Raw genomic sequence first — 52621 nt, 5'->3', positions numbered from 1 at the left:
TGCGAATAAGCTTTGATCCGTGAATTTCCGAATGGGGCAACCCACTCCGTATGGAGTACCCGCAAGGGAGCAAACCCGGGGAACTGAAACATCTAAGTACCCGGAGGAAAGGACATCAACCGAGACTCCGCTAGTAGTGGCGAGCGAACGCGGACCAGGCCAGTGGCTATAGAGTAAGAACCGGAACCGTCTGGAAAGTCGGGCCTTAGTGGGTGATAGCCCCTTACGGGTAGAAAACTTTATAGTCCTCGAGTAGGGCGGGACACGTGAAATCCTGTCTGAACGTGGGGGGACCACCCTCCAAGCCTAAGTACTCCTTGTCGACCGATAGCGAACAAGTACCGTGAGGGAAAGGTGAAAAGTACCCCGACGAGGGGAGTGAAACAGTTCCTGAAACCGGATGCCTACAATCAGTTGGAGGGCTTCGTGCCTGACAGCGTACCTTTTGTATAATGGGTCAGCGACTTAATTTAACGAGCAAGCTTAAGCCGATAGGTGTATGCGCAGCGAAAGCGAGTCTGAATAGGGCGCTTAGTTCGTTGGATTAGACCCGAAACCGAGTGATCTAGCCATGGCCAGGTTGAAGGTGCGGTAACACGCACTGGAGGACCGAACCCACGCCTGTTGAAAAAGTCGGGGATGAGCTGTGGCTAGGGGTGAAAGGCCAATCAAACTCGGAAATAGCTGGTTCTCCGCGAAATCTATTTAGGTAGAGCGTCGGATGAATACTCTCGGGGGTAGAGCACTGGATGGGCTATGGGGGCTTACCGCCTTACTGATCCTAACCAAACTCCGAATACCGAGAAGTACTATCCGGCAGACACACAGTGGGTGCTAACGTCCATTGTGGAGAGGGAAACAACCCTGACCGCCAGTTAAGGTCCCTAAGTTATGGCTAAGTGGGAAAGGATGTAGAACTCCCAAAACAACCAGGATGTTGGCTTAGAAGCAGCCATCATTTAAAGAAAGCGTAACAGCTCACTGGTCTAAATAAGGGGTTCCGCGCCGAAAATGTACCGGGGCTCAAGCCATACACCGAAACTGCGGGTGCATCTTTAAGATGCGCGGTAGCGGAGCGTTCTGTAAGTCTGCGAAGGGAGACCCGCGAGGGCTCCTGGAGATATCAGAAGTGCGAATGCTGACATGAGTAACGATAAAGCGGGTGAGAGACCCGCTCGCCGAAAGTCCAAGGGTTCCTGCGCAACGCTAATCGGCGCAGGGTTAGCCGGCCCCTAAGGCGAGGCCGAAAGGCGTAGTCGATGGGAATGCAGTTAATATTCTGCAGCTTGGTGGTAGTGACGGATGCCGTGTGTTGTATCTCCTTATTGGATTGGGGGTGCAGCGAAGGTGTTCCAGGAAATAGCTCCACCGTATAAACCGTACCCGAAACCGACACAGGTGGACTGGTAGAGCATACCAAGGCGCTTGAGAGAACTATGCTGAAGGAACTCGGCAAAATGCTCCCGTAAGTTCGCGAGAAGGGAGACCTCAGTTCGGGCAACCGGATTGGGGTGGCACAGACCAGGGGGTGGCGACTGTTTATCAAAAACACAGGGCTCTGCGAAGCCGCAAGGCGACGTATAGGGTCTGACGCCTGCCCGGTGCTGGAAGGTTAAGAGGAGGTGTGCAAGCACCGAATTGAAGCCCCAGTAAACGGCGGCCGTAACTATAACGGTCCTAAGGTAGCGAAATTCCTTGTCGGGTAAGTTCCGACCTGCACGAATGGCGTAACGACTTCCCCGCTGTCTCCAGCATAGACTCAGTGAAATTGAATTCCCCGTGAAGATGCGGGGTTCCTGCGGTCAGACGGAAAGACCCCGTGCACCTTTACTACAGCTTCACACTGGTATTCGTCACGACATGTGTAGGATAGGTGGTAGACGTCGAAGCAAGGGCGCCAGCTCTTGTGGAGTCACCCTTGAAATACCACCCTTGTCGTCATGGATATCTAACCGCGGTACAACAATATCCGGGACCGTGTGTGGCGGGTAGTTTGACTGGGGCGGTCGCCTCCCAAATGGTAACGGAGGCGCGCGAAGGTGGGCTCAGAGCGGTCGGAAATCGCTCGTTGAGTGCAATGGCATAAGCCTGCCTGACTGCGAGACTGACAAGTCGAGCAGAGACGAAAGTCGGCCATAGTGATCCGGTGGTCCCTCGTGGAAGGGCCATCGCTCAACGGATAAAAGGTACGCCGGGGATAACAGGCTGATGATGCCCAAGAGTCCATATCGACGGCATTGTTTGGCACCTCGATGTCGACTCATCACATCCTGGGGCTGGAGCAGGTCCCAAGGGTTTGGCTGTTCGCCAATTAAAGTGGTACGTGAGTTGGGTTCAGAACGTCGCGAGACAGTTCGGTCCCTATCTGCCGTGGGTGTAGGAGAATTGAGAGGATCTGTCCCTAGTACGAGAGGACCGGGATGGACGTACCTCTGGTGGACCTGTTGTGGCGCCAGCCGCATTGCAGGGTAGCTATGTACGGAAGGGATAACCGCTGAAAGCATCTAAGCGGGAAACCCACCTCAAAACGAGTTCTCCCTGAAGAGCCGTGGAAGACCACCACGTCGATAGGAAGCGTGTGGAAGTGCAGCAATGCATGAAGCTTAGCTTTACTAATAGCTCGTTCGGCTTGATTGCTCTCATTAATCAATGCTTATCTTGAAGCCAAAGGCTTCAATCTGATCGGTTTTGTTCTCACGGACGTACCGGCCCTGCCGGGCCTGTCCTGCGAACCACGCGGCCTGACCGGCCGGCGCGCACTTGCGCTTGCGGAGCAAAGCTCCGGAACGTGCCAGAACCAGGTCATCGATATTTAAGAAAAGACCAGTGTTCTCAAAGCCTTCTGGCTCCTGACCCGAAAGGGAAAAGAGCCCGGACCTTAAGGTCCGCAAGGCCGACCGGCCGCCGCGCGCTCGCGCGCCCCGTCCGGAGGTTAGGGCCAAAGGCCCGCTCAACCGTGAGGACACAAGTCAAACCAGTTTTACGTCGTAAAACTGCGCTTCGCCGGCCTGGTGGCCCCAGCGGGGAGCCCCCACCCGATCCCATCCCGAACTCGGCCGTGAAACTCCCCAGCGCCAATGGTACTGCATCTTAAGGTGTGGGAGAGTAGGTCGCCGCCAGGCCTGCTAATCGCAGTTTGAAACCTCTTCAACATAGCGCTCACGGCCGTACCGGGCTTCGCCCTGGCCTCCCGAATTTGTGCTCTTGGGGGCGGCCAAAAATGGCCGGCGCGCACTTGCGCTTGCCTTCGCTGCGCTTCGGAACTCTTGTCCCATACCGGCGCAGCATCCAAGGCACTAAAAATTCCAGGGCTTGCCCAAGATGGAGCAGCCCACGTTTGCCCGCAGATCCGAAAGGATCGAGGACAAACAAAACAAACAAAAGGGCCTAAAAAAGGCCCTTCGAGGATACTCTGGTACCCTCTGATGAAACGAATAACGCGGGATGGAGCAGCCCGGTAGCTCGTCAGGCTCATAACCTGAAGGTCGCAGGTTCAAATCCTGCTCCCGCAACCAAATCAAAAAAAAGCCCGTCCACTAAGTGCGGCGGGCTTTTTGACGTTCTGCGGAAGTTTGCGTGTCGAATTTGGATTTGCAGGATTGTCTCCCGCCTGTCCGCACCGATAGTCTCGGCTCTCCGACCCGGCCCGTTGCCTGCCGTTGATTTTCGAACCATCTGGAGAGTGTTGCCATATGGGCGTCCTGCGGATTCCTGACCCCGTATTCGGATGGCTGGTCGTTGTCGTGATTGTCCTGCAGGCCATTCTGGAGTGGAGCGGGGCCCTGTGGGTGCGCTGGCCGCTGATGCTCGGGACGGCGGCATGTGTCTTCCTGCTTGCGATCTCCGCTCAGCGAACCGGCAGACTGTTTCTCGCTGTGTGCACGGCGTTGACGGTCGCCCTTGTCGTGTCCCGGAGCGACTGGCCCGAAATCCTTGAACGCGCCGTTATCAATATCAGCTTCCTCGCGGCTTTCTTCAGCGCCCTGACGATCCTGCGTGTTGCCGCCGGATCGTCCGGAGCGATGACGCGTGCGGGAACCTTCCTGGCCACCCAACCGCCCGGTAAACGCTACATCTCCCTGACAATCGGCACACAGGTCTTTGCGCTTTTATTGAATTTCGGCGCGATCCAGCTTCTCGGGACCCTGTCCCTGGCGAGCGCCAGGCGGGAGCCGGATGCGGAGATACGGAAGATTCGCATCCGCCGCATGCTGCTTGCGATCCAGCGCGGGTTCATTTCCGCGCTCCCCTGGTCGCCCATGGCTTTCTCGACGGCGATGGCCGTTTCGACGATTCCCGGTCTTACCTGGGCGACCGTTGCCCTGCCGGGCCTGGTTTCCTCCGCGATCCTGCTCGGAACGGGATGGGCCATGGATACGGTGTTCAAGCCAAAACTGACGCGGCCGGCTCCGCAGCGTCGGGAATCGGGCTTGCGGCCGAGAGTCCTGTTACCGCTGGCAGCCCTGCTTGGGCTCATGCTGGTACCCGTCCTGACGATTGATTTGCTTCTGGGCATCCGGGTTGTCGGCGCGGTGCTGGTGATCGTCCCTGTGATCTCGATCGTCTGGATCTGTCTCCAATCACGGGACCTGGGGGCGTTTACGGACCGGCTGCTTGCCTATGTCCACTCCGAAGTTCCTCTCTACCGGAACGACCTGCTCCTGATCATGAGTGCCGGGTATCTCGGTGTGGTGGGAGCGGCCCTGCTGGTTCCGATGATGGGCAGCGCCGGTCTCGACGTGACGCAGACAGGCCCCGTGTTGCTGCTCATGGGGCTGTTGTGGATCATGCCGCTCTTCGGTCAGATCGGCGCAAATCCGATCCTGACGATGTCACTTGTCGCCCCGGTCCTGCCGCCGGCCGCGGACTTCGGACTGACCCCGCAGGCGTTCGCGGTCGCCTTGCTGTGCGGATGGGCGCTGACGGGCCTGACCTCTCCCTTCACCGCGACGAACATGTTGGTGGGACGCTTCGGAGAGATCAGGACGACCCACGTGGGATGGGTCTGGAACCGCGGGTATTTCCTGATTTCGGTCATGCTGTTGTCGATCTGGGTCCTGGTCCATGCCTTCTGGATTGCGTGAGATCGATGAGTCCGGACGCGTTCAGGGACAACTTGAGCATTCCGGCGTGCCGGGACATGATCCTGTCGCCGACCAGTCGTTGCGATCGGGCGGCAATCCGTCAGGACCCCCCTGGTATTCCGGGTTCATGGCAACCAGTGCCCGAAATCTCGTTGAAGCCGGGGGAGAGTTGATGAGAGTGTCTGCCAACCTTGGATTTCTCTACGCGGATCAGCCCGTCACGGGCCGGATCGCTTCGGCGGCACGGGACGGCTTCGATGCCGTCGAATTCCACTGGCCCTATGATGTCCCGCCGGAACAATTGCGGGCGGCCTTGACGGCAGGCGGTATCCAGGGCGTTTCAATCAACACCCGCCGCGGCAATCTAGACGCCGGCGACTTCGGTCTTGCCGCGGTCCCGGGGCGGGAAGACGAGGCCCGCGCGGGCATCGCGGAGGCTGTGGACTATGCCGCGAGGGCAGGCCTGTCGGCGGTCCATGTCATGGCAGGCCGTGCCGAGGGCGAAGCAGCCGGGCGGATTTTTGTCGAAAATCTCCGCTTTGCCTGCGAGCAGGCGGAGCGTCACGGGATCACCATGCTGATCGAGCCGTTGAACCTGCGCGATGTCCCCGGCTATTTCCTGACGGGCACGGATCACGCCAGGCGGATTGTCGCCGCGGTCGGGCATCCGACCCTCAGGATCATGTACGATGTCTACCACATGCAGATCATGCAGGGGGATCACGTCAGGACCTTGCAGGGGCTGGGAGATCTGGTGGGGCATATCCAGATTGCCTCGGTCCCCGACCGGACGGAACCGGACCGGGGCGAAGTCGATATTCGCTGGCTTCTGGATCAGATCGCCTATTCGGGACTTGTCGGCGCGGAATACCATCCGACCCGTGCGCCGGGAGACTGGCTTCGCGATTTCAGATCCTCTTCGTGACCTGCTCCTGATCCGATCGGAAGGCTTGGCAAACCGGGCTGGATTTGCTTTGGTTGTCAGGTCATTATCCGAGACCAGCATCTTCCATGAACCGATCCGAGCAAATCTGCGCCGCCCTGCGCACAGCCATTCTGGAGCGCGCCTTGCTGCCGGGCATGAAATTGCCAGAAGACACGTTGGGCGAACGCTTCGGATCGAGCCGGACGATCGTGCGCCAGGCTCTGGAACGGCTGGCGGCGGAGGGGCTCGTCGAGCTCAGGCGCAACCGCGGCGCGGTTGTCGCCACGCCGAGCCTGGAGGAAGCCCGCGATCTTTTCGACCTCAGGAGCCAGATCGAGGACCTGGTCGTCAGCCGGCTGATCCGGAACTTCTCCCAGGACCACCTGGAGCGTCTGAACGCCCATCTGAAAAAGGAAATCGACGCGGAAACGGGACCCGAGCCGGTGTCCATCCGCCTGGCGACGGAATTCCACATCTTGCTGGCCCAGTTGACCGAAAGTCCCGTCCTGATCCGCTACGTCGAAGAGATCGGTTATCGCTGCGGCCTGACGCTGGCGCTTTATTCGCGCCCCCATTCCACCGACTGCGGCATTCAGGAACATCGGGAGATCATCGAGGCGCTGTCGACGGGCGACGAAGCGCGCGCGCGCGAGCTGATGGGGCACCATCTCGGTGCGGTTGCCGACCGGGCGCTGATCAAGCCCGAGACAGAGGGCCCGTCGCTCTATCTGGACGCCCTGGAGCCCTATGTCCGCGCGGTGCGGGAAGACGGCTGACAGTTTTCCGGCCGGCTGTGGTCAGGCCTCGATCCCCATCCGCGTCAGGATGCGTTCGGCGCTGTCGTTCCAGACATCCATCTTGACGATCTTGCCGTTTTCCACCTCGAAGCGATCGACATAGCGGTTGCCTTCGAACGGGGTGCCGTCGGGCCATTCGCCGTAGAGCGTGCCGACCGAATAGACCACGGTGCGTCCGCCGCCTGCGGCGACGTCAAACGTGTCCATCTTTTTCTTGACCCAGCTGTAGCGGCCCGCATTGAAGGCCGTCGGACCGGACGGGTGGTCATAAACGCGGCCTCCGGTGAAGGTGATGACGACGTTGTCGGCAACGAAGGTTGCCGCAAGGTCCGGATCCGGCTTCATCGAGGCGTCCAGGTAGTCCCGCACGATCCGCGCTTCTGCAGGTATCTCGAGGGACATTGGGTCTGCGGTGCTCATGTCTTTTTCTCACTGCGTGGTTGGACTGGCCCAAGACTAATTGGACGGAGGATTTTTTGCATGCAAATTTTGTATGCAAAAATTGCATGCAATTTAGGCGATGCAGCATTGCTTCGAGGGCGCTCAGAGCCGGAAAATTCGATAAGTCATTGAAATAATAATAGTCTGTGATTCTGGCATCCCCCTTGCTCAGAGAGGGCGTTCGGACGTGACGTCCGGACAACCAGAGGAGTCAGTTATGAAGTCTGCACAATTTCTTCCGAAGGTGACCCGCCGCGTCCTGATGTCCGGCGTTGTCGGTCTCGCCGTCGCGACCAGCCTGCCCGCCTTTGCCGCCGACACCATCAAGATCGGTCTTGTCGCAGCGCTGAGCGGTCAATCCGCGAAATCAGGCCAGGCAATCACGCGCGGCCTCACCATCGCGATCGATGAAATCAACGAAAAGGGCGGTGTTCTCGGAAAGCCGCTGGAACTGGTCAGCCGCGACGACGAGAGCAATCCGGGCAAGGGCCTGGTTGCGGCGCGTGAGCTCGTCCAGCGCGAGGGTGTCGCCGCCCTGATCGGCGGTCTGGACACGCCGGTGTCCTTCGCCATCGTTCCCTTCGCCAACCAGGCAAAGGTGCCCTTTGTCGGTCCGTGGGCCGCAGGGACCGGTATCACCAAGAACGGCGCAGAGGAAAACTACATCTTCCGGGTTTCCGCGGTGGATGAATATGTCGACGAGGCCATCACCGAATACCTGATCTCGAACTACGGCTCCAAGAAGCCGGGCATGATCCTGATCAACAATCCCTGGGGCGAATCCAACGAGAAGGGCCTGACCAAGGCACTGGAAAAGCGCGGCATGGAGCATGCCGGGATCGAGAAGTTCGAAAGCAACGATGTCGACGTCGTGCCGCAGCTGACTCGGCTGAAGGAAAACGGCGCCGACGGTCTCTTCGTCGTGGCGAACGTGGCGCCGACGGCACAGGTGGTCAAATCCCTTGACCGCATGGGCTGGGACGTGCCGATGGCCTCGCATTGGGGACCGGCGGGTGGCCGCTTCACCGAGCTGGCCGGCAAGAGCGGCGAGAAGCTGCACTTCATCCAGACCTATCTCTTCACGGAAGGCGACGCCAAGGGCGAGGCGATGTTCGCCAAGCTCCAGGAAACCTTCCCGGAGATCAAGACCATGGCCGATGTGACCCCGGCGACCGGGATCGCCAACGCCTATGACGCGATGCTGCTGCTGGCGGCCGCGATCGAGAAAGCGGGCACCACGGAGGGACCGGCGATCCGCCAGGCCATGTACGAGATCGAGAACATCGAGGGCCTGATCAAGACCTACACGGATCCGTTCTCACCGGAGGACCAGGACGCCATTGCGCCCGAGGATTATGTGTTCGCGCATTTCGTCGAGGGCGAAATCATTCCGATCAAGGACTGACGGCAACCTGAAACCGCCTTCCGCATTCCGGTGCGGAAGGCCCGTTCTCCGACGGGCCGGACCGGCCCGTCCAGTTTTGGAAATGTCCCATGACCCTGATGATCGCCGCCCTTGTGACCGGCATCGGCCTCGGCAGCATGTATGGCCTGATCGCGCTCGGCTTCCAGATCACCTATTCCGTTTCGTCCACCGTCAATTTCGCGCAGGGCAGCGTGGTGATGCTGGGCGCGGTGCTGGGTTTCGTCTTTACCGAAAGGCTGGGCCTGGCCTGGTGGCTCGCCTATCCGCTGGCGATCGGGTGCTGCGGGCTCTTCGGCATGCTGGTTGAGGCCTTGCTTGTTCGGCCTTTCGTGTCGCGCGGTTCGGAGGCCTGGCTGATGGCGACGGTCGCCGGTGGCATCTTCCTCGACAACGCGGTCCTGTTTTCCTTCGGAAACGAGCCGCGGACCCTGTCCTCCCCGCTCGTGGAGACAGCCTGGCAATTCGCCGGCACGGGCATCTATCCCCAGCAGCTGCTGATCCCCGCGGCCGCGATCGGCGTTGCGCTGGCCCTTCACTTCCTGTTTCGCAAGACCGTGCAGGGGCGCGCGCTTCTGGCGGTTGTCCAGAACACGCAGGCCGCGCGGCTGATGGGCATCAACACCACGATGATGATCTCCGGATCCTTCGCCATTTCCGCGATGCTGGCCGGCTGTGCCGGGCTGCTGATCGCGCCCCTGTTTTCCGTTCATTCCGACATGGGCACGCTCTTTGGTCTCAAGGCCTTTGCCGTCGCCATCCTGGGCGGCATGACCTCGGCCTCCGGCGTGATGCTTGCCGGTTTTCTCTACGGTCTGGTCGAGGCGCTGGTCACCGCCTATCTCGGCTCCTCCTCCACCTATATCGTCGTCTTCGCCCTTGTGATCCTGGCGCTGACGATGAAGCCGGATGGCCTGTTCGGCCGTCCCGCGGTCAAGAAAGTCTGAGGGGGCGCTGATGTCATTTTCAGGCAAACGCCTCGGGCTGGATATCCTGATCCTGGTGGCGACGCTGGCGGGCATGGCCGCGGCGCTGACAACAGGCGGCTACACGCAATTCGTCATCGGCCTGGTCGCGCTGACAACCATTTTGGGGGCGGGCCTCAACGTTCTTTACGGCCTCACCGGGCTGGTCTCGCTGGGGCAGGTCGGCTTCTTTGCCATTGGCGCCTATGCCTGCGGCATCGCAACGCTCTCCGGGCTGTCCTTCTGGCTGGCCCTGCCGCTGTCCGCCGGCATTGCCGGCATCGCCGGGGGGCTGCTCGCCGTTCCCGCCGTGCGCATGGCCGGGCCGTTCCTGGCCATGGTGACCATTGCCTTTGCCTTTATCGTGGAACACGGCGCGGTCGAGTGGCGCACAGTGACCGGCGGCCAGAACGGCCTGATGGGCTTTCCCATGCCCGCGATCGGCGGCTATGTCTTTTCCGAACGGGATCTCGTGCTGCTCGCAATCGCCCTGGCCGGTCTGTCGCTCTACCTGTTCCGCCGCCTCGCCGACAGCAGCTGGGGCATGGCGATGACCGGGATGCGTGACGCGGAAGTCGCGGCATCCTCGCTCGGCTACCGGCCCTTCGTGGTCAAGTCCGCCGCCTTTGTCATCGCGGCGGCGACCGCGGGCCTGGCGGGAGGCCTGTTCACGCCGCTGATGATGTTCATCGCGCCCAGCAACTTTCCGTTCTCGCAGTCGATCCTGTTCCTGTTCGCGATCCTGATCGGTGGCGCCGGCACGGTGCTCGGTCCGCTGGCCGGGGCGCTGGTGACCGTGCTCCTGCCGGAATTCCTGTCCGGGCTGGCAGAATACCGGCTCCTGTTCTTCGGCGGTCTGCTGATCGGCGTGCTGCTTCTGGCGCCGCGCGGGATCGTGGGAACCGTCTCCGCCCTGTTCCCTGCGAGGAGCCGGGAGATTGCGGCCGATGGCGCCGCAGAAGTCGAGGCTTTTCTGCGCCGGGACAAGTCGGGCGTCGCGCTGGAAATCGACAAACTGGGCATTTCCTTCGGCGGCGTGCGTGCGGTCGACGCCGTGTCGCTGGCCATCCGCTCCGCCGAAGTCACCTCGATCATCGGTCCCAACGGAGCCGGAAAGACCACGATCCTCAACATGGTCAGCGGCTTTTATGCGCCCACCGAAGGGCGGATCCTGCTGGGCGGCGAGGACCTCGCCGGGGCGCCGGCGCATGCGGTGGCACGTCATGGTGTGGCACGGACCTACCAGACGACCAAGTTGTTCGAGAACCTCACCGTCGTTGCCAATGTCGTTTCCGGTCTGTCCCGGGGCGCGCTCGGCAACCCCTGGAAGGATGCGCAGTCTCCCGTGAACCTGACGCGCGCCGCGGGCCTGTTGCGCTATTGCGGCTACGAGGGCGACCTGGAAAAACGGGCCGGGGACCTGCCGCATGTGGACCGGCGTCTTGTCGAAATCGCCCGGGCGCTGGCGACACGGCCGGAGATCCTGCTGCTGGACGAGCCCGCGGCGGGCCTGATGCGGGCCGACAAGGAGGCGCTCGGCGGTTTGCTGTCCCGGATCGCGGGCCTCGGCATTGCAGTGGTGCTCGTCGAGCATGACATGGACCTGGTCATGGGCATTTCCGACCGTATCCAGGCGGTGGACGCGGGCAAGCCGATCGCGTTCGGGTCACCCTCCGTGATCCAGGCCGACGAGACGGTCATTGCGGCCTATCTCGGGGACGGGACATCCTCGGCGCATCCGAGGGCTACACCGCTCGAGACGGTGGAAACACCCGTCCTGTCGACCCTGAAGCTGACTGCGGGCTATGGCGCGGCTCCGGTTCTGAGCGAGGTTTCGGTAAGGGTCCGGCCGGGTGAGATGGTGGCACTGCTCGGGGCGAACGGGGCCGGAAAATCAACCTTCCTGTCCGCGCTCTCGGGTCTGCACCGGCCGGTCGGCGGCCGGATCATCCTGAACGATGCCGCGGTCCACGACCTGGCACCGCATGACCTGGTCGAACGCGGGCTTGTGCTGGTCCCGGAAGGGCGGCAGGTGTTTCCGGAACTGACGGTGCTGGAGAATATCGAACTCGGCGCCTACAAGCGCCGCAAGGACATGTCTCCGGACGAGATCGCCGCGCATCTGGACCGGTTCCCGCGTCTGAAGGACCGGCTCAACAGCCGCGCCGGGCTGCTGTCCGGCGGCGAACAGCAGATGATGGCGATCGCCCGGGGTCTCATGGCGCGACCCGAAATCCTGCTGCTGGACGAGCCGTCTCTCGGTCTGGCTCCGGCCATGGTCAACGAGCTCTACACCATCCTCGGAGAGCTGCGTGACGAGGGCACGACCATCCTGCTGGTCGACCAGATGGCGACCATGGCGCTGTCCGTTGCGGACTACGCCTATGTGCTGGAACAGGGCAGGGTCGTGGTCGAGGGCCCGGCGCGCGAGCTGGCGGCCGACCCGCGTCTGACAGCCGCCTATCTGGGAGGCGGTGAACCCGAGACGCAGGTGAAGGAGGCCATGGCATGAGAGAGCTTGTCATCCGCGATGTCCGGCTGCCGGATCACGAACCCCGTGTCGATGTGCTCGTGCGCGACGGCCTGATTGCGGCGATCGAACCCGGTCTGATGACGGATGCCTGTCCGGTGGCAGGCAGTGGTGCCCTGCTGACGCCGGGTTTCGTCGAAAGCCATATTCATCTGGACAAGGCCTGCATCCTGGACCGGTGCCGCAACGAGACCGGCACCCTGGCCGGAGCGATCGCCTCGGTCGGGGCCGCGAAAAGGGGCTTCACGCAGGACGATGTCTACCAGCGGGGTGCAAGGGTTCTTGAAAAGGCCATTGTCCAGGGCACCAACGCCATGCGCACCCATGTCGAGATCGACCCCGGGATCGGCCTGACCGGTTTCGAGGCCGTCATGCGGTTGAAGCGGGACTTTGCGTGGGCGCTCGACCTGCAGATCTGTGTCTTTCCGCAGGAAGGCCTGACCAACAATCCGGGCACCGGGGAACTGCTGGAGCAGGCGCTTTCAAGAGGCGCGGATGTGCTGGGCGGCTGTCCCTATACCGACACCGACCCGAATGCCCAGATCCGGATCCTGTTCGAGATGGCAACGCGTTTCGACGTCGATCTGGATTTCCATCTCGATTTCGATCTCGATCCGGGCTGGCGTCACCTGGACGAAATCGCGCGGCAGGCCGTTGCGTTCAACTGGCAGGGCAGGGTCGCCATCGGCCATGTCACCAAGCTGTCCGCGCTGCCGCCATCCCGGCTTGCGGACAGCGTCTCGCTGATGAAGGACGCGGGCATTGCCCTGACGGTGTTGCCGGCAACGGATCTCTTCCTGATGGGGCGCGATCACGACCATCTCGTGCCGCGTGGTGTTGCGCCGGCGCATGTCTTTCATGCCGAAGGTGTCTGCTGCACGGTCGCCACCAACAATGTGCTCAATCCGTTCACGCCCTACGGCGACTGTTCCCTGACGCGCATGGCAAACCTGTTTGCCAACGTGCACCAGCTGAGCACCGCGGCCGAGCTGGAAGCCTGTTTCGACATGGTCACGTCGGCACCCGGGCGACTGATCAACCGGAGCCGGTCCCTCGCGGTCGGCGAAGAGGCGACCTTCGTCGCCCTGCCCGCCCAGACCGGTGCCCAGGCTGTTGCCGAGATCGTCCGGCCGAGCTGGGGCATGAAGCGGGGGCGCCTGAGTTTCGAGCAGCCCGCCGCGCGGTTGCTGGCGCCCGAGACGCTTCTGGCCCGCGGCTTCGAGGTGGAAACCGCCTGAATATCCGGCAAAAGAAAACCGGCCTGCTCTTCCGGAGCGTGCCGGTCAGACTGCTGACAAACTCACGGGGTCATTCCGGACGGTCTGCAGCGCAGCTCCATGGCCAGAGCCGGAACCCAGCGCTTGCTTCGAGCCGGAGGCGCGTCTTTTTTCATGATTTCAGATGCTTGACTTGCTTAGGTGCTCGCTGTCACTCGCGCTGACATACTGGGTTCCGGATCAGCGCGCAGCGTTGCTGCACTTGTCCGGAATGACCAACCGGGAGTTTATCATCAAGCTGAACCGGCCCGCTTCCAGAGCGGGCCGGTTTTCCTTCTGAGGACCCTGTCCGGTCGATGCCTACGTGATCGATCCCTCGACACCTTCGATGAGATAGTCCGTGCCCCAGAGTGCGCCGTCATAGAGGCCGAGCGTACCTTCCACGACGACCTTGCCGGTGTTGTCCTTGAGCGGACCGACAAAGATCGGCGCGCCGCCCTTGAGCTCCTCGATCGCGCCCATCGCGGCCGACTTGGCCTCGTCGCTGGCGCCCGCGCCGAAGGCGGTCGAGGCGACCATGTTCTTGTCGTAACCGCCCTCGTTGAGGTTCGGCAGCTTCTCGCCCTTCTGGATCAGCTCCGCATAGGCGGTGTAGACGGTGCCCCATTTCAGTTCGGCACCGGTGATGAAGCCGTTGGGGGCCAGCGGCGACTGGTCGGCATTGTGGCCGCAGCTCTTCACGCCGCGCGCTTCCGCCGTCTCGATGACCACCTTCGGGCTGTCCACATGGCATGCGATGACATCGCAGCCCGCGTCGACCAGCGCGTTCGCCGCTTCGGCCTCGCGCACCGGCAGGGACCATTCGCCGGTGATGATCAGCTGCACCTTGACGTCCGGATTGACCTTGCGCGCGCCGAGCGTGAAGGCATTGATGTTGCGCAGGACCAGCGAGATCGGCTTGGCCGCGATGAAACCGATCTTGTTCGACTTGGTCGACAGGCCGGCGGCAATGCCGTTCACGTAGTGGGCCTGGTCGAGATAGCAGAAATAGCCGCCGAGATTGCCCGGGTGCTTGTCTGCGGACCAGAGCGAGGTCGGGTGGCGGAATTCCACGTCCGGATATTTCTTTGACGTCTCGATCATGAAGGGATCGAAATAGCCGAAGCTTGTCGGAAACAGCAGGGAAGCGCCGTCGAGCTGGATCATGGATTCCATCGACTTGGTGACCGCATTGGTCTCCGGCACGTTTTCTTCCTCGACAACGGTCACGTCCGGAATGTCCTTGAGCGCCTGGGCCGCGACCGCGTGTGCCTGGTTCCAGCCGAAATCGTCCCGCGGACCGACATAGATCATGCCGATCGTGGTGGCGGCCGCGCGGGCGAGGCCCGATGTTGACGCGGCGAGCGCCAGCCCGCCTGTACCGGCCAGGAATGTCCGGCGGTTGAATGTGATGCTGTTCATACCGTTCCCCTCTCGAAGGTCTGTCGGCGCAAAGCTTTCCCGTTCTCCGCGGGCCTGCGCCAGGGAGTGGCAACCCTGATCGGGCTGCTGCAATCTGATGTTTCGTGTGTCCGCTTGAAGCGGCTTCTAAACGGCTGCCGGTTTCCGGTCAGCTGCTTGCGGCAGGGCAATCCTGCCGCTCCTCCCAGATTCTGGTGGCGCGGGTGTTCGCCCCGCGCCGGTTTAGGTCCCCTGTTTCCTGTTTCCGCCCGGAAAGGTGATGGCGTCGGTGACCTGGTCGGCTTCGATCTCGCCGGCGTGCCGGCTGAGAATTTCCGAAAGTGCGGGACCGCTCCTGTCCTCGTCGTTGAGGGCCCGGCTTTCCACCAGGCTGACGTGATGGTCCATCAGCCGCACCGCCTCGTCGACATTGCCTTCCCTGAGCGCAGTGACAACGTCCCGGTGTTCATTGACGGCGCAATCCGTGGCGTGGGGGCGGCCGTAAAGCGCCAGGATCAGCGAGCAGCGCGACACCAGCTGCGTGATGTAGCCGATCAGCACCGGGTTCTCCGTCAGCTCGGCGAGCAGGATGTGAAACTCCGCGGCAAGGCGTACTGAAATGCGCTCGTTGCCGGCCGCGCGGGCAGCATCTTCCTTGCGGACATGACCTTCCAGCGCGGCGCCATGCGCCGGCGACCAGGTTTCCGCGACGATCCGGATGACCTCGCGCTCCAGAGCGCGGCGTACACGGAAGACATCCTTGGATTCCGCCAGGCTGGGCCGTGCCACGGTCGCGGTCTTCTTGCCGCCGGTGTCAACCAGGCCGTCGCTTTGCAGCCGGGCAAGCGCCTGGCGGACGAGCGTGCGGCTGATGTTGAACGGAACGCCGATCTCGTCCTCCGGCAGCTTCGTGCCCGGCGCAAGGTCCTGCTCGATGATGGCCTGGCGCAGGGCGCGATAGACGATTTCAACACGGGGCGGCTTTTTCATCTCGGCACTCGTTCCTGATGTTGCGATCAGTAAAGTATGCAAGAAGTCACAAATCAAGTATACAAGATGACTGAATTTAAGGCGGCATCTGCCTAAAACTTGCGCTTCTCTGTTTTCGTTTCCCCCGTCTATCCTAGGGTGAAACGTTGGTTTCCATGAAAACGCTTGGCGCTGAATAAGCGTGAGTTTGAATTCATGGATACTGAAATAGATATTTAAGTATACAAAAGAGGTGGGTATGGCTTCCGGAGATACGCAGCGGCACAGGGTCGTCGTTCGGCTCAACCAGCAGCAGATGGAACTGGTCGACAGGACGATTGCCGGTGGACTGGCACAGGACCGGGAGCAGCTTCTGCGGCTCGCCCTGACGGAATATGCAGAGCGCCATGGAGGCAGAACCGATGACTGACGCCGTCATGGAAGCCGAAGAGCAGCAGGAGGCCGGGCGCCGGCTGATCGAGGAGCGGATCCTGGAACCGGGAACCGGCAAGGCCTTCGAACTGCGCAAGGGACAGGTGCTCAGGATCGAGCAGGCGGTCGGCAACCAGTGCGTCGACTTCAACTGCTTCAACCTGCATGACTACAAGGAATTCATGCATTGCGGCCGCACCCGAACGGTGCACGGCTTCAATCCGAGCGAAGGCGATTTTCTCTGGTCGGCGCCGCCGCGCGAAAACGCCATGCTGTATATCCTGAAGGACACGGTCCGGCGCAACGACGTGCTGTTTCCAAGGTGCAGCGCCTTTCTCTATGAAAGCGCCTACGGTTTCGACGTGCACACCAATTGCCATGACATCCAGGCCGAGGCGCAGCGCGAATACGGCCTGACGCCGGATGACGTTCATGACAGCTTCAACTTCTTCATGTGCACGGAAGTCGCACGCGACGGGCGCGCGACCATCACCCGGCAGAACACCGCCAAGGGCGATCATGTCGACCTCCTCGCAATGATGGACGTGCTCGCCATTCCGAACGTCTGCGGCGCGGACATCATGCGGACCAGCAATTTCGCGCTGAAGCCGGTCCGGATCCGGATCTTCGAGGCGAATGAGGCCGACCTTGCCGCCGTGCCGGACGTGCCGTCCATGAAGAGCCAGCGCACACCCGCCCAGTTTCGCAATGCCCGCATCAAGGCGACGCGCGAGCTTGTCGCTGATCCGGACTACGTGCCGGAGTTCGCCAACACACCGATCGTCGAGGAGGACGTCGTCCTGGAACTCGACGACAGGGAATGGGCGCTGTTCGACCAGCATGCCCGCCGGGATCTCTACGGCGACGACGACGGCGCCGCTTTCAGGGACATCCTGTTCACCTGGTGGGAAGAGCGTTTCCTCGACGCGGCCAGCGGCGCTCCCTCAACCTCGGGCAAGGGGACATGAACGAGAAACCGGACGGCCGCGAATTCCTGATCCGCTCCCGCGCCACGATCGCGGGCGTTGACGAAACCCTGCGGGAAGAGGTGCTTGAAGGCGGAGGCATCCATGTCCGCGACGGTGTCGTCGTCGCGGTGAAGCCGTTTGCGGAACTCGCGGCAGACCACCCCGACCTGCCGGTCGAAGGTTCCGCGGATGCCATCGCCTTTCCCGGTCTCGTCAACGGCCATCACCATTCCGGACTGACGCCCTTCCAGCTCGGCGTGCCTTATGGGCCGCTGGAGCTCTGGTTGCCGCAATTCCGGGGCATGCGCTATGTCGGGCACCGGCTCGACACGCTCTATTCGGCCATCGAGATGCTGGAATCGGGCACGACGACGGTCCAGCATATTCATCCCGGGCTGACAGGCGATCTGGACAGCTGGACGGATCTTTCGGACAAGGTGATCGGCGCCTATCGCGACATCGGCATGCGGGTCTCCTTTTCCTTCATGATCCGGGACCGCAACCAGCTTGTTCACGAGGATGACGAACCGTTTCTCACCGGTCTCCCGGAGGAGGACGCGGCCTATTGGCGGCCGAAGCTTGCCGCGAACAAGGCGCCGGTCGCGTCCTACATGAACTGGTTCGAGGCCCGGAAGACGGTCTGGTCGAAAGCGGATCCGGACGGTGTCTCCTGGCAGCTCGCACCGGCCAACCTGCATTGGTGCACCGACGATTGCCTGACCGCGATTTTCGACACCGCGAAACGTACCGGCTCGAAGATCCACATGCACCTGGTGGAAACCCGGCTGCAGGCGGAATTCGCCAGAACGACCTATGGCAAGTCGGCGATCCGCCATCTCGCCGATCTCGGCTGCCTGACCGGCAACCTCACGCTTGGTCACGGTATCTGGCTTGACGCGAATGACCTTGACCTTGTTCGCGAGTGCGGTTGCACGATCTGTCACAACGCCAGCTCCGGCTTGCGGCTCGCCAGCGGTGTCGCCCCGGTCAACGAGATGATCGGGACAGGCGTGCCGGTGTGTCTCGGCATCGATCAGGCCGGCATCAATGACGACCGCGACATGCTGCAGGAAATGCGGTTGGCCTGGGCGCTGCACCGGGAGCCGGGACTGAATACCTTCCGCCCGTCCGCCGGACATGTCTTTCAAATGGCGACCGAACATGGCGCATCGACCACCGGCTTTGCCGGTCGCATCGGGCGCCTCGGGGTCGGCAAGGCAGCTGATGTCGTCCTGGTCGACTGGAGCGATATCGCCCGTCCGTTCGTCGATGACCGGATGCCCCTGATCGACGCGCTGTTGCAACGCAGCCGGCAGATGGCTGCAAAGTCGGTGTTTGTCGGCGGCCGGAAGGTTGTTTCCGGCGGCAAGGTGATTTCGATCGACCGGGACGCGGTGTTCGAGGAAATCGGGGCAATGCTGTCCGCGCCGCTTTCCTCGACCGAAACAGAGGCGCGGGAACGGACGGCGACGCTGGTTCAGCACATGGCGCGCTGGTTCGACGCCCGTTACCCGGAAGAAAACCGGACGGCCTATCGTTTCAACGCGATTGCCGGGCAAGCCTGAGCAGCTCGTTCGGCAGGCTGTTCAGCGCTGCTGCAAGCTGATTGGCGAACCGGGCCGAGGCGACCGACAGGGTGCGGCCGCGCATCTGCATCAGGGTCAGGCTGCCATGGGGCACGTCTTCCTTGGCGAGCGGACGGAAGGTCAGACGGTCGTCTCCGAAGAGGTTCAGTCCGATGGGAAACTGGAAGCCGACAGCGGCTTCTTGCTGGACGTAGTGGCGCATGAATTCGAAGGAATCGGCCTCCGCGATCGGTTCCATCTTCTGGCTCATGTTCGCCACCGCGATGTCGAGCAGGTAGCGGATGCCTATGCGCTTGGGTGGAACGACATGCGGATAGCCAAGGCAATCGCGCAGGCGGAGTCTTTCCTTGGATGCCAGGGGATGGTCCCTGGCCATGACCGCGTAGACCGGCTGTTCCACCGACAGCAGCACGTCGAAATCGCCGAGGTGGACCGGTTCGAAAACCAGCGCCAGGTCGCTTTCGAAGGCGCGCAGGTCCTCTTCCGCCGCATCCCGGTCGCGCACATGGACGGAAAAGGAAACGCCGGGATGTTCCGCCCGGTAGGCTGCGATCTGGGCCGGCATGAAATAGGGCTGGATCGCCTGGGAACAGGCAATGCTGACATGGCCGCGGCGCAGGCCGGACAGGTCGGCCACCTGGCTGCGGACACGGTCGAGGTCTGCCAACTGTCCGCGGATATGCTGAATGAGCAGTTCGCCGGCCGGATTGAGGCGGACGCCGCCATGCAGGCGTTCGAAGATGGGCGCGCCGAATTCCTCTTCAAATCCCAGGATGCGCCGGTTCAAGGCGGACGAGGTGATGTTCATGTCCTCGGCGGCCTTGCGGATGGAGCCGGCCTTGGTGACCGCATCGATCAGCTTCAGCGTTTGAAGGTGTTTCATTTTCAATGCCTTATATTTGGCGCTGCAAATTTTGAAGCACAAAGGTGCAAAAATAGCAATAGAAGTACTCACCAAAGACGCGCATCGTGACCCCCAATGGGAAGGGCCTTTCACCCCTTTCCTTCCAAGAGGGGATCGACATGACCTATGAAACTTCACGCCGCGGGTTCCTGACAGGCGCCGGAGCAACGGTGCTCGGGGCGTCCGCATTGCCATTCCTGAAGGTGCTGCCGGCTTCCGCCGCCGGCGGTGATGTGGTGGTGGCCGTGACCGGCCAGACCATCAACAGCCTGGACATTCATCGCACGGGTACGAACCGTCCGAGCTACCAGGTGGCCGTGAATGTCTACGATCGCCTGGTCAGCTTCGGCACCAAGACGCTCGAGGATGGCAGCCTGTCCTACGACTACTCGGTGATCGAGCCGGAAGTGGCCGAAAGCTGGGAATTCACCGATGACGGCATGGCGATCGTCTTCAAGCTGCGCCCGGAAGGCAAATTCCAGGACGGCTCACCGATCACCGCCGAGGACGTGAAATGGTCCTTCGACCGCGCCGTCAGCGTCGGCGGGTTCCCGACGGTGCAGATGAAGGCCGGCTCGCTTGAGAAGCCCGAGCAGTTCGAGGTCGTCGACGAGTTCACCTTCAAGATCAACCTTCTGCGCAAGTCCAAGCTGACCCTGCCGGATCTGGCGGTTCCGGTGCCGATGATCATCAATGCCAAGGTGGCGCGCGAGCACGCGACTGATGACGATCCCTGGGCGATGGAATATCTCCACAAGACCCCGGCCGGGTCCGGCGCCTTCAAGGTGGCGTCCTGGAAGCCGGGCGAGCAGCTGGTCTACGAGCGCAATGACGACTGGACCTCCGGTCCCGTCCCGGCGGTCAAGCGCGTTGTCCTGCGCGAGGTTCCGAGCCCGGCCACGCGGCGGGCGCTGCTGGAGCGCGGCGACGTCAACATGTCCTTCAACATGCCCAACAAGGATGCGAAGGAACTGTCCGGCACCGAAGACATCACGGTTGCCACGACACCGATCGAGAACGCGATCTACTGCCTGTGCCCGAACCTTTCCTTCGAGCCTTTCAAGGACAAGAAGGTGCGGCAGGCAATCGCCTGGTCGGTGCCCTACGAGGAAGTCTTCCAGACCGCCGCCTATGGCCGGGGCGCGCCCATGTGGGGCGGACCTTCCGCGACACCGGCGGATATCGCCTGGCCGCAGAAATTTCCCTATTCCACGGATCTCGACAAGGCCAAGGCGCTGCTGGAGGAAGCCGGCTATGCCGATGGCTTTGAAGTGCCGCTGTCCATCGACCTGTCGCAGAGCGACTGGATGGAGCCGGCCGCCCTGCTGATCCAGGAAAACCTCGCGAAGATCGGCATCAAGGCCACCATCGAGAAGATCCCGGGGGCCAACTGGCGTACGGCCTCGCTGGTCGAAAAACGCCTGCCGCTGCATCTGGAAACCTTCGGCGGCTGGCTGAACTATCCCTGCTACTACTTCTTCTGGGCCTACCAGGAAGGCCATCTGTTCAACTCGTCCAACTACCGGAACGAGGAGATCGAGACCCTGACGCCGGAAGCGCTGCACATGTCGGTCGAGGACGCGGACTATGCGCCCAAGATCAAGCGCATGATCGAGATCGTCTGGGACGAGGTGCCGCGCATCGCCCTGTGGCAGCCGGCGCTCAATGTCGGTACGCGCAGCCTCGAGGGCTACGAGTACTGGTTCCACCGCCAGCTCGATGTCCGCGGCCTGAAGAAGGTCTGACGCAGATGGCCGGTCGCCTGTCGACAATCGGGCTAAGGATCACACATGCCATTCCCGTGATCCTGGGGGTGGTCGTGGTCAGCTTCCTGCTGACCCGCGCCCTTCCCGGCGACCCGGCCGTCTATTTCGCCGGTGCCGCGGCCGACGAACAGTCGATCGCGGAAATCCGGACGGCGCTCGGGCTCGACAAGCCGCTGGCCGAACAGTTCCTGATCTATGCCGGGGACATTCTGACCGGCGATCTCGGCAACTCGCTGTCCACGGGACAGCCGGTCCTGCAGGACCTGGCCAACCGGTTGCCGGCGTCCCTTGAACTCACACTCACGGCGCTGCTGCTGTCCTGCAGCATCGCCATTCCGCTTGGCGTGCTGGCAGCAACACGCCCCGGGTCGGCAGTCGATCACCTGTGCCGGGTGCTCGTTACGGCAGGGGTATCGCTGCCGACCTTTTTTACCGGTGTGGTTCTCATCTACGTTTTCTACTACCTGCTCGGCATCGCCCCCTCGCCATTGGGCAGGCTCGACTTCATCTATATCGAACCGGACCATGTCACCGGCTTCTACCTGATCGACGCGGCCATTGCCGGCGACTGGGAAACATGGACCGGCGCGCTCAAGCAGCTGGTGTTGCCGGCCACGACGCTGGCCCTGTTCACCCTGGCGCCGTTGGCGCGGATGACCCGTGCGGCGATGCTGAGTGCGCTTTCTTCCGACTACATCCGGACCGCGCGCGCGGCCGGTCTCACCGAGGACAAGGTGCTGTTCACCTATGCCTTCCGCAACGCGCTCCTGCCGGTCATCACCACGCTCGGCATGGTGTTCTCCTTCACGCTCGGAGCGAATGTGCTGGTGGAAAAGGTCTTTGCCTGGCCCGGCATCGGCTCCTATGCGGTCGAGGCGCTTGTGGTCTCCGACTATGCCGCCGTCCAGGGCTTTGTGCTGGCGATGGCGCTTCTGTTCGTCGCGCTGAACCTGGTGATCGATCTCACCTACACGCTCATCGACCCCCGCATCGGATTTGAAACCAAATGAGTGATGTCACCGCCACGCCCGCATCTGCCAGCCAGCCCGACGGCGCGCTTGCGCATGTCGGCTACGTGCTGCGCTCCAACCCGGTGACCCTGCTGGCTTTCGCCATGTTCGCGGTTCTTCTGGTCGCGGCGGTCCTCGGGCCCGTGCTTGTGCCTTACGATCCGATGGCCTCGAATGCGGCGCTGGCGCTTCAGCCGCCGTCTTTGGACCACTGGTTCGGCACCGACAATCTGGGCCGGGACGTTTTCAGCCGGGTGATCGTGGCCACGCGGCTGGATCTGGCGATTTCCGTCGCCGCCGTGGCCCTGTCCTTCCTGATCGGCTCGATCCTCGGCAGCGTTGCCGGCTACTGGGGCGGCTGGATCGATGCGGTGCTCAACCGCCTGTTCGATACGATCATGGCCTTTCCCCTGTTCGTCCTGGCCATGGGCATCGTCGCGGCGCTGGGCAACACGGTGGAAAATATCGTCTATGCCACCGCCGTCATCAACATTCCCTTCTACGCAAGGCTGGTCAGGGCGGAAGTCAACATCCGCCGGGACGCCGGTTTCGCGCAGGCGGCCAAGCTGGCCGGCAATTCCGATGTTCGCGTGCTGGCCTTGCACATCTTCCCGAACGCGCTGCCGCCGATGATGGTGCAGGTGTCGCTCAACCTGGGCTGGGCGATCCTGAACGCCGCCGGTCTGAGCTTCATCGGCCTCGGCGTGCGCCCGCCGACGGCGGAATGGGGCATCATGGTCGCGGAAGGCGCCAACTTCATTGTCTCCGGCGAATGGTGGCTGGCGATCTTTCCCGGATTTGCACTGATGTTCGCCGTTTTCACCTTCAACCTCCTGGGAGACGGGCTGCGCGACATTGTCGACCCCCGGCAACGCTCATGAGCCTACTGTCGATCAAGGATCTGAAAGTCTCCTTCAAGACCCGGCGCGGCGACGTCGACGCGGTGCGCGGCGTGTCGCTGGAGGTCGCCAAGGGCGAAGTTCTCGGCATTGTCGGCGAATCTGGATCCGGCAAGTCGGTCACATCCTACGCGCTGATGCGGCTCCTGGAGAGCAATGGCCGCATCGCCGGCGGCGCGCTGACCTATGGCGGCATCGACCTCTGCAGCGTCAGGGAAAACGCGATGCGGGACCTGCGCGGCCGGGAAATTTCCATGATCTTCCAGAACCCGCGCGCGGCGCTCAACCCGATCCGCAAGGTCGGGCACCAGATCGAGGATGTGCTGCGCCGCCATGCCAAGGCGACCCGGTCCAATGCGCGCGCGGAGGCGATCAAGGCGCTGGAGGCGGTCAAGATCCGCGACCCGCAAGCGCGCTACAACGCTTATCCGTTCGAGCTTTCCGGCGGCATGTGCCAGCGCATCGTCATCGCGCTCGCGCTCGCCTGCGACCCCAAGCTCCTGATCGCGGACGAGCCGACCACCGGCCTCGACATCACCACCCAGAAGGCGGTGATGGACCTGATCGCGGAATTGATCGCCGAACGGGGCATGAGCGCCATGGTGATCACGCATGACCTCGGCCTCGCCGCGCAATATTGCGACCGGATCGTGGTGATGAAGGACGGCGAAGTCGTCGAGGAAGGCGACGCGGCGCGCCTGTTCACGGCGCCCGGGCACGCCTATACGCGCAAGCTGGTCGACGCCACGCCGCGGGCCGGAGCTTCCGTTCGTTCGCTGTTGCCCGCGGACCTGCGCACGCCGGCACCGGTCCTGCCGGCCTCTGACATGCCTCTTCTGGAAGTCCGGGACCTGGTGAAAACCTACCAGGGCAAATCCGGGCCCGTTCATGCGGTCAAGGGGATCTCCTTCTCGGTCAGGAAAGGCCAGAGCGTCGGTCTCGTGGGCGAGTCCGGCTGCGGCAAGTCGACGACCTCTTCCATTCTCGTGCGCCTTGCCGATCCGACCAGCGGCGAAATTCTGTTCAACGGCGAGGATCTGGCGAAAACACCCGCAAAGGACTTTGCCCGCGATCCCCGAAGGGCGTCGATCCAGATGGTGTTCCAGGACGCCACCGACAGCTTCAATCCCCGCCACACGGCGCGCCATTCCATCGGCGAACCTCTGGCGCGCCTGACGGGCCTGTCAGGCAAACAGCGTCAGGCACGTATCGACGAGCTGGCGGATCTGGTTGGTCTGCCGCGTCCCCTGCTCGACAGGTTTCCGCATCAGCTGTCGGGAGGCCAGAAGGCGCGCGTCGGCATTGCCCGGGCGATTGCCGTCGATCCGGACTTCCTCATCCTGGACGAGCCGACCGCGGCGCTGGACGTGTCCATCCAGGCGATCGTGCTCAACCTGCTGGTCGACCTCAGGGCCAGGCTCGGCATCAGTTATCTCTTCGTCAGCCACGACCTGCATGTCGTGCGCCTGCTCTGCGACCACGTCATCGTGATGCGCGACGGCGAGATCGTCGAGGCGGGGCCGTCCGCGCAGGTCATGGACAGGCCGTCCCATCCCTACACACAGGAATTGCTGGCGGCGGCCCCCGCGCCGCCTGCCCTTTCGGAGCCGACCAGCTCCGCCGCCGAATGAGAACAAGAGACATTGAGGACAAAAATGTTCGATCTTCCCTTTACGCTTTCGTCCCTGAAGTCCGCCTATTCCGGCGGAACCAGCCCCGCGGACATTGTCGAGGAAGTTTACCGGCGGATCGATGCCGTCGGTGATCCCGGCATTTTCATTCACCTCCTCGACAAGCGGGAGGTGCTGGAACAGGCCGCGGAACTCGGAGCCTTTGACGCGTCGAAACCGCTCTGGGGCATTCCCTTTGTCATCAAGGACAATATCGATGCCGGTGGAAAGCCGACCACGGCGGCCTGTCCGGCCTACGAGTATCAGGCGGGGGAAGACGCCTTTGTCGTCAGGAAATTGCGGCAGGCCGGCGCGCTCCTGATCGGCAAGACGAATCTCGACCAGTTCGCGACCGGACTGGTCGGCGTGCGCTCGCCCTACCAGCCACCGAAAAATGCCGTCGATCCTGCCATCGTACCGGGTGGCTCCTCGTCCGGCTCGGCTGTCGCGGTCGGCCACGGCATTGTCGGTTTCTCGCTCGGCACGGACACGGCCGGATCCGGCCGCGTGCCCGCGGCGCTCAACAACATTGTCGGCCTGAAGCCGACGCTTGGCGCCTTGTCGGCAACCGGGGTTGTGCCCGCCTGCCGGACACTGGACACGATTTCGATCTTCGCCCTGACCGTGGAGGATGCGTATACCGCCTACCAGGCAGCCGCCGGATATGACGAGGCCGACGCCTATTCGCGGGACATCGCCACGCCGGACATGTCGCCGGTGCCTTCCAAGCTGCGGATCGGTATTCCGGATCAAGGCTCCATCGAGTTTTGCGGCGATGCCGTTCAGGAACAGTCCTTCCGCGACACGGTGGCGCTGTTGAAAGCGGAGGGCGCGGAGATCGTCGAGATCGATTTCACGCCCTTCTACGATGTCGCGCACATGCTCTACGAGGGGGCCTGGGTGGCCGAACGCCATACGGTCATCGAGGAGCTGATGAATGAAAATCTCGAAGCCGTTCACCCGGTAACCCGCAAGATCGTCGGGGCGGCACTGGACCTGAGCGCGACCGATGCCTTCCGGGGTTTCTACCGGCTGAAGGAACTCGCCCGCAAGACGGAGCCCGTCCTGGCCGACCTGGACCTTCTGTGCGTGCCGACCATGCCGACCTTCTACAGCGTGGCGGACCTTGAGGCCGACCCGGTCGGTCCGAATTCGCGCAACGGCACCTACACCAATTTCGTCAACCTGCTGGACATGTGCGGCCTTGCCGTGCCGGTGGCGCCGCGCTCCGATGGGCGCCCCGGAAATGTGACCCTGCTGGCGCCCGCCGGCCGCGACGGCTTCCTGGCATCCGTCGGCAGCCGGCTGGAGCAGTTGGCACCGCACGCGCTCGGCGCGACCGGCTGGGCCTTGCCCGCGCCTGCGGATCTTCTGCCGGTTCCGGATACCGGCGAAATCGCCATCGCGGTCTGCGGCGCGCACATGTCCGGCATGGCGCTGAACGGCGAGCTGACGGGCCGCGGTGCGCGCTTCCTCAAGAGCGCCGAAACCAGCGACGCCTATTGCCTTTATGCGCTTGCCGGCGGTCCGCCGAAACGGCCGGGTCTCGTGCGCGGTCCAGCCGGGTCCGGCAATCCGATCGAGCTGGAAATCTGGGCAGTGCCGGCGACCGAAGTCGGCGGTTTCCTGGCGGGTATCCCGGCGCCGCTCGGTCTGGGCACCGTCGAACTCTCCGACGGAACCAGCGTGACCGGTTTCATTTGTGAAGCTGCCGGGATCGAGGGAGCGGAGAACATTTCCCATCTCGGCAGCTGGCGGAAATTCATCGCAACCGCTACGGCGGCCCAGCCGGTCGCGGCGGCCGAATGAGCGTTGGGAGCGGAACGCGGCATGGCTGACCTCAACCTTCCGATTGTCGACCTGGAACCGATGGTCAGCGGAGCGCCCGGCGGTCTGGAGACCGTCGCGGCGGAGATCGGCCGTGCGGCGCGCGAGACCGGATTTTTCTACGTGAAGAACCACGGGGTCGACCAGGCCCTGATCGAAAAGGTCTTTACAGCGGCCCATGAACTCTTCGCGCAGCCGCTCGATGCCAAGATGGCGCTGACGAAGGATTTCTTCAAAACCAATCGCGGCTACGTGCCGATGAAGGGGGAGAACCTCGATCCGACCCAGCCATCCGACCTGAAGGAAGCCTTCAATATCGGTCTGGACCTTGCCGAAGACGATCCGAGGATCGTTGCCGGAGAACCGTTCCGGGCCGTCAATTTATGGCCCGACCTGCCCGGTTGGAAGGACGTCGTTCTGGCCTATTTCAACGCGGTCTGGGCACTCGGCCGGGCCATGCACCGGGCGGTGGCGGCGGATCTCGGCGCGGAGCCCGACTATTTCGAGGACAAGCTCGACGCGCCGATGGCCACACTTCGCCTGCTTCACTATCCGCCGCAGCCCGCGGCTGCGGAGAAGGGGCAGATCGGTGCCGGAACCCACACGGACTACGGCAACATCACAATCCTGCTTCCCGATGCCGTCGGCGGACTGGAAGTGCGCCGGCGCGATGGTGTCTGGCTCAAGGCGCCCACAATAGACGGTGCCTTCGTCTGCAATATCGGCGACTGCCTGATGCGCTGGACCAACGATGTCTACGTGTCGACACCCCATCGGGTGGTCAATTCGAGCGGTCTTGAACGCTATTCCATCGCGTTCTTCCTGGACCCGAACCCGGACGCCGAGGTCGCCTGTCTGCCCAGCTGTCTGGAAGCTGGTGCGCGTCCGAAATACGCGCCGGTCTCCGGGGCCGGCTACCTGAAATCCAGGCTCGATGCGAGTTACGAACCGGTGAAGACCGCCTTGGGCAAGGATACCTGAATGGACAAAAAATAATCAAAAAACACAAATGATGAAATATTGGGCAACTCTGATGTGCCCCAAGGGTTGAAAAGGCTTGAGGTGTTCGCCCGGGCTCTGGGGAAGGAAAGAGAAAAACATCGAAAAGTCAGCACCTTGATCAAGTTCGGGTCGATGAGCCCGGAACACGGGGAGTTGGCACAGGGATTGCTAAATTTAAGCAAAGGCAAGACGAGGCGCGCGGGTTCCGCATGGCTTTGTCATAATACGGAGGACGTCATGTCGAAATTCGAATTCTCACGTCGAAGCATCCTGAAATCATCCGCGGCAGGCCTTGCGGCACTGTCCTCGGCCGGGTTGCCGCGGCTGGCGCACGCATCCGACCTGACGGTCGGCATCGTCTATGTCGGTCCTCGCGACGACTTCGGCTGGAACCAGGCCCATGCGGTCGCCGCCGCCGCCCTGAAGGACGTGCCGGGCGTGACGGTCGTCGAGGAAGAGAACGTGCCGGAGACGATCGCGGTCCAGAAGTCGATGGAATCCATGATCAACCTGGATGGCGCCAAGCTGATCTTCGCGACATCCTTCGGCTACTACAAGCCGTTCGTCCTGGATCTCGCCGCGAAATACACCGACGTGGAGTTCCGCCACGCCGCGCCGCTCTGGACCGAAGGCGATCCGAAGAACGCGGGCAGCTATTTCGGTTATCTCGATCAGGCGCATTACGTGGACGGCGTTGCCGCCGGCCTGTCGACGGCCAGCAACAAGCTCGGATTTGTCGCCGCCAAGCCGATCGGTACGGTTCTGCGCAACATCAACTCCTTCCTTCTGGGCGCCCGCAAGGTCAATCCGGAAGCCACTGTCCAGGTGATCTTCACCGGCGAATGGTCGATGCCGGTGCGCGAGGCAGAGGCTGCCAACGCGCTTGTCGATGCGGGTTGCGATGTTCTCACCTGTCATGTCGACGGCCCGAAGGTGGTGATCGAAACCGCTGAATCGCGCGGCATCAAGTGCTGCGGCCACAACGCGTCCCAGGCACCGCTGGCGCCGAACGGCTTCATCACCGGCGCGGAATACAAGTGGGAGACCATCTACAAGATGTTCGCCACGGACCTTGCCGAGGGCGAGCCCCTGCCGAACTTCACCGGTGGCGGCTTCGACGTCGATTTCGTGCGCTCCACACCCTATGGCGCCGGCGCCACGGAAGCCGCGATTGCCGCTGCCGATGCGGCCCGGGCCGACGTCAAGGCCGGCAAGCCGATCTTCGTCGGACCGATCAACAAGCAGGACGGCTCGCCGTTGCTGGCCGCAGGCGCCAGCCTCGACAACTACGAACCTTCACTCGACCAGACCGACTACCTGATCGAGGGCGTGATCGGCTCGATTACCTGATCGCAAGAAACGGCCGCACCGGACGAACCCGTTGGCAAACGGGCCGCCGGTGCGGCCAGGACCTCGGTGCGGCTGCCGGCGAATTGCGCGGCGCCAGCCCAATCTTCAGGGAAAAGGTATGGCAGATACCACGGAAACGCCCGGCATAACCGTTCAATCCAGCCTCGCGGCCGACGTCCTGGACAGGGTCCGTCGCTCGGCGGAATATGTGGTCATACCGCTCCTGGCGCTGATCTTTTCGGGCATCCTGTTCTCGGTCTTCCTGCTCGCGCTCGGCAAGTCTCCGGCGGACTTCTTTTCCCTGGTCTGGCGCGGCGGTTTCGGCACCAGCTTTTCCTGGCAGAACACGCTGGTGCGCTCCGCACCGCTCATTTTCACGGCTCTGTGCGTGGCCATTCCGGCGCGGCTCGGTCTCGTCATCATCGGCGGCGAGGGCGCGCTGGTGCTTGGCGGTTTCGCTGCCGCCGCGATCGCCATTCCGATGGTCGACTGGGCGCCGGGCTTCCTCCTGCTCGGCGTGATGGCGATTGCCGCCATGCTCGCCGGCGGCCTGTGGATCGGCTGCGTCGGCGCCCTGCGCCATTATCGGGGCGTCAACGAGACCATCGCCTCGCTGCTGATGTTCTACATTGCCGTCTCGATCCTGAACTTTTTCGTCGAGGGCGCGCTGCGCGATCCCTCCGACCCGAACAAGCCGTCGACCAGGCCGATCGGCTCCGAAAACATGATCGGCGCCATTCCCGGAACGGATGTCCACTGGGGCCTGCTGGTCGGTGTCGTCCTGTGCGGGCTGCTCTTCCTTCTGATGAACCGCACCACGTTCGGGTTCGCAGCCCAGATCGCCGGCGGCAATCTGAGGGCCGCGCAGGCGCAGGGGCTGCCGGTCGGTCGGCTGGTGGTGGTGTCCTGCGCGATCGCCGGAGCCTGTGCCGGTCTGGCGGGTTTCTTCGAGGTCGCCGCCATCCACGGCAAGGCCAATGCCTCGCTGATCGCGGGCTACGGCTTCACCGGGATCCTTGTTTCGTTTCTCGCACGCCACAATCCGCTGGTGATCATCCCCGTGGCCATCTTCCTCGGAGGCATCGCTGCCTCGGGCGGGCTGATCCAGCGGCGCATGGATCTGCCGGACGCGACGGTGCTGGTCCTGCAGGGGCTGCTGTTCCTGGTCATCCTGGTGTCTGAAACCTTCTACGGACGCTTTTCCATCTTCAAGTCGAAGGGAGCTGTCCAATGAGCGGCGACGCCGGCCTCATGACCGTGCTTCTGGCGATGTTCGCCGGAGCCATCCGGGTTTCGACCCCGTTCCTGTTCGTCAGTCTGGGTGAAATGCTGACGGAAAAATCCGGCCGCATCAATCTGGGCCTCGAGGGCACGCTCGTCTTCGGCGCCATGTCGGGCTACGCGATTTCCTATCACACGGGTTCGCCCTGGCTCGGCGTGCTGGTCGCGGGGGTCTGCGGCTCGGGTTTCGGCGCCCTGCACGGCTATCTGTGCAAGCTGCCCAAGGTCAACGACATCGCCATCGGCATTGCCCTGATGCTGTTCGGCACCGGCCTCGCCTTCTTTTTCGGCAAGGCCTATATCCAGCCGTCCGCGCCGCGCCTGCCCTCGATCTCCTTCGGGGCGTGGAGCGACCATCCGGGCGTGCGCCAGGCGCTGGAAATCAATCCTTTGTTCCTGCTCGGCATCGCACTGGCGGTGTTCCTGTGGTGGGCGCTCAAGAACACCCGCTACGGCCTGACGATCCGCACAACCGGCGACAGCGCACCGGCGGCGCTGGCGCTCGGCATCAATGTCGACAAGGTCCGGCTGCTGTCGACCATGGCGGGCGGGTTCTTCGCCGGCATCGGCGGATCCTTCCTGTCGCTCTATTATCCGGGCAGCTGGACGGAGGGCCTGTCATCGGGTCAGGGCCTGATGGCCGTCGCGCTGGTGATCTTCGCCAGGTGGAACCCGATTGCCTGCTTCTGGGCGGCGCTGCTCTTTGGTGCGGCAGGCGCGCTCGGCCCTGCCCTGCAGTCCATCGGCATCTCACGCGGCTACCACTTCTTCAACGCCGCGCCCTACATCCTCACCCTCTTGATCATGATTGCCAGCACCTCGCCCAGACGGTCGCTCAAGGGCGCGCCGGGCGAACTCTCGATCACCAAATAAGGAGCCACGAAATGAGCGGACTTGGAGGATTGAACAAAGCCCCGAACGGTGTGGTCCTGGGCATGGTGCAACTGCAGCTGCCGACCGTGGTGAGCGAGATCGATCTCGCGAACCAGACACAGGTGATCGTCGACATGGTGGCCAAGGCGCGGCGCAACATGCCGACCATGGACATGGTCGTCTTTCCGGAATACGCGCTGCACGGCCTGTCGATGGACACCAACCCTGACATCATGTGCACGCTCGACGGTCCGGAAGTCGCCGCCTTCAAGCAGGCCTGTGTCGACAACGACATCTGGGGCTGCTTCTCCATCATGGAACTGAACCCGGGTGGCATGCCCTACAACTCCGGCCTGATCATCGACAACACGGGCGAACTGAAGCTCTATTACCGCAAGATGCATCCCTGGGTTCCGGTGGAACCGTGGGAACCGGGCGACCAGGGCATCCCGGTGATCGACGGTCCGAACGGCTGCAAGATGGCGCTGATCATCTGCCATGACGGCATGTTCCCGGAGATGGCCCGCGAATGCGCCTACAAGGGTGCGGAAATCATGATCCGGACGGCCGGCTACACGGCCCCGATCCGCGACAGCTGGAAATTCACCAACCAGTCCAACGCCTTCTGCAATCTCATGGTGACCGCCAATGTCTGCATGTGCGGCACGGACGGTACCTTCGACAGCATGGGTGAAGGCATGATCGTCAATTTCGACGGCACCATCCTGGCCCATGGCACCAGCGGCCGGCCGAACGAGATCATCACGGCCGAGGTTCGTCCGGACCTGGTGCGTGAGGCCCGGATCAACTGGGGGGTGGAAAACAACATCTACCAGTTCGGACATCGCGGCTATGTCGCGGTGAAGGGCGGGGCCCAGGATTGCCCCTACACCTACATGACCGATCTGGCCGCCGGCCGCTACCGCCTGCCCTGGGAGGACGAGGTCCTGCACACGGACGGCACTTCCTGCGGCTTCGAGAAACCGGTGCGCCGCTTCGGCGAAAACGCCCTCAGCGACGCAGCGGAGTGACCGGCATGAGCCTTGCGCAATCCTTTACGCCGGACGAGACCACGGGCCAGGTCAAGGCAGATCCCTATGCCTGGCCCTATAACGGCGACCTCAGGCCCGACAACACGGCACTGATCATCATCGACATGCAGACAGACTTCTGCGGCAAGGGCGGCTATGTCGACAGCATGGGCTACGACATCGGGCTGACGAGGGCACCGATCGAGCCGATCGGCAAGGTGCTCGTCGCCATGCGGGCCGGCGGATATCACATCATCCACACGCGCGAAGGGCACCGCCCGGATCTGGCCGACCTGCCCGCCAACAAGCGCTGGCGCTCCCGCCAGATCGGTGCCGGCATCGGCGATCCGGGCCCCTGCGGCAAGATCCTGGTCAGGGGCGAGCCCGGCTGGGAGATCATTCCCGAACTTGCGCCCGCAGACGGCGAACCGATCATCGACAAGCCGGGCAAGGGGTCCTTCTGCGCCACCGACCTGGAGCTGCTGCTCAGGACACGGGGCATCGACAACCTTGTCCTGACCGGCATCACCACCGATGTCTGCGTGCACACCACCATGCGCGAGGCCAATGACCGCGGCTTCGAATGCCTGATCCTGTCGGATTGCTGCGCGGCGACCGATCCGGGCAATCACGCGGCGGCCCTGAAGATGGTGACCATGCAGGGCGGGGTGTTCGGTGCCGTCGCCGACAGCGGGACGTTACTGGCCGGATTGCGGATCGCTTCGGGGGAGGCCGCAGGATGAGTGTCGCGGAAACAGTCGCACCGGAACCAAGGGCCATCGGCGTCGAAACCATCGGCATGACCAAGGTCTTTGCCAGCCTGACCGCGCTGGACGATGTCTCGATCAGGGTAACGCCCGGATCCTTCCACGCGCTGCTGGGCGAGAACGGTGCGGGCAAGTCGACGCTGGTCAAGTGCATGATGGGGTTCTACCAGCCGACGAGCGGCTCGATGCTGGTCGACGACAGACAGGTCGAGGTTCCCAATCCGCGGGCCGCGCATGCGCTCGGGATCGGCATGGTCTACCAGCATTTCACGCTGGTTCCGTCCCTGACGGCAGCGGAAAATCTTGTTATCGCCAGGGCGGACACGCCCGCGGTGATTGACTGGAAGGCGGAAAGAAAGGCGCTGAATGCGTTTCTCGAGACAACGCCTTTCAAGGTGCCGCTGGATGTTCCGGTTTCGGGCCTCTCCGCCGGCGAAAAGCAGAAGCTGGAAATTCTCAAACAGCTCTACCTGGATCAGCGTTTCCTGATCCTGGACGAACCGACGTCGGTGCTGACGCCGGACGAGGCGGACGAGGTGCTCGGGCTTCTGCGCGGCATGACCGAAGCCGGTGAGCTCACCATCCTGATGATCACCCACAAGTTCCGGGAAGTGACCGCCTATGCGGATGACGTCACGGTGCTGCGGCGCGGGCGCGTCGTCGGCAGCGGCCGGGTCAAGGATCTCTCCGTCGAGGAGATGAGCCACATGATGATCGGTGAAACGGAGATCCGCGAAAGCGCGGCCCGTGCAGAACAGCCGGACAAGGCCCTGAAGCTGGAGCTCGCCGGCCTGTTTGCCGATGACGACGCGGAACTGCCGGCGATCGAGGCGATCAGCCTGAAGATCCATGCGGGCGAGATCCTCGGCATTGCGGGTGTTTCGGGCAACGGCCAGTCCGCGCTGATCGAGGTCCTGTCCGGACAGCGCGTGCTGAAGGACGGACGGATCTTCATCGACAAGAAGCCCTACGAGCCGGAACGGGAGCAGATGGACCGGTTCAAGGTGTTCGGATTCTCCGAGGAGCCCTTGAAGAACGTGGCGGTGCCGCGCATGAGCGTTGCGGAAAACATGGCTTTCCGGACCTTCGACAAGACGCCGATCTCGCCTTTCAGGGGCTGGCTGTCGCCGCCGCCGATGCGCAGGCGTGCACGTGAACTGATCGCCGCCTACCGGGTCAAGACCCCCTCGACCGAAGAGCCGATCGAGAACCTTTCCGGTGGCAACGTGCAGCGCGCGATCCTGGCCCGGGAACTCTCCGGCGAGGTCGATGTCCTGATTGTCGCAAATCCGTGTTTCGGGCTGGATTTCGCCTCCGTTGCCGAGATCCGGGCGCAGATCATGGATCAGCGCAACCGTGGCGCCGCCATTCTTCTGGTGTCCGAGGATCTCGACGAAATCCTGGAACTGGCGGATACGGTCGCGGTCATGTCCGAAGGCAGGATCACCTATCAGTCGCCGATGGCGGAAACTGACAGGGCCACGATCGGCCACGCCATGGCGGGGCATCACTGATGATCAGCGTCGACGCCGCGCCCTTCGAGTTCACCTTCGACCCCGCGACAACCGCGCTGGTTGTCATCGACATGCAGCGCGACTTCATCGAGCCGGGTGGCTTTGGAGAGACGCTGGGCAACGACATTTCCCACATGCAGCGGGCCATCGCCCCGACCGCGAAGCTGCTCCAGCTGTTCCGGGAGCAAGGCTGGCCCGTGATCCACACGCGCGAGACCCATGCGCAGGACCTGAGCGACTGTCCGCCGGCCAAGCGGGATCGCGGCAGCCCCGCATTGCGGATCGGCGACACCGGGCCGATGGGCCGGATCCTGATAAGGGGTGAGCCGGGCGCGGAGATCATCGGCGACTGCGCACCGGTTGCCGGTGAAACCGTCATCGACAAGCCGGGCAAGGGCGCGTTCTACGCGACGGAGCTGGGCCTCATCCTGGAAGGGCTCGGCGTGAAAAGCCTGGTCTTTGCCGGCGTGACCACGGAGGTCTGCGTCCAGACAACCATGCGCGAGGCCAATGACCGGGGCTACGAATGCCTCCTGATCGAGGAGGCGACCGAGAGCTATTTCCCTGAATTCAAGGCGGCCACGCTGGACATGATCCGGGCGCAGGGCGGCATCGTCGGCTGGACGGCGCCGCTGGCGTCCTTCGAAAAAGCAATCAAGCAATAACCGGAGTGCCCATGAGCGCTGAATTCGACGCCAAATCGCATGTCGCCCACATGGAAAAGGTCATGGGCCTGACCATCGAGGATGACTGGCGACCCGTGGTGGAAGCCCATATCGCGGCGACGCAGAAAGCCGCCGAGCTGGTCCTGTCCTTTCCGCTCGGGGAAGACATCGAAGCCGCGCCGGTGTTCGAGGCATGAGCGCGGTACCTGAAACCGCGGCCGCGATTGCTTCCGCCGTCGAATCCGGCGAGCTGAAGGCAACCGAAGTCGTTGAGGCGACGCTGGCGCGGATCGAGACGCTCAACCCGAAGTTCAACGCATTTACCGACGTGACCGCGGTGCGGGCGCTGGCCGAGGCCGAGAGTGTTGATGCCGCGATCGCCGGAGGCGCGGATCTGCCGCTGGCCGGGGTGCCCTTCGCGGTCAAGAACCTGTTCGATATCGAAGGCGTGGTGACCCGCGCCGGGTCGAAGATCAATCTGGAGAACCCGCCGGCGACAGCGGATGCGACGCTCGTCAGAAGATTGCGTGAGGCGGGCGGCGTCCTTATGGGCGGCCTGCATATGGGCGAATACGCCTATGATTTCACCGGCGAGAACGCTCACGACGGCAATTGCCTCAACCCGCATGACCCGGAACGCATGAGCGGCGGTTCGTCCTCCGGGTCCGGGTCCGCCGTCGCCAGCGGCATGGTGCCGGTCACGCTGGGATCGGACACCAACGGCTCCATCCGTGTGCCGTCGTCCTTCTGCGGCCTGTTCGGACTGAAGCCGACCTATGGCCGCCTGTCGCGGCACGGCACCTATCCCTTTGTCGGCAGTCTCGACCACCTGGGGCCGCTGTCCCGCTCGGCGCGGGATCTGGCACTTGTGTTCGACGCGCTCCAGGGGCGAGATCCTCAGGATCCCGCGCAGGCAGACCGCCCTTATCTGGCAACGCACGGGGAGCTGAAAAAGGATATCGACGGCCTGCGGATTGCCGTCGCGGGTGGCTATTTCAGGCAGAAGGCGGAGCCGGAAGCCCTTGCCGCCGTCGATGCGGTTGCCGCCGCGCTGGGGGTCTCGGCCGAAATCGACATTCCGGAAGCAGCGCGGGCACGCGCTTCGGCCTATGTGATCACCGTTGCGGAGGGCGCCAATCTTCATCTCGACCGGATCATCAACCGGCCGCGGGACTTCGATCCGGACACACGCGACAGGTTTCTTTCCGGAACGATGGTGCCCGCTGTCTGGGTGCAGCAGGCACAGCGCTTCCGCAGCTGGTTCCAGGCGATGATGCGCGGCATCTTCGAGCATGTCGACGCCATCCTGGCACCGGCGACGCCGTTTTCCGCCCTTCCCTCCGGTACCAAGACCATCACGCTCGACGGGGAGACCATGCCGGCGCGGCCGAATATCGGGCTGTTCACCCAGCCGATTTCCTTCATCGGCCTGCCGGTGGTGGCCGTGCCTGTCTGGCTTGAGACAGCCTCGCTGCCGATCGGCGTTCAGGTGATCGCCCCGGCCTGGCGGGAGGACATCGCGCTCAGGATTGCCGACCGGCTGCAACGGGACGGCATCTGCAAGGCACCGGTCGCGGCAACTCGGCCGGAACTCGTGACCTGATGGAGACAATCATGGACAGTGCGCGCTGGGCGGGCCGGAACCGGGACAAGGACAGGATCCGGCAGGACGTCTGGTCCGGCCTTCAGGAAAGCGGGACCAGCATCGGGCCGGCCTTCAGCTGCATACCGAACTTCGCCGGCGCGGATCTGGCGGCGCGCAACCTCGCGCGTCTGCCGCAATGGCAGGCGGCGAAAACCGTCAAGTGCAATCCCGACCCGCCGCAGATCCCGGTCCGTCTCAGGGCGCTCTACGAGGGCAAGATCGTCTATGCGCCCGTACCGGAACTGCTGAAGCCCTTTCCCTTCGTCCGGCTGGATCCGGACAAGCTCGTGAAGAAGGGCATCCAGTTCGAGCTGGCGGCAACCTCGCAAGGTTTCGTCGAACACGGCGACCCGGTCGAGTTCGAGGACATGGAACTCCTGGATTTTGTCGTTGTCGGCTGTGTCGCGGTCAGCCGGCTGGGCGCGCGGACGGGCAAGGGCGGCGGTTTTGCCGATCTGGAACTTGGCATCTTCCGGGAGCTTTCCAAGCTGAAACCGGACACGCCGATCACGACAACCGTGCATTCCTCGCAGGTCGTCGACAATGACCGGCTGGTGATGATGGGCCATGACAGCGCGCTTCATGCCATTGCGACGGAAGCCGAGCTGATCGAGACAGGCACGCCCTTCGCGCAGCCGCGCGGGGTCGCCTGGGACGAGGTGCAGCCGGATCAATACCGGGACATTCCGTTCCTCAAGACATTGCGTGCGCGCGTGGAAGCGGCAGGGAGCCAGGACTGATGGACATCAACATCGCGGCCGTCAAGGCTGAGGTCGAGGCGGTCTTCGAGGAATACGAGACGGCTCTGGTGACAAACGACGTCGCGGCACTGGATCGCCTCTTCCTGGATGCACCGACAACGATCCGCTATGGCGGCGGCGAGAACCTCTACGGATATGACGAAATCGCGGCGTTCCGCTCGGCGCGGGACAGCGGCAATCTTGAGCGCAGCCTCGCCCGGACCGTCATCACGACCTACGGCACCGACTTCGCAACGGCCTCGACGCTGTTCTACCGCGACACGTCTCCGGGCAAGGTCGGCCGCCAGATGCAGACCTGGATCCGGACGGATGGTGGCTGGCGGGTCGTTGCGGCGCATGTCAGCGTGATCGACGCGCCCGCCTGATCGGCCGGGAGCGACTTGTTGCGCTCTTGCGTCTTCAGCGCGACTGAGTTGAGGTTTCTCAGGGAACCAAGTGCCTGCGACACCAGAGCATTGAATACATGCGTTCTAGGATCTTGTCATCGCGGGTGGCCAGCCGCGCTCCGGATATGTCACCATGAACGTCAAGCCGCCGCCTTCTGGCATGCTGAAAGCGACCAGGGTGGTGCGCATCCCCGTCAACCGTGACTAGTTTGGGCAAAACATGTGCAGCAACTGCAAGGCCTCGTACACGATCCATGCGGCACAGCATCATTTCGGCTGGGACAACTCCAATGCCCCGGTCGAGACGGTGGCGCCGGGCTCGGTGTTGGAATTCGAGTGCCTCGACAGCTCCGCCGGGCAATTGACCCCGGACAGCACCGTCGGGGATTTGGCATCGATGGATTTCGGCAAGGTCAATCCGGTCACCGGTCCCATCCATGTGGACGGCGCCGAGCCCGGCGATGCCCTTGTCGTCAAGATCCATGAATTCAAGCCGTCCGGCTTTGGCTGGACAGCAAACATTCCGGGCTTCGGCCTGCTCGCCGACCAGTTCGAGGATCCCGCGCTGCATGTCTGGTCCTATGACAAGGACAAGCTGGGAACCGCGGCCTTTGCCCCTTTTGGCAAGGTGCCCCTGAAGCCCTTTGCCGGCACGATCGGCGTGGCGCCCGCCGAGCCGGGGCTGCACTCCATCATCCCGCCGCGCCGGGTCGGCGGCAACATGGACATCCGGGACCTGGCCGCCGGGACGACGCTCTACCTGCCGGTGGAAGTCGCCGGGGCGATGTTTTCCATCGGCGACACCCACGCTGCGCAAGGGGACGGCGAAGTCTGCGGCACTGCCATCGAAAGTCCGATGAACACCGTGATCGGCCTCGACCTCATCAAGGGCGCGGACCTGAAGATGCCGCGCTTCGAGACCCCGGGTCCGGTTACCCGTCATCTCGATGAGATGGGTTACGAGGTCACCACCGGGATCGGTGAGGACCTCTACGAGGGCGCCCGGGCGGCGGTATCCGGCATGATCGACCTCCTGTGCGCCCGTCACGGCTACAATGCGGTCGATGCCTACATGCTTTGCTCGGTCTGTGGCGACCTCAGGATTTCGGAGATCGTCGACGCACCCAACTGGGTCGTATCGTTCTATTTCCCGAAGGTCGTGCTTCAGTGACCAGTCAGGCGGGCGGCGCGCCGATAACGTCCGGATGGGCGTCGCGGAAGGCGTCCAGTGCATTGCAGGCCCCCGCCACGCGGCGGATCCTGGCAAAACCTGAAATGTCCACGCCCCAGCGATCGGCATTGTAGAGCTGCGGAACCAGGCAGCAATCGGCCATGGTCGGCCGGGCGCCGTGGCAGAACGGGCCGTCGTCGTCGAGCAGGTTCTCGAAGGCGGCAAGCCCCTTGCCGATGAAATGCCGCATCCAGGCGACCTTTGTCTCGTCGCCGCCGCCGGTGAGGTCGCTGACATGCTTGACGACGCCGAGATTGCAGACCGGGTGGATTTCCATGGCAATGGCGTAGGAGAGCTGGCGCACCCGGTACTGGCCGTCAATGTCCGCGGGCAAAAGACTGGAGTCCGGAACGGTGGCATCCAGATATTCGATGATGGCGAGCGACTGTGTCAGCGTCTTGCCGTCGATGATGACCGCCGGCAGCAGCCCTTGCGGGTTGAGCTTGAGATAGTCGTCTTCGAGGTGGGCGCGCGTCAGCAGGTTGACCGGACGGTAGTCGGCTTCGAGACCCAGAAGATTGAGCGCGATGCGCACGCGGTAGCTCGCGGACGAACGCCAGTAATCATAAAAAACAATGTCTTTTGCCATCAAACCCTCCCGGACACGCAGTGTGCATAGATACACTTATTCGGCACGGAATTGGCAAGCGTATGTGTCGTGTTCTGGAACAACGACGCTTTCACTGACGTCCTGAGAGAAATGATGCGCTCATTCCCCTCCGTGTGTCACCCCGGACAAGCGCAGCGCAGATCCGGGGCCCATTCGCGGGACCGCTTGCTGAAGCGAAAGAGGTTTTGAGGAAGGTTGGCTGCCCACACAAAGTGCTCTGGAAATGAGTGGGCCCCGGGTCGCGCGTTGCGCGCCCGGGGTGACACCGGTGTTTGCTGTGAGGTTTGTTTCCACACAAAGTCAGTCGCGCCCCCAAGTCACCTCTCCCGTTGGGAGAGGTCGGCGCGAATGCGCCGGGTGAGGGGGCAGACGTTGCAATCATTCCGAGGGGTTTGCCCCCTCACCCCAACCCTCTCCCAATGGGAGAGGGGGCTTGGCGGTGCCTGTGGCCAAGTCGAGTCTAATTCCAGTTTGAAAAAAAGCAGCGCGTCTCAGCTCAGAACCAGGTCCCTTTCGCGACCCACAGACACCCTGCAGCCTGTCGCCTGACCGATGACCACCGGTGCGTTGCCTTTCTGCGCCTTGCCGGCGACATAGACCTCGTCGATGGAGCGGTCGTCGCCGAGCATTTGCAGCACGAACAGCTCCTCGGCCAAGGTTTCGGCGCGTTCCATGCGCAGGGCCATGGCCTCGGTCGCGCGGGCGTTCAGCACGACGATGTCGGCTTCCGTGCCCTCGTCGAGCGTGCCGATCCTGTCTTCCATCCCGAGCGCCACCGCGTTGCCGCGGGTGATCCAGTGGAAGGCCCGGAACGGGTGCAGTTTCTGGTCCTGGAGTTGAAGGATCTTGTAGCCTTCATTGAGGGTCTGCAGCATCGAATAGCTGGTGCCGGCGCCGATGTCGGTGGCGATCGCGTTGGTGATGCCACGGGCTTTCAGGCCGGCATCGTCAAAGAGGCCGCTGCCGAGGAAGAGGTTCGAGGTCGGGCAGAAAACCGGCCGGGCGCCTGTTTCGGAAAGCGCATCGATCTCGCGCGGTTCCAGGTGGATCGAATGGCCGAGCAGCATCTTCTCCGACAGAAGCCCGTAGCTCTGATAGACGTCGAGATAGTCCCGTGCCTCGGGGTAGAGCTCCAGGGTGTAGGCGATTTCATTCCTGTTTTCAGACAGGTGCGTCTGCACGAAACAGTCCGGATGCTCAGCCACCAGCGCGCCGGCCATCTCCATCTGGGCCGGGGTCGAGGTGATCGCGAAGCGCGGGGTGATCGCGTAGGACGCGCGGCCTCTGCCATGCCATTTGGCGATCAGGTCCCTGGTGTCGTCATAGCCGGATTGCGGCGTGTCCTTGAGGCCGTCCGGCGCGTTGCGGTCCATCAGCACCTTGCCGCCGATCATGCGCATGTTGCGCTGTTCGGCCTCCTCGAAATAGGCCTCGGCGGAGGCCTTGTGCACCGAGCAATAGGCAACGGCGGTGGTGGTGCCGTGATTGGTCAGCAGATCGAAGAAGCGGCAGGCCATCGCCGCGGCGTGGTCTTCGTCCGCAAAGCGCGTTTCTTCGGGAAAGGTATAGCTGTTCAGCCAGTCCAGCAGCTGCGCGCCCCAGGAGGCGACGATCTGGACCTGCGGGAAATGGATATGCGTGTCGATGAACCCGGCGGTCAGCAGGTTCGGCCGGTGATCGACAATGTCCGCGCAGCCGGCCTCGGCGACCACATCGCAATAGGTCCCGCGCCTGAAAATGATGCCGTCCTCGATCAACAGCGCGCCGTCCTCGACATAGTCGAAGGCAGCGGTGTCGTCGGGCGTTTGCGGCTCGGACTTGAAGGTGAGCAGGCGGCCGCGAAGCAGCAGGCGGTCGGATTGCATCGTTTTGCTCCAGTCATCGGAAAATCGGGGCGGAAGATCCGCCCCGAAGGATTGGTTTGAAATTCGGATCACTCGCCCGGTGCGGGCTGCGCCTGGGTGAGCGGTTCGGCTTCCGGCACGATCGTCTCCTCGCGGTGGAAGATCGGATAGATGAACAGGAAGGCGGCGGCGATCAGGTAGCCGAGGCTGACGGTGGAGAAATCCGGCCAGTGCAGATTTGCCGAGTGGATGATACCGACCGAGGCCATCGCGAAGGCCGCGAAGGCAAAGCCGCCGGCGTTGCGGAACTTGCCGTCAATGACGCTGGCAACGATCGCGCCCCAGATCAGGCCGGTCAGGATCGCGCCCTGGCTGAGGGCAAGATGACCTTCATAATGCGCGCCCTGCTGCAGCATCGCCGCGGTCAGTTGCGGATCGCCGAGCGCCAGCATGCCGGTGGCCCCGGTTGCGCCGAGCGCGCCCATCAGCGAGCCCCACTTGATCACCAGGAAGCTGGAGACATGCGGCATCATCGCGATGGTGACGGCGGCCATGTGCTCGGTCTTCACCGCGTGGGCGGTGTTGGTGATCAGGCTGAGCGCGACGAACACCAGCACCGGCGCGGCGGCGGCCACGGGGATCAGGTTGTTCAGGAACGCCAGCAGGCCGAGGAACGCGGCGAGCGGAATGACCACGCCGACACCGATCACATAGCCGGCATGGGCCCCCATGCGCTTGTAGGCCGGGTGACCGATATAGGCGGTGGTCGGGAAGGGCGAGCCGAACAGCGCGCCGATCATGGTGCCGGCCCCGTCGGTGATCTGGCAGGTGGCGACCGGATAGTGATCGCCCGCCGCTTCCGCGCTTTCCACGTTATTCATCGTCTCGATGAAATTGTAGATCTGCACCGGCACCAGAACCAGGAACAGTTCCGGATGGGCGAAGAGATGCTGGATCCCGGCGACGAGGTCTCCGAAATAGGGCACCGGCGGATAGAAGCCGACTCCTTCGAAGCTGATCTTCGACTGGCCGATGGCGAGCGCCACGACCGTGCCGACGGCAAGCGCCAGCAGACCGGCCGGAATGTTGAACGGCAGGCGGAACCGGCCGACCAGGCCCCAGAGGATGATGATCATCGAGGCAAAGCCGATGAACGGGTTCTCGAAGACGGTCGCCAGCGGCACGGTGCCGATGAACACCAGCGCGATACCGCAAAGTGTGCCGAGCATGCCCGCGCGCGGCGTGACCTTTTTCAACCACGGGCCGACGATGGCGCCGAGCGCGGCAACGATGCCGCCCATGAAACCGGCGCCGATACCGACCTGCCAGGCCAGCACCGGATCGTTGGTCGACCAGTAGATCGGGCCGATCACGCCGAAGAGATAGACGAACATCACCGGCGTCGAGATGCCGTAGGGCAGCGCGGTGACAGCGCGTCCATGTTGTCTTGCCGCCCGCTGTGCCAGCAGAACGTAGACGGCAACGCCCGCCAGGATCGCGATGGCCGCGCCCGGAACGATCTTGCCGTAGACGATGCCCGCCGGCATCTGGAACACGAACTGGCAGATCCCCGCCAGCACCATCAGGTTCACGAGGTTGTCGGTGAACAGGGCCCAGAAGGCGCTGAAATCCCCACGCGAAAACAGTTTGTAGTCGTACCTCCCAACCCGCATATCGGGTCTCCTTTCAGGTAAAAGGACCGGCCCGCGCCTTCTCCCGCAGGGCGGAGCGGCCGTTGGTTTACTGCGCGGCCTGAAGCAGCGCAGTCTCCTCCCTGCCGCCGGCGGCCTTGTCTCCCGCCGTCAGGGCGGCAAGAACTTCGGCGGCCACGAACGCGGCAATGATTTCAGGACGTTTGTCCCGGCTGCCCGAGGCGCCGATGGGACAGGTCAGCTGGTCGATCGACAGCCCGTCGCAATGGCTGAGACACCAGGAGCGCAGCTTGGCGCGCTTGGTCGCGGACCCGATCATGCCGACATAGGCCGCATGACCGAGTTCCAGCGCCGCAGATGTCAGCAGAAAGTCGAGGCCGTGATCATGGGTCAGCACTATGAAGGCGCTGCCTTCCGGTGCATTGAAGATCTCGACCTCCGGAATGGCGCGCAAGCGCATGTCGACCCGCGCCGTTGACTGCGCCAGTTCCTCCTTGCGCATGTCGACCAGCACGCAATGAACCGGGGCATGCTGCAGAAGATCGGCAATCGCCCGGCCGACATGGCCCGCGCCCATGATGTAGACGTGGGGCAAAGCCTCTTCGTAGCTGCGCAGACGATAAAGCGCGTCGTCGCGGTCGGTCCGGCGCATGCGTCTCAGTGTCAGTTCCACCCGTCCGCCGCAGCACTGGCCGATTTCCGGCCCGAGCGGCAGGTCGAGGTGGGCTTCCAGGGTGCCCTCGGCCAGCATGGTGCGGGCCTTGGTGATGACGATGTGCTCCAGCTGGCCGCCGCCGATGGTGCCGAACAGCCGGTCCGCCGAGACGAACATTTCCGTGCCGGCTTCCCGTGGGGAAGAGCCACGCACCCGGGTCAGTTCGATCCGGACAATCTGCCTGGCGGAGCCGAAGAACTCCTCGGCCTGGCTGGAGCGCAAAGTCATGATATCACTCCCGGTTTTTCAGCCGTTCGACGGCCATCAGCACGCGCTCCGGCGTCGCCGGCGCATCGAGACGCGGGCATTCGCGGTAGTCCGCGACGCTGGCAACGGCCATGGAAAGCGCCTCGAACACGGAAATGCCGAGCATGAAGGGCGGTTCGCCAACGGCCTTGGACCGCTTGATGGTGCGCTCCCTGTTTTCCGACCAGTCCGCCAGAGTGACGTTGAAGATGCGCGGACGGTCCGAGGCGAGCGGGATCTTGTAGGTGGACGGCGCATGGGTTCTGAGCCGGCCGGCGTCGTCCCACCACAGTTCTTCCGTGGTCAGCCAGCCCATTCCCTGGATGAACGCGCCTTCGACCTGGCCCTTGTCGAGGACCGGGTTCAGCGACTTGCCGACATCGTGCAGGATGTCCGTGCGTTCGACCCGGTATTCGCCGGTGAGCGTATCGACCACGACTTCCGAGCAGGCGGCGCCGTAGGAATAGTAGTAGAACGGCCGTCCCTTGCCGGCGGCCCGGTCCCAATGGATCTTCGGCGTCTTGTAGAACCCGGCCGCCGACAGGTGCACGCGGGCCATGTAGGCCTGGCGCACCAGGTCGTTGAACGGGATCAGCTCAGGGCCGGCCTGGACCATGTTGTTGGCAAAGGTCACGTCTTCCGGCGCGACGCCGTAGGTCTCCGCGGCGAAGGTGGTCAGGCGTTCCTTCAGTTGCTCGGCCGCGTTCAGCGCGGCCATGCCGTTGAGATCGGTGCCCGACGAGGCGGCGGTGGCCGAGGTGTTCGGCACCTTTTCCGTCGTCGTCCTGGTGATCTTGATGCGCTCGAAATCGACCTGGAACGCGTCGGCGACAACCTGGGCCACCTTGGTGTTGAGGCCTTGGCCCATTTCGGTGCCGCCATGGTTCAGGTGGATCGACCCGTCATTGTAGATGTGGATCAGCGCGCCGGCCTGATTGTACCAGGTGGCTGTGAAAGAAATGCCGAACTTGACCGGTGTCAGTGCAATGCCCCGTTTGAGGATCGAGGAACGGGCATTGAACTGAAGGATCGCCTCGCGGCGGGCCTTGTAGTCGGAGGAGCTTTCAAGTTCACCGATCAGGCGCGGCAAGATGTTGTCCTCGACCTCCTGGTGATAGGGGGTGAGGCAGCGGCCGCCGTCGCGGTCGCCGTAGAAATTGGCCTTGCGGATTGCCAGGGGGTCCTTGCCGAGCGCATAGGCGATCTCCTCGATCATGCGCTCCGCCGCGACCACGCCCTGAGGCCCGCCGAAGCCGCGAAAGGCGGTGTTGGAGACCGTGTTGGTCTTCACCGGCCGGCTTTCCAGGCGGACATGCGGGTAGAAATAGGCATTGTCGGCGTGGAACAGTGCGCGGTCGGTCACCGGACCGGAGAGGTCCGAGGAATAGCCGCAACGCGCCGCGAAGACGCCATCGACGGCCTGGATCCGGCCGTCGCCGTCAAAGGCGACGTCATAATCGACCACGAAATCATGACGCTTGCCGGTCGCGGTCATGTCCTGGTCGCGGTCCGGGCGGATCTTCACCGGGCGGTTCCACTTCTTCGCGGCCATCGCGGCGACGACGCAGAAGAGGTTCATCTGGCTTTCCTTGCCGCCGAAGCCGCCGCCCATGCGGCGCACATTGACGGTCACCGCGTTGGACGGCACGCCGAGCACATGGGCGACCATGTGCTGGGCCTCGCTCGGATGCTGGGTGGAGCAATGAACGGCGACGTCGTCGTCCTCGCCCGGAAGGGCAAAGGCGATCTGGCCTTCCAGATACATGTGGTCCTGGCCGCCGATGGCGATCCGTCCCCTGATCCGGTTTTCCGCCGTCTCGAACGCCGGGGCGATGTCGCCGCGTTCCAGTTTGAGCGGGTCGGTGACCAGCGGACAGCCGGCCTCCTGCGCGGCAATCGGATCGAGCGCGTGCGGCAGCACCTCGTAGTCGATCCTGGCAAATTCGGCCGCGCGCCGGGCCGCGTCGCGGCTTTCCGCGACAACGGCAAAGAGCGGCTGGCCGTGATACTCGGTCTTTTCCGTCGGAAAGACCGGTTCGTCATGTCTGCCTGTCGGGCTGATGTCGTTGTGGCCCGGAATGTCCTCGGCGGTCAGGACGCCGACCACGCCCGGCGCCGCCCTGACGGCGGCAAGATCCATCGTCTTGATCTGGCCATGGGCGACGGTGGAAACGCCGAGATAGGCGTGCAGCGTGCCCTGCGGTTCGGCAATGTCGTCGCAATAGTCCGCGCGGCCGGTGACATGTTTCTCGGCGCTGTCGTGGCGCCGGTCTTTGTGGACACCGCCGCTGATCGTGGCTTTCGCGTGCTGGATGACGTCGTGTTTCATCTTGCTTGTCTCCGGTCACGCGCTCATGAGATCGACCGGTTCGGCGGTCGTTTCGTCATGGGTCAGGAAAAAGCGCTGCAGCAGGTTGCGCGCGACGGTCAGCCGGTAATCGGCCGAGGCGCGCCAGTCGCTGAGCGGGGTGAAGTCGGCACCGAGTGCCCGGGCGGCGGCCTGGAAAGAGGCCTCGTTCCAGGGCTGGCCGCGCAGCGCGGCTTCCGCCTTTTCGGCCCGCTTCGGCGTGCCGGCCATGCCGCCAAAGGCCAGGTGGCAGTCGGTGATGCGGCCGCCCGCAACGGTGACCGAGAACCCGGCGGCAACGGAGGAAATGTCTTCGTCGCGGCGCTTGGAGATCTTGTAGGCGGCGTTGAGCTGGCCTTCGCGCGGACGCGGGATCAGGATGCTGGTGACGAATTCACCCGGGGTCCGGTCCTGCTTGCCGTATTCGATGAAGAAGTCTTCCAGCGGCAGGCTGCGTTGCCCGGCGCCCTTGCGCAGCACGATCTGGGCGCCGAGCGCGATCAGCACGGGCGGCGTGTCGCCGATGGGCGAACCGTTGGCGATGTTGCCGCCGATTGTGCCCATGTTGCGGACCTGGCAACCCGCGATCCGGTCCCAGTAGCTTTTGAGATGCGGGAAGATCTCGCAGATCGTCTCTTGCGCTTCCGAATAGGTGACGCCGGCGCCGAGTTCGAGCGCGGTGTCCGTGACGGTGACCGATTTCAGCTCTTCCAGATGGCCGATGAAGACGGCCGGGCCGATGGGGCGCATGAATTTGGTGACCCAGAGACCGACATCGGTCGACCCGGCGACGATGGTCGCGTTGGGGTTTTCTTCAAGAACAGCCGCGAGGTCGTCGACATCGGCCGGAACGATGGCCTGGTTGTCGGCGGGGCCGGTGACGACGCGCCGGCCGTCTTTCAAAGCGGCAAGGCGTTCGGTCAGGCCGGTGCGTTCCAGTTCCAGGAAATCCCGCGCAGGGCTGCCATAGCGGTTGGCGGCCATGGCGGCGGCGACGATCGGCTGGTAGCCGGTGCAGCGGCAGAGATTGCCCTGGATGGCTGTTTCGACCTCGGTCTCGGTCGGCTCCGGATTTGCCATCCACAGCGCATAAAGCGACATGACGAAGCCCGGTGTGCAGAAGCCGCACTGGCTGCCGTGAAAATCGACCATCGCCTGCTGGATCGGGTGCAGGCCGCCATTCTCGCCGCGCAAGTGCTCGATGGTGACCACGTGGCAGCCGTCGAGCGAGGCGAGGAACCGGATACAGGCATTGACGGTCTCACAAGTGAGCGCACCCTCGACCAGGCGGCCGACCAGAACGGTGCAGGCCCCGCAATCGCCTTCCGCGCAGCCTTCCTTGGAACCGGTCAGGCGGCGCTCCAGGCGTAGAAAGTCGAGCAGTGTCTTGTCGGCTTCGACGTCCTTGAGCGAAACGTCGGCACCATTCAGCAGAAACCGGATGTCCGGGCGGTGGGTCATTGCGTCCTCGGGAAAGTTTTCTTCTCTTGAGCGGGAACGCTACGCTTCGTCACCCTTGCGAAAAATCCGGTGATTCCGGAAATTCTTTCAACAAATCATTGAAAATAGCCGTGCGATACTGTTGATCTGGAGATGCGACGAAAGTCGGTGTCATAAGGCAAGGTTCTGGAAACACGTGGCTTTTCAAACGATGGAGAGGGTCGATGTCCTATCTGGAATCCCTGCGCGTGTTCACGCGCGTGGTCGAGCTGGGCAGCATCACCTCCGGCGGACGTGACTTACGCCTGACCCCGGCGGTCGCCAGCAAGCGCATCAAGGAGCTGGAAAAGCATCTCGGCGTGCGCCTCTTCAACCGCACCACCCGTTCATTGACGCCGACAGAGGTCGGCAAGGTCTTTTACGATCATGCGGTGAAGGCACTGGAATCGATCGAGGACGCGGAAGCCGCCGTCGCGAGTTTCTCCGACACCCCGCGCGGCGTCATCCGCGTAACGGCGCCGCTCGGAGCAGGCCGGCGCATCATCGCGCCGCTGGTGCCGAGATTTGTCGAGAAGTTTCCGGCAACGGAGGTCCATATGCGGCTCTCCGACCGCAAGGTCGATATAATGTCCGACGGGCTGGACGTCGCCTTCTTCATTGGCACGCCGCAGGATTCCAACCTGAAACTGCGCAAGATCTCCGACTGCCCGCGCGTCTTGTGCGCGGCGCCCGAGTATCTGGACAAGCACGGCACGCCGCAGACACCGGACGATCTCCTCTCCGAGGAGCACAATTGCCTGCTGCTGCGCTATCCGCGTTCGCCGGAATATTTCTGGGTCCTGCAGACGCCGGAAGGCCCGCGCAAGCTGCAGGTCGCCGGCAACATGGACGCCGACCATGGCGATGTCCTTACCGACTGGGCACTCGCCGGCCACGGCATCGTCAACAAGCCCCGCTTCGATGTCGCCGCGCATCTGGACAGCGGCCGCCTGGTCGAGATCCTGCCCGAGACCCCGCCCCCGCCGACCATTTTCGGCTGCCTCTACCCCCACCGCCGCCTCCAGGACCCGAAGATCCGCCATTTCGTGGACTTCGTGATCCAGAATGCGGATGTGGGCGGGTAGGCGGTGACGTGATGTCGCTTTAGTCTGATGCTTTGTCACTGCAGAGGATGTCCATGAAATCCGCATTTCTTATGCTGCTTCTATTCGTGCCGACCGTCGGACTTGCCGAAGAACCGCTTAGCAGGCAAGAGGTGCGCTTGGCCGCGAAAAATCTTTACGAAGACATCCAATCAATCGCGCAAAACCTTTTGAAAATGCGCAACGGCGTCATCACTGAGACAGATCAAAGCCTCTTGTTGGAAGCCGGGGCGGCCTTGAATGCGAGCCGCATTGAATTCTCCAAAATGAGATCGCTTGATACAAAATTGTTGATATACAAGCATCTGGGTGTCGTCGGGTTTCTTGATCCGGAGGCGAATTATAAGCTTCCCACCGAGTTCAACAAGTATTTCGACTGCGAGTTGGCTGCGATCTATCTGGCTAGAATCGCAGACAAGCTGGCGGATAGATCCGAAAACAATGCGTCACTTTCAGACGTCTACAATCTCTATGGCGAGGCGCAATCTGAATGTGCGGATTCCTTGAACTAGGAGTGTTCGCTCGCGCTCACGCTGGCACGCTGAGTTTCAGATCGGCGTGCAGTTTGCGCTGCACTTGTCCGGAATGACGGCGGCAAGGTGGTAGTCAAAAACTCGGTGTCACCCCGGGCGACCGCAGGAAGACCCGGGGCCTACTCATTTCCAGAGTGCTGAGTGGGGCGGAAGCTATCTAGAGCGAACCTCCACTCCTTCAGCAAGCTGCGCGGCGAGTGGGCCCCGGATCTCCGCTTTGCTGCGTCCGGGGTGACACCCGAGGTGGGGCGTAACGCAGTGCCCCAAACAAAAGCGCTCCCCGCAAGGAGGAGCGTTTCAGAAAGCATCGGTCCGGTACCTACTGCGCGGTCGCCACTCCGAAGGGCAGCTGTGCCTGCGCATTCTTGTACCACCGGATGATCTTTTTCCGTTCGGCCTCTTCCATGAAGGAGACGTTGGCCGGGGGCATGGCGTTGGTGACGCCGGCCTGGAGATAGATTTGCTTGGCGGCGCGCACCACGTCGGCTTCCGTTTCCAGCAAAACGTTTTTGGGCGCCCAGTGGATGCCTTCGTAGAAAGGCTCGCGGGCATGGCACATGGCGCAGCGGCCGGGCACGATCGCCATGACATCGTCGAAACCCTCGGCACTGGCAAAGACCTGTTCGGTCGGCGTCAGCTCGCGGGCTTCCGAGGCCTCCCAGCTTGATTGCTGCAGCGGGGCCATGGACAGCTGGATGATGGCGACAAACAGGATCGCGGTGGCCAGCCAGGTCCAGGTCGGGGCGGGCGCGCCTGTGTGCTTGGTGTTGAAATAATGCCGGATGGTGACCCCCATCAGGAACACCAGCGCGGCGATCAGCCAGTTGTATTCGGACGCGAAGGCGAGCGGGTAGTGGTTGCTCAGCATCAGGAACACGACCGGCAGGGTCAGGTAGTTGTTGTGGGTCGAGCGCAGCTTGGCGATCTTGCCGTATTTGGCGTCCGGCGTGCGTCCGGCCTTCAGGTCGGCGACGACGATCTTCTGGTTCGGAATGATGATGAAGAAGACGTTCGCGGTCATGATCGTCGCGGTGAAGGCGCCGAGATGCAGAAGGGTTGCCCGGCCGGTGAAGATCTCGTTGTAGCCGTAGCCCATGGCCACCAGCAGCGCGAACAGGAGCACCATCAGCAGCGTCGGGCTCTCGCCGAGCTTCGACTTGCACAGCCGGTCATAGACGATCCAGCCGATGGTCAGCGACGCGGCGGAGATCAGCACGCCCTGCCACAGGGCAAGGTCCGCCTTGGCCGGATCGATCAGGTAAAGCTCGCCGCCCACCCAGTAGACGATCATCAGGAGCGCGGCGCCGCTGAGCCAGGTCGAATAGCTCTCCCATTTGAACCAGACCAGGTGCTCCGGCATGTTTTCCGGCGCCACCAGGAACTTGCGGATGTGATAGAAGCCGCCGCCATGGACCTGCCATTCCTCGCCGTGGGCGCCCTTGGGCAGGTCGGGGGCCTTCTTCAGGCCGAGATCCAGCGCGACGAAATAAAAGGACGACCCGATCCAGGCCATCGCCGTGATCACGTGCAGCCAGCGCACGGCAAAGGCGATCCAGTCCCAAATGATGGCAATGTCCAGCATTGCTTCCCCTCCGAATTCATTTCCGCCAAGCTAGCGCAGGTTTGGATTTTCTGGTATCTCGGGATAATTCCGAGCAGTTTCAAAAAAATCAGAACAATAAAGCGGCTAGTGTGGGTCCTGCATGGCGTATCTGGAAAACATTCGCACCTTTCTGCGTGTCTACGAGCTCGGCAACATGTCGGCGGCGGCGCGCGACCTGAGGATTTCCTCGGCCGTCGCGTCCTCGCGCGTGTCGCAGCTGGAGGAACACCTGAATGTGCGCCTGTTCCAGCGCACCACCCGTGCCCTCAGCCCGACAGAGCATGGCAATTTGTTCTATCGCGGTGCAACAAAAATCATCGAGGCGGTGGAAGAGGCGGAAGCGGAGATCAGCAATGTCACCCGTTCGCCGCGCGGCACGCTGTTCGTGGCGGCCCCCATCGGCATGGGCCAGCGGCTGATTGCGCCGGCGATCCCCAGGTTCAAGGCCGCCAATCCGCTGATCGACATCCGCCTGCGCCTGTCAGACCGCAAGGTCGACTTGACCGGCGAAGGCCTCGATGCCGCGTTTTTCCTGGGGACCCCGGAAGACAGCAACCTGAAGATCCGCAAGATCGCCGATTGCAGCCGGATCCTGTGCGCCTCGCCGGAGTATCTCAAGCGCAAGGGCACGCCCCAAGGCAGCGAGGACCTGGCATCGGGCAAGCACGACTGCCTCAACATGCGTTATCCGGGCGCGCCGGAATTCCAGTGGCCCCTGCAGACGAAGACCGGCGTCAAGCGCGTGGCGGTCTCCGGCCCGTTCGAGTCCGATCACGGCGACGTCCTGACCGGCTGGGCGCTGGAAGGTCACGGCATCGTGCTGAAGCCCGTCTTCGAGGTTGCCGACTATCTCGCCGACGGCCGGCTGGTGCCGGTGCTTGAGAGCGAACCGCCGATCCCGGTGCAGATGGCCTGCCTCTACACCCACCGTCGCCGCCAGGATCCCAAGGTGCGCCTGTTCCTGGACTTCATGGTCGCCCAGATCCAGAAGGCGCTTGTCGAGATGCCGGGTCGGGAAACGGCCTGACGCCATTCTCCAGACAGTCAAAAAATTCTTTATGCCAGAGGTTTAGCACGTTCGCCGCAGGGCTGGCAGGCATGTCCCTCGATTTCGAAAAATGCAAAATTAT

General features: G+C 63.0%; 42 protein-coding genes, 1 tRNA gene and 2 rRNA genes (1 of these 45 cut by a window edge). 34 read left to right on the top strand and 11 right to left on the bottom strand.

Translation table 11 applies throughout. The annotated features are described in order from the left end of the window. The 6 genes from O6760_RS06695 to O6760_RS06670 all read left to right on the top strand — a co-directional run. Positions 1-2637, top strand: a 23S ribosomal RNA gene (locus O6760_RS06695) (it extends 87 nt beyond the left edge of the window). A 370-nt stretch (positions 2638-3007) separates the two neighbouring features. Continuing rightward, positions 3008-3122: ribosomal RNA gene (rrf, locus tag O6760_RS06690) — 5S ribosomal RNA — on the top strand. A 316-nt stretch (positions 3123-3438) separates the two neighbouring features. Next, positions 3439-3515 (top strand) — tRNA-Met (locus O6760_RS06685). Between the two features lie 177 nt (positions 3516-3692). Then, positions 3693-5084: a hypothetical protein gene (locus O6760_RS06680; protein ID WP_269584710.1), complete on the top strand. Its 1392-nt coding sequence runs from the start codon at positions 3693-3695 to the stop codon at positions 5082-5084. A 172-nt stretch (positions 5085-5256) separates the two neighbouring features. Further along, the gene (locus O6760_RS06675; protein WP_269584709.1) at positions 5257-6009 is read left to right on the top strand and encodes a hydroxypyruvate isomerase family protein; all 753 of its coding nucleotides are present in this window, start codon (positions 5257-5259) and stop codon (positions 6007-6009) included. An 86-nt stretch (positions 6010-6095) separates the two neighbouring features. Beyond that, a complete protein-coding gene (locus O6760_RS06670) occupies positions 6096-6785 on the top strand; it encodes a GntR family transcriptional regulator (RefSeq protein ID WP_269584708.1) in 690 nt (229 codons plus the stop codon). Between the two features lie 21 nt (positions 6786-6806). Here the strand turns inward: O6760_RS06670 and O6760_RS06665 are convergent, their stop codons facing one another. Continuing rightward, positions 6807-7226: a nuclear transport factor 2 family protein gene (locus O6760_RS06665; protein ID WP_269584707.1), complete on the bottom strand. Its 420-nt coding sequence runs from the start codon at positions 7224-7226 to the stop codon at positions 6807-6809. Between the two features lie 238 nt (positions 7227-7464). On the opposite strand from O6760_RS06665, the gene O6760_RS06660 reads away from it, so the two are divergent. The 4 genes from O6760_RS06660 (at position 7465) to O6760_RS06645 (ending at position 13403) form a co-directional block, all read left to right on the top strand. Continuing rightward, positions 7465-8652: an ABC transporter substrate-binding protein gene (locus tag O6760_RS06660; protein ID WP_269584706.1), complete on the top strand. Its 1188-nt coding sequence runs from the start codon at positions 7465-7467 to the stop codon at positions 8650-8652. Positions 8653-8747: 95 nt separating this feature from the next. Next, on the top strand, positions 8748-9617 hold the full coding sequence (locus tag O6760_RS06655; RefSeq protein ID WP_269586223.1) for a branched-chain amino acid ABC transporter permease: 870 nt from the start codon (positions 8748-8750) through the stop codon (positions 9615-9617). A 10-nt stretch (positions 9618-9627) separates the two neighbouring features. Next, entirely contained in the window at positions 9628-12147 is a 2520-nt protein-coding gene (locus tag O6760_RS06650) for a branched-chain amino acid ABC transporter ATP-binding protein/permease (protein WP_269584705.1), read from the top strand. Next, on the top strand, positions 12144-13403 hold the full coding sequence (locus O6760_RS06645) for an amidohydrolase family protein (RefSeq protein ID WP_269584704.1): 1260 nt from the start codon (positions 12144-12146) through the stop codon (positions 13401-13403). Before O6760_RS06650 ends, O6760_RS06645 begins: the two co-directional genes overlap by 4 nt. Before the next feature lie 339 nt (positions 13404-13742). Here O6760_RS06645 and O6760_RS06640 read toward each other — a convergent pair whose 3' ends face one another. Further along, a complete protein-coding gene (locus tag O6760_RS06640) occupies positions 13743-14843 on the bottom strand; it encodes a BMP family ABC transporter substrate-binding protein (protein WP_269584703.1) in 1101 nt (366 codons plus the stop codon). A gap of 222 nt (positions 14844-15065) precedes the next feature. Next, a complete protein-coding gene (locus O6760_RS06635) occupies positions 15066-15812 on the bottom strand; it encodes a GntR family transcriptional regulator (RefSeq protein ID WP_269584702.1) in 747 nt (248 codons plus the stop codon). Positions 15813-16050: 238 nt separating this feature from the next. On the opposite strand from O6760_RS06635, the gene O6760_RS06630 reads away from it, so the two are divergent. Genes O6760_RS06630 through O6760_RS06620 form a run of 3 tightly spaced genes read left to right on the top strand, consistent with a single transcriptional unit; the run spans position 16051 to position 18756 of the window. Then, on the top strand, positions 16051-16221 hold the full coding sequence (locus O6760_RS06630) for a hypothetical protein (RefSeq protein ID WP_269584701.1): 171 nt from the start codon (positions 16051-16053) through the stop codon (positions 16219-16221). Further along, entirely contained in the window at positions 16214-17191 is a 978-nt protein-coding gene (locus O6760_RS06625) for an urea carboxylase-associated family protein (protein ID WP_269584700.1), read from the top strand. The genes O6760_RS06630 and O6760_RS06625 overlap by 8 nt, the downstream gene beginning before the upstream one ends. Continuing rightward, the gene (locus O6760_RS06620) at positions 17188-18756 is read left to right on the top strand and encodes an amidohydrolase family protein (RefSeq protein WP_269584699.1); all 1569 of its coding nucleotides are present in this window, start codon (positions 17188-17190) and stop codon (positions 18754-18756) included. The genes O6760_RS06625 and O6760_RS06620 overlap by 4 nt, the downstream gene beginning before the upstream one ends. Here the strand turns inward: O6760_RS06620 and O6760_RS06615 are convergent. Continuing rightward, positions 18731-19660, bottom strand: coding sequence for a LysR family transcriptional regulator (locus tag O6760_RS06615; RefSeq protein ID WP_269584698.1), 930 nt, complete (start codon positions 19658-19660; stop codon positions 18731-18733). The genes O6760_RS06620 and O6760_RS06615 overlap by 26 nt on opposite strands. A 140-nt stretch (positions 19661-19800) precedes the next feature. Between O6760_RS06615 and O6760_RS06610 the strand changes: the two genes are divergently transcribed. The 18 genes from O6760_RS06610 to O6760_RS06525 all read left to right on the top strand — a co-directional run bounded on the left by O6760_RS06610 (position 19801) and on the right by O6760_RS06525 (position 39299). Beyond that, entirely contained in the window at positions 19801-21426 is a 1626-nt protein-coding gene (locus O6760_RS06610) for an ABC transporter substrate-binding protein (protein WP_269584697.1), read from the top strand. Positions 21427-21431: 5 nt separating this feature from the next. Then, positions 21432-22457, top strand: coding sequence for an ABC transporter permease (locus O6760_RS06605; protein WP_269584696.1), 1026 nt, complete (start codon positions 21432-21434; stop codon positions 22455-22457). Further along, positions 22454-23338 (top strand): ABC transporter permease, encoded by an 885-nt coding sequence (locus O6760_RS06600; protein WP_269584695.1) that lies wholly within the window; start codon positions 22454-22456, stop codon positions 23336-23338. Before O6760_RS06605 ends, O6760_RS06600 begins: the two co-directional genes overlap by 4 nt. Continuing rightward, positions 23335-24987, top strand: coding sequence for a dipeptide ABC transporter ATP-binding protein (locus tag O6760_RS06595; protein WP_269584694.1), 1653 nt, complete (start codon positions 23335-23337; stop codon positions 24985-24987). Before O6760_RS06600 ends, O6760_RS06595 begins: the two co-directional genes overlap by 4 nt. Positions 24988-25011: 24 nt before the next feature. Then, positions 25012-26835 (top strand): allophanate hydrolase, encoded by a 1824-nt coding sequence (gene atzF / locus O6760_RS06590; protein WP_269584693.1) that lies wholly within the window; start codon positions 25012-25014, stop codon positions 26833-26835. Between the two features lie 21 nt (positions 26836-26856). Beyond that, positions 26857-27834: an isopenicillin N synthase family dioxygenase gene (locus O6760_RS06585; RefSeq protein ID WP_269584692.1), complete on the top strand. Its 978-nt coding sequence runs from the start codon at positions 26857-26859 to the stop codon at positions 27832-27834. Positions 27835-28092: 258 nt separating this feature from the next. Continuing rightward, on the top strand, positions 28093-29205 hold the full coding sequence (locus tag O6760_RS06580; RefSeq protein ID WP_269584691.1) for a BMP family ABC transporter substrate-binding protein: 1113 nt from the start codon (positions 28093-28095) through the stop codon (positions 29203-29205). Between the two features lie 118 nt (positions 29206-29323). Beyond that, a complete protein-coding gene (locus tag O6760_RS06575; RefSeq protein WP_269584690.1) occupies positions 29324-30439 on the top strand; it encodes an ABC transporter permease in 1116 nt (371 codons plus the stop codon). Next, the gene (locus O6760_RS06570; RefSeq protein ID WP_269584689.1) at positions 30436-31359 is read left to right on the top strand and encodes an ABC transporter permease; all 924 of its coding nucleotides are present in this window, start codon (positions 30436-30438) and stop codon (positions 31357-31359) included. Before O6760_RS06575 ends, O6760_RS06570 begins: the two co-directional genes overlap by 4 nt. Before the next feature lie 11 nt (positions 31360-31370). Further along, the gene (locus tag O6760_RS06565) at positions 31371-32390 is read left to right on the top strand and encodes a formamidase (protein WP_269584688.1); all 1020 of its coding nucleotides are present in this window, start codon (positions 31371-31373) and stop codon (positions 32388-32390) included. A gap of 5 nt (positions 32391-32395) precedes the next feature. Beyond that, positions 32396-33133 (top strand): biuret amidohydrolase, encoded by a 738-nt coding sequence (gene biuH / locus O6760_RS06560; RefSeq protein ID WP_269584687.1) that lies wholly within the window; start codon positions 32396-32398, stop codon positions 33131-33133. Continuing rightward, the gene (locus tag O6760_RS06555; protein ID WP_269584686.1) at positions 33130-34671 is read left to right on the top strand and encodes an ABC transporter ATP-binding protein; all 1542 of its coding nucleotides are present in this window, start codon (positions 33130-33132) and stop codon (positions 34669-34671) included. The genes biuH and O6760_RS06555 overlap by 4 nt, the downstream gene beginning before the upstream one ends. Then, positions 34671-35336 (top strand): cysteine hydrolase family protein, encoded by a 666-nt coding sequence (locus O6760_RS06550; protein ID WP_269584685.1) that lies wholly within the window; start codon positions 34671-34673, stop codon positions 35334-35336. The genes O6760_RS06555 and O6760_RS06550 overlap by 1 nt, the downstream gene beginning before the upstream one ends. An 11-nt stretch (positions 35337-35347) precedes the next feature. Next, entirely contained in the window at positions 35348-35533 is a 186-nt protein-coding gene (locus O6760_RS06545) for a DUF4089 domain-containing protein (RefSeq protein WP_269584684.1), read from the top strand. After that, positions 35530-36939 carry an AtzE family amidohydrolase gene (locus tag O6760_RS06540; RefSeq protein WP_269584683.1) on the top strand — a complete coding sequence of 470 codons (1410 nt, stop codon included), beginning with the start codon at positions 35530-35532 and terminating at the stop codon, positions 36937-36939. Before O6760_RS06545 ends, O6760_RS06540 begins: the two co-directional genes overlap by 4 nt. Before the next feature lie 11 nt (positions 36940-36950). Next, on the top strand, positions 36951-37721 hold the full coding sequence (locus tag O6760_RS06535; RefSeq protein ID WP_269584682.1) for a 5-formyltetrahydrofolate cyclo-ligase: 771 nt from the start codon (positions 36951-36953) through the stop codon (positions 37719-37721). Further along, positions 37721-38107, top strand: coding sequence for an oxalurate catabolism protein HpxZ (gene hpxZ / locus O6760_RS06530; protein WP_269584681.1), 387 nt, complete (start codon positions 37721-37723; stop codon positions 38105-38107). The genes O6760_RS06535 and hpxZ overlap by 1 nt, the downstream gene beginning before the upstream one ends. 241 nt (positions 38108-38348) lie before the next feature. Next, positions 38349-39299, top strand: a complete 951-nt coding sequence (locus O6760_RS06525; RefSeq protein WP_269584680.1) for an acetamidase/formamidase family protein — start codon at positions 38349-38351, stop codon at positions 39297-39299. Between the two features lie 4 nt (positions 39300-39303). On the opposite strand, the gene maiA is transcribed toward O6760_RS06525, so the two are convergent. From maiA to xdhA, 6 genes are all read right to left on the bottom strand, one after another. Continuing rightward, the gene (maiA, locus tag O6760_RS06520; protein ID WP_269584679.1) at positions 39304-39948 is read right to left on the bottom strand and encodes a maleylacetoacetate isomerase; all 645 of its coding nucleotides are present in this window, start codon (positions 39946-39948) and stop codon (positions 39304-39306) included. A 512-nt stretch (positions 39949-40460) separates the two neighbouring features. Next, positions 40461-41834 (bottom strand): guanine deaminase, encoded by a 1374-nt coding sequence (gene guaD, locus O6760_RS06515; protein WP_269584678.1) that lies wholly within the window; start codon positions 41832-41834, stop codon positions 40461-40463. Positions 41835-41902: 68 nt separating this feature from the next. Further along, positions 41903-43486: a xanthine/uracil/vitamin C permease gene (locus tag O6760_RS06510; RefSeq protein ID WP_269584677.1), complete on the bottom strand. Its 1584-nt coding sequence runs from the start codon at positions 43484-43486 to the stop codon at positions 41903-41905. A gap of 67 nt (positions 43487-43553) precedes the next feature. Next, entirely contained in the window at positions 43554-44408 is an 855-nt protein-coding gene (gene xdhC / locus O6760_RS06505; protein WP_269584676.1) for a xanthine dehydrogenase accessory protein XdhC, read from the bottom strand. 4 nt (positions 44409-44412) lie between these two features. After that, positions 44413-46755 carry a xanthine dehydrogenase molybdopterin binding subunit gene (gene xdhB, locus O6760_RS06500; RefSeq protein WP_269584675.1) on the bottom strand — a complete coding sequence of 781 codons (2343 nt, stop codon included), beginning with the start codon at positions 46753-46755 and terminating at the stop codon, positions 44413-44415. A gap of 15 nt (positions 46756-46770) precedes the next feature. Further along, a complete protein-coding gene (gene xdhA, locus O6760_RS06495) occupies positions 46771-48234 on the bottom strand; it encodes a xanthine dehydrogenase small subunit (protein ID WP_269584674.1) in 1464 nt (487 codons plus the stop codon). 203 nt (positions 48235-48437) lie between these two features. Here xdhA and O6760_RS06490 point away from each other — a divergent pair, with 203 nt between their 5' ends. Both O6760_RS06490 and O6760_RS06485 read left to right on the top strand, forming a co-directional pair. Continuing rightward, positions 48438-49337: a LysR family transcriptional regulator gene (locus O6760_RS06490; RefSeq protein ID WP_269584673.1), complete on the top strand. Its 900-nt coding sequence runs from the start codon at positions 48438-48440 to the stop codon at positions 49335-49337. A gap of 53 nt (positions 49338-49390) precedes the next feature. Beyond that, positions 49391-49867, top strand: a complete 477-nt coding sequence (locus O6760_RS06485; protein ID WP_269584672.1) for a hypothetical protein — start codon at positions 49391-49393, stop codon at positions 49865-49867. Between the two features lie 340 nt (positions 49868-50207). Here the strand turns inward: O6760_RS06485 and O6760_RS06480 are convergent, their stop codons facing one another. After that, on the bottom strand, positions 50208-51470 hold the full coding sequence (locus O6760_RS06480; RefSeq protein ID WP_269584671.1) for a urate hydroxylase PuuD: 1263 nt from the start codon (positions 51468-51470) through the stop codon (positions 50208-50210). A 121-nt stretch (positions 51471-51591) separates the two neighbouring features. Here O6760_RS06480 and O6760_RS06475 point away from each other — a divergent pair, with 121 nt between their 5' ends. Then, complete coding sequence (locus tag O6760_RS06475; protein WP_269584670.1) at positions 51592-52518, top strand: LysR family transcriptional regulator; 927 nt, start codon at positions 51592-51594, stop codon at positions 52516-52518. Positions 52519-52621: the final 103 nt, after the last annotated feature.

Origin of the sequence: Roseibium sp. Sym1, assembly GCF_027359675.1 — a bacterium.
Taxonomy (GTDB): domain Bacteria; phylum Pseudomonadota; class Alphaproteobacteria; order Rhizobiales; family Stappiaceae; genus Roseibium.
The sequence above is the reverse complement of the archived record's forward strand: the minus strand, read 5'-3'. Positions and strand labels throughout refer to the sequence as shown.

What these genes read in the sequence shown, in the direction of transcription:
- O6760_RS06680 (WP_269584710.1), top strand. Translation starts at nt 3,693, where the DNA reads ATGGGCGTCCTGCGGATTCCTGACCCCGTATTCGGATGGCTGGTCGTT.
- O6760_RS06675 (WP_269584709.1), top strand. Translation starts at nt 5,257, where the DNA reads ATGAGAGTGTCTGCCAACCTTGGATTTCTCTACGCGGATCAGCCCGTC.
- O6760_RS06670 (WP_269584708.1), top strand. Translation starts at nt 6,096, where the DNA reads ATGAACCGATCCGAGCAAATCTGCGCCGCCCTGCGCACAGCCATTCTG.
- O6760_RS06665 (WP_269584707.1), bottom strand. Translation starts at nt 7,226, where the DNA reads ATGAGCACCGCAGACCCAATGTCCCTCGAGATACCTGCAGAAGCGCGG.
- O6760_RS06660 (WP_269584706.1), top strand. Translation starts at nt 7,465, where the DNA reads ATGAAGTCTGCACAATTTCTTCCGAAGGTGACCCGCCGCGTCCTGATG.
- O6760_RS06650 (WP_269584705.1), top strand. Translation starts at nt 9,628, where the DNA reads ATGTCATTTTCAGGCAAACGCCTCGGGCTGGATATCCTGATCCTGGTG.
- O6760_RS06645 (WP_269584704.1), top strand. Translation starts at nt 12,144, where the DNA reads ATGAGAGAGCTTGTCATCCGCGATGTCCGGCTGCCGGATCACGAACCC.
- O6760_RS06640 (WP_269584703.1), bottom strand. Translation starts at nt 14,843, where the DNA reads ATGAACAGCATCACATTCAACCGCCGGACATTCCTGGCCGGTACAGGC.
- O6760_RS06635 (WP_269584702.1), bottom strand. Translation starts at nt 15,812, where the DNA reads ATGAAAAAGCCGCCCCGTGTTGAAATCGTCTATCGCGCCCTGCGCCAG.
- O6760_RS06630 (WP_269584701.1), top strand. Translation starts at nt 16,051, where the DNA reads ATGGCTTCCGGAGATACGCAGCGGCACAGGGTCGTCGTTCGGCTCAAC.
- O6760_RS06625 (WP_269584700.1), top strand. Translation starts at nt 16,214, where the DNA reads ATGACTGACGCCGTCATGGAAGCCGAAGAGCAGCAGGAGGCCGGGCGC.
- O6760_RS06620 (WP_269584699.1), top strand. Translation starts at nt 17,188, where the DNA reads ATGAACGAGAAACCGGACGGCCGCGAATTCCTGATCCGCTCCCGCGCC.
- O6760_RS06615 (WP_269584698.1), bottom strand. Translation starts at nt 19,660, where the DNA reads ATGAAACACCTTCAAACGCTGAAGCTGATCGATGCGGTCACCAAGGCC.
- O6760_RS06610 (WP_269584697.1), top strand. Translation starts at nt 19,801, where the DNA reads ATGACCTATGAAACTTCACGCCGCGGGTTCCTGACAGGCGCCGGAGCA.
- O6760_RS06605 (WP_269584696.1), top strand. Translation starts at nt 21,432, where the DNA reads ATGGCCGGTCGCCTGTCGACAATCGGGCTAAGGATCACACATGCCATT.
- O6760_RS06600 (WP_269584695.1), top strand. Translation starts at nt 22,454, where the DNA reads ATGAGTGATGTCACCGCCACGCCCGCATCTGCCAGCCAGCCCGACGGC.
- O6760_RS06595 (WP_269584694.1), top strand. Translation starts at nt 23,335, where the DNA reads ATGAGCCTACTGTCGATCAAGGATCTGAAAGTCTCCTTCAAGACCCGG.
- atzF (WP_269584693.1), top strand. Translation starts at nt 25,012, where the DNA reads ATGTTCGATCTTCCCTTTACGCTTTCGTCCCTGAAGTCCGCCTATTCC.
- O6760_RS06585 (WP_269584692.1), top strand. Translation starts at nt 26,857, where the DNA reads ATGGCTGACCTCAACCTTCCGATTGTCGACCTGGAACCGATGGTCAGC.
- O6760_RS06580 (WP_269584691.1), top strand. Translation starts at nt 28,093, where the DNA reads ATGTCGAAATTCGAATTCTCACGTCGAAGCATCCTGAAATCATCCGCG.
- O6760_RS06575 (WP_269584690.1), top strand. Translation starts at nt 29,324, where the DNA reads ATGGCAGATACCACGGAAACGCCCGGCATAACCGTTCAATCCAGCCTC.
- O6760_RS06570 (WP_269584689.1), top strand. Translation starts at nt 30,436, where the DNA reads ATGAGCGGCGACGCCGGCCTCATGACCGTGCTTCTGGCGATGTTCGCC.
- O6760_RS06565 (WP_269584688.1), top strand. Translation starts at nt 31,371, where the DNA reads ATGAGCGGACTTGGAGGATTGAACAAAGCCCCGAACGGTGTGGTCCTG.
- biuH (WP_269584687.1), top strand. Translation starts at nt 32,396, where the DNA reads ATGAGCCTTGCGCAATCCTTTACGCCGGACGAGACCACGGGCCAGGTC.
- O6760_RS06555 (WP_269584686.1), top strand. Translation starts at nt 33,130, where the DNA reads ATGAGTGTCGCGGAAACAGTCGCACCGGAACCAAGGGCCATCGGCGTC.
- O6760_RS06550 (WP_269584685.1), top strand. Translation starts at nt 34,671, where the DNA reads ATGATCAGCGTCGACGCCGCGCCCTTCGAGTTCACCTTCGACCCCGCG.
- O6760_RS06545 (WP_269584684.1), top strand. Translation starts at nt 35,348, where the DNA reads ATGAGCGCTGAATTCGACGCCAAATCGCATGTCGCCCACATGGAAAAG.
- O6760_RS06540 (WP_269584683.1), top strand. Translation starts at nt 35,530, where the DNA reads ATGAGCGCGGTACCTGAAACCGCGGCCGCGATTGCTTCCGCCGTCGAA.
- O6760_RS06535 (WP_269584682.1), top strand. Translation starts at nt 36,951, where the DNA reads ATGGACAGTGCGCGCTGGGCGGGCCGGAACCGGGACAAGGACAGGATC.
- hpxZ (WP_269584681.1), top strand. Translation starts at nt 37,721, where the DNA reads ATGGACATCAACATCGCGGCCGTCAAGGCTGAGGTCGAGGCGGTCTTC.
- O6760_RS06525 (WP_269584680.1), top strand. Translation starts at nt 38,349, where the DNA reads ATGTGCAGCAACTGCAAGGCCTCGTACACGATCCATGCGGCACAGCAT.
- maiA (WP_269584679.1), bottom strand. Translation starts at nt 39,948, where the DNA reads ATGGCAAAAGACATTGTTTTTTATGATTACTGGCGTTCGTCCGCGAGC.
- guaD (WP_269584678.1), bottom strand. Translation starts at nt 41,834, where the DNA reads ATGCAATCCGACCGCCTGCTGCTTCGCGGCCGCCTGCTCACCTTCAAG.
- O6760_RS06510 (WP_269584677.1), bottom strand. Translation starts at nt 43,486, where the DNA reads ATGCGGGTTGGGAGGTACGACTACAAACTGTTTTCGCGTGGGGATTTC.
- xdhC (WP_269584676.1), bottom strand. Translation starts at nt 44,408, where the DNA reads ATGACTTTGCGCTCCAGCCAGGCCGAGGAGTTCTTCGGCTCCGCCAGG.
- xdhB (WP_269584675.1), bottom strand. Translation starts at nt 46,755, where the DNA reads ATGAAACACGACGTCATCCAGCACGCGAAAGCCACGATCAGCGGCGGT.
- xdhA (WP_269584674.1), bottom strand. Translation starts at nt 48,234, where the DNA reads ATGACCCACCGCCCGGACATCCGGTTTCTGCTGAATGGTGCCGACGTT.
- O6760_RS06490 (WP_269584673.1), top strand. Translation starts at nt 48,438, where the DNA reads ATGTCCTATCTGGAATCCCTGCGCGTGTTCACGCGCGTGGTCGAGCTG.
- O6760_RS06485 (WP_269584672.1), top strand. Translation starts at nt 49,391, where the DNA reads ATGAAATCCGCATTTCTTATGCTGCTTCTATTCGTGCCGACCGTCGGA.
- O6760_RS06480 (WP_269584671.1), bottom strand. Translation starts at nt 51,470, where the DNA reads ATGCTGGACATTGCCATCATTTGGGACTGGATCGCCTTTGCCGTGCGC.
- O6760_RS06475 (WP_269584670.1), top strand. Translation starts at nt 51,592, where the DNA reads ATGGCGTATCTGGAAAACATTCGCACCTTTCTGCGTGTCTACGAGCTC.